Genomic DNA, 55,727 nt, shown 5'->3' with positions numbered 1-55,727 from the left:
ACCCTGATCGAGCCGCCAGGCTGCAGCAAGCGTCAGCCAATCGGCCGCATCGATCTCGGTGATCATGTCCGCGAGCTTGAAAGAAACGCCCTGATTGGCCCCGATCGGCTTGCCGAACTGCCTGCGCTCGGCAGCGTAGGGAAGGGCCATCTCGAAGACGCGCCGGGCCCGTCCGACGCAGGTGGCGGCAACGCTCAGTCGCGTTCCGTAGAGCCATTCATTGGCGATATCGAAACCGCGATGGATCCCGCCCAGCACCTGGCTCTCGGGAAGCCGGCAATCGGTGAAGTTCAAGATGCAATTGTGGTAGCCGCGGTGCGATATGGAATCATAACCCTTGAGGATCTCGAAGCCAGGCGTGCCGCGGTCGACGAGGAAGGCCGTAATTTTCTTCTTCGTTCCCTTCTGTGTCTCCTCCTCGCCGGTTGCGGCAAAGACGATGACGAAATCGGCGACGTCGGCATGCGAGATGAAATGCTTCGTGCCATTGAGAATGAAATCGCTCCCATGGCGGCGGGCCGCACACTTCATGCCGCGCATGTCCGAACCGGCATCCGGCTCGGTAATTGCAAGCGCGTCGATCCGGTCCCCGCGCACAGCCGGCAGCAGATACCGGTCCCGTTGGTCACCTTCGCAGGCCATGAGAATACCCGAGGGACGACCGAAGAAGACCGTCAGGGCCATCGAGCCGCGGCCAAGTTCCCGCTCCACCAGAGTAAAAGTGGTATGGTCGAGCCCGGCGCCGCCAACCTCTTCAGGAAAATTGCAGGCGTAAAAGCCGAGTTCGATACACTTTCGCCGGATCGCCTGGCCAAGTTCAGGCGCGACGATGCCGGTGCGCTCGACGGCGTTTTCGTGCGGATAGATTTCCGTTTCGACGAAGCCGCGGACCGTTTTGACGATCATCTCCTGTTCTTCGTTGAGAGCAAAGTTCATGACGTACCCCAACGCTTCTGACCGACGTGGCGGCCGGCTCCTTCAGGACGGGGGAGAGCGGCATGGGCAGCGGCGATGGACCCGGCTTTCTCAAGCACCCCAGCTGCGGCGGGTATCGCTTTGCCGGCCCTTGTGTCGACATGCACCAACATGTGCTCGGCGGTCGCAATCGCCTCGCCAGCCGCCGTGTCGTGGATCGTGTGGAACACCTGCAACCGCTTTTCATCGACGGAAAGCACCTGACAGGTTGCGTGGATCGCCTGACCGAGCTTGGCCTGTGCGAGATGGCGGATATGGGTCTCCACCGTATAATAGCTTTGCCCCGCCTCAACATAAGCGAGATCAACACCGATGAGGCGCAAGAGGGCATCCGAAGTGTCGCCGAAAACCTGCAGGTAACGGTGCTCGGTCATATGGCCATTATAGTCGACCCAGGCGGGGCTGACCGTGGTTTCGATCAGTCGCAGCGGTTGCGAGAGATCGGATGATGCCTTCGTCTTTCCGCCCGCTGCCCAAAGCGAGTGCTCGAACTCCTTAAGCAGCTTTCCAGCACCCCAGCCCTTGCCGTCATTGGACCCCTTCAGGGCCTGAAGGATACCGACGAGATTTTCGTCGCGAATTCGTTCGAGCTCACGAATGGAACGGCCAGCTGCCTGCTCATCGGACTGCTGGCCGATCTTTTCGACGAGCGCGTCGTCAAGATCGACGACATTGGTGAGCTTCGTCCAGGGCCATGCGAGGCACGGACCGAACTGTTGGAGGAAGTGGCGCATGCCAGCCTCGCCACCTGCAATCCGATAGGTCTCAAAGAGACCCATCTGTGCCCAGCGCAGGCCGAAGGAATAGCGGATCACGTCGTCAAGCGTCTCGACTGTGCAGATATCATCATGGATCAACCAGAGGGCTTCGCGCCACAGCGCCTCGAGAAGGCGGTCGCCGACAAAAGCCTCGATCTCCTTGGCGATGTGAACGCCCTTCATGCCAATCGGCGGCAATTTTTCCATCGCGGCCTTGATCGTCGCCATCGCCGTCTTCTCACCGCCGACGATCTCGACCAGCGGCAGGAGATAGACCGGATTATAGGGATGGGCGACGAAGAGGCGTTCCGGATACTGCATGTCCTGCTGAAGATCGGTCGGCAGCAGGCCCGACGTCGACGAGCCAATTAAGGCGTCCGGTCGCGCTGCCGCGTCGATCTGGGCTAAGACGCTACGCTTCAAGTCGAGCCGTTCGGGCACGCTTTCCTGGATCCAGTCGGCATCGACGACGGCTTCTTCCAAGCTGCCGCAGAAGGTCAACTTGCCGCGTTTTGGCAGCGGTGCGCCTGTCAGCATCGCATAGGCCCGTTCGGCATTGGCGAGGACCTCGCCGATGATGCGGCGCGCGTCAGGATGTGGATCGAAGACGTCAACGTCGATACCGGCGAGAAGGAAGCGAGCAATCCATCCGCCGCCGATGACGCCGCCGCCTATGCAGGCTGCCTTGTTGATCTTTATCATCCGGCCCTCAGCGCTTCGTCAGTTTAAGCTTCTTTCGGACCTCTTCCGGTCCGATGATACGCGCGCCCATGCCTTCGACCACCTGGACTGCCTTTTCGACAAGCTGGGCATTGGTCGCAAGCCTGCCCTTGCCGGCATAGAGATTGTCTTCCAGGCCGACACGGACGTTTCCGCCGGCGAGAATAGCCGCTGCCGGATAGGCCATGGCGTTGCGGCCGATCGAGAAGGCCGAAAAGGTCCAGCTCTGCGGCACGTTGTTGACCATCGCCATGAAGGTATTGAGATCGTCCGGCGCTCCCCATGGGATACCCATGCAGAGCTGGATCAGCACCGGGTCCTCGATCAGGCTTTCGTCGGCAAGCTGTTTGGCGAACCAGAGATGGCCGGTATCGAAGGCCTCGATTTCTGGCCGCACACCGAGATCGGTCATCTTTTTCGCCATCGCGCGCAGCATGCCTGGCGTATTGGTCATGACATAGTCGCCGAGACTGAAGTTCATGGTCCCGCAGTCGAGCGTGCAGATTTCCGGCAGGCATTCGCCGACATGGCTGACACGCTCGCTGGCGCCCGCCATGTCGGTCCCTTTTGGGTTGAGGGGCAGAGGCGTTTCGACATTGCCGAAAATCAGGTCGCCGCCCATGCCGGCCGTCAGATTGAGCACGACATCGATCTCGGCGGAGCGGATGCGATCGGTGACTTCCTTGTAGAGGTCGTTGCGTCGGCTTGCGGCACCGGTGTCCGGATCGCGGACATGGCAGTGAACGACTGCCGCCCCAGCCTTGGCGGCATCGATCGCGGAATCCGCGATCTGCTTGGGAGTAACGGGAACGTGGCTGGATTTCGAGACCGTATCGCCGGCGCCGGTCACGGCACAGGTGATGAAGACATCGCGGTTCATCACAAGAGGCATTTTGTTCTCCCTCGTATTGAGAGCATTACGCGGCAAAGCTCCGCCCATTGCTTTGCATTAACGGAACTAGGTGATACAGTTTCGGCAAAATCGTGGAGAGTCCATGCTGGCGCGATCGACACAACGGCTCGATATCGACCTTCTGATTTTGCCGGAAACGAACCTGATCCTGATCGCCTCGGTGATCGAGCCGTTGCGAGGCGCCAACCGCATTTCCGGCAGCGAGATCTATCGCTGGCGTCTATTGACCGTGGATGGCGATCCGGCTCCAACCACGAGCGACATCCCGGTTCCCGCCTGCGCGCCCTTCAAGGCAACGGCCGATACGGCGCCGCTCTTCGTGCTCGCAAGCTACAACTGGCGGCAAAGCGCCACTCCGGCGCTGAAGATGCAGCTCTCGCAGGCTACTCGCTACCGAACGATGATTGCCGGCATCGAATCCGGCACGTGGCTGCTTGCCGAAGCAAGCCTTCTTGATGGGTATTCTGCGACTATTCATTGGGAGGATTTCGAAGATTTCGCGCTCGCCTACCCTTATGTTCGTGCCTCAAGGGAGCGCTTCGTCATCGATGGCAAGCGGCTGACCACTGCCGGCTCATTGCCGACCGTCGATCTGATGCTCGAGGTGATCCGGCAGCGGCAAGGCTATTCGCTGGCGCTAGAGGTCAGCCGGCTCTTCAGCTACGAACAAGCAGATTTCCATTCCGAGCACGAGCTTTCTCCATCGACTGTCAGTTTGCGGATGCGCGATCCGCGTGTCGCTCACGCGATCCGGTTGATGGAAGACAACATCGAGCAGCCTTTGGTTCTGGCCAGGATTGCGCGCCGCGTCGGCATCAGCGCGCGCCATCTGCAGGGGCTCTTTCAGGAGAGCATTGGAGCGCCGCCGCACGTGCACTATCTGGCGTTGCGGTTGAATGCTGCCCGTCGCAAGGTGATCGAGACCAAGGCATCTTTTGCCGATATCGCCGCCGCAACCGGCTTCAATTCGGCTTCCGCCTTTGCCCGGAGCTACCGGGCAAGCTTCTCCGAAAGCCCCTCCGACACCCGGCGACGCCTTCGCCGTCGCATCATGTTGGCGCAAGAGCGGCCATAGGCTGGAAGGCCTCCCGCACCCTTTCGGCCAGTTCCTGGATCGCCGCGGTGGAATGATGCCGGCTGCGGCGCAATACGACCCGGGATGAATCGACCAGCGGAAAGCCATCAGCACTTGTCAGTTCCCGGCATCCGGGCGGGATGTTGCTACGGGAGAGCGTGGTTACCGCAAGCCCGGCGGCGACCGCGTTCTTCAGTCCGGAACTCGTATCGGCAATGACGGCAATGCGGTATCTGCGGCCGTGCTGCTCCAGCGAACGAAGTGCGAAATCGCGGCACCAGGTCGAATTTCTGTAAATTGCGATCGGTAGCGGATCGGCATCGTGCAACCGATGCACCAGCGAGGTCACCCAAACCGTAGGGTCGATGCAAAGTACCTCGCCGTTGATCTGATTGCTCCAGTCGAAGACGACGGCGAGGTCGAGTTCGTCGCGTTCGAGCGCTGCGAGATTATGGGATGTGTAATCGCAAGAGATCGTCACCTCGACGGCCGGGTGGCGCACGGAGAATGCAGCAAGTGCGGCCGGCAATACGGTCTGACTATATTCTTCGGGGATACCGATGCGAACAGGCCCGTCCAGCGGCTTGGTCCGGATCGTCGCCGTTGCCTCATTCAGAAGGTCGATCACCCGTCGAGCATAGGGAAGGAGCTGCGTCCCAGCGCCTGTCAGTGCAACGCCGCGCGCGCCTCTTTCGAAAAGCGCTTCGCCGATCGTGTCCTCTAGTCGTTTCACCTGAGCGCTGACAGCCGACTGGGTTCGGCCGATGCGCTGAGCGGCGGCCGAAAAGTTCGACGTTTCGGTCACAACCAGAAATGTCCGCAGCAGGTCGCTTTCAATTGGTTCACGCATGGGCAGCCACAAAGAAATCCGATGGCAGACATCTCTACTATTCGTTTGCCTGATGTCAATTACGGGCGCACACAGATCGTGTCGCTTCAGTCTTTCCCAAGGCAGCCCGCATGACCATCCACCTTCAGGCGCGATCGTTGGCGCTCAGCGAGCACGAAAAAGGCATTGCTTTTGTGGTCGCCGCGACTCTTGCCTGGAGCGCAAGTGGGCTCTATTCGCGGCTCTTGACCGTCGATGTGTGGACGACGATCGCCTGGCGCTCGCTGTTCGGCGGTCTTTTTCTCCTGGTTCCGAGCCTCTTCCTGGAAGGCGGCTTTTCCAGGCGTCAATGGCGCTCGGTCTTCCATCCCTCGGGTCTTGCGATGATTGGATGTCAAACCTTCAGTCAGGCCTGCTTCATCGGCGCACTTTTTATGACCAGCGTTGCGAACGTCACGATGATCTACGCCACCGCGCCCTTCATTGCCGCCCTCTTCGGCTGGCTGATCCTGAAGGAGAAAGTCGCAAGGCGAACCCTCGTTGCCGGGGGCGTGTGTTTCTCGGGAGTGGCGGTCATCGTGGCCTCTTCAATCGGCGGCGGCACAGGAACTGGCGACCTTCTGGCGCTCGGAATGACCGTCTCATTTGCCCTTGTCATCATCATTCCCCGCATCAATCCCGATGTGCCAAGCCTTCCCCCGACCATCGTCAGTGCGTTTCTCACCCTGATCCTCTTTGCACCTTTCGGTTCGGTCGGTTCCCTTGATCTTCACAACTGGGTCGTGCTTGCGGCATTCGGGGCTACGAATTTCTCCATTGCGCTGGTTCTGTTCCTTGCGGGTGCACGACGTATGCCGCCGGCCGAAGCTGCCCTTCTCGGCACCATGGAAATCATTCTGACACCCTTCTGGGTCTGGCTGTTTTTTGCCGAACAACCGCCGGCCGCCACGTTCTTGGGCGGTGCAGTCATCCTGGCTGCCGTGCTCTGGCATACGATCATCGACTTCCGCCGTGGCCGCCGGATGCTCGCAAAGGCTGAGGATTCCCCTTTCTAGAATTGGGCGGATATTCACAAACCACCTTCCCGATCGCCTGTTTTCCTTCGATGAGTCGTGCGGATTTGAGGAACTGCTCAAGTGTCCATTTCTGCAATCTTTGCTTGGGGCTCGTTGAGGAGTATTATCTGAAGTTAAGAACCTAGATCATGAACGGGATGCGGGCGGACACGGCATGCCCTTTCCTCATCCCGCTCATCAAAGGGCGAGAAAAGCCCATGTTTCGGGAGGAAGTAATGAAACGCAGAACCCAGGTCGAGAGGAAAACGTCGCGTCGTAGATTCCTAAGCGGCGCAGCCATGGCCGGCGCCGCGATGATGGCGGCGCCAAGCGTCGTCAAGGCGCAGGGGCCGGTCAACATGCGCTGGCAGAGCACCTGGCCTTCCAAGGATATCTTTCACGAGTTCGCACTCGATTTTGCACAGAAGGTCAACGACATGACCGGCGGGGATCTCAAGATCGAGGTACTGCCGGCGGGTGCCGTTGTGCCGGCCTTCGGCCTGCTCGATGCGGTCTCCCAGGGGACGCTCGACGGCGGCCACGGCGTGCTTGTCTATCATTACGGCAAACAGACGGCACTGGCGCTTTGGGGCTCGGGTCCAGGCTTTGCGATGGATGCCAACATGCTGCTTGCCTGGCATAAATATGGCGGCGGCAAGGAGCTGCTCGCCAAGCTTTACGAATCGATCGGCGCGAACGTCGTTTCGTTTCCCTATGGTCCGATGCCGACACAACCGCTCGGCTGGTTCAAGAAGCCGGTCGCCAAAGCCGAGGATATCGAGGGCCTGAAATTCCGCACGGTCGGCATTTCGATCGACGTGTTCACCGGTCTTGGGGCGGCGGTCAACGCTTTGCCGGGCGGCGAGATCGTCGCGGCGCTTGACCGTGGTCTGCTTGACGCGGCCGAGTTCAACAATGCCTCATCCGACCGCGTCCTCGGTTTTCCAGACGTTTCGAAAATCTGCATGCTGCAAAGCTACCACCAGAATGCCGAGCAATTCGAGGTCATGTTCAACAAGACCAAGTATGACGGCCTGCCCGAACAGATGAAGGCAATCATCACCAATGCCGTGGAGGCGGCGTCTCAGGACATGGCCTGGAAGGCCATCGACCGCTATTCGAAAGACTATGTCGAGATGCAGACGACCGACAAGGTGAAGTTCTACAAGACGCCGGAGGCGATCCTGAAAAGGCAACTGGAGGTCTACGACGAGGTGGTGAAGAAGAAGGCCGGCGAAAACCCGCTGTTCAAGGAGATTCTTCAATCGCAGATCGCCTTTGCGGAGCGGGCAACGCGATGGGAGCAGGACACCGTCGTCGGCCGGCGTTTGGTCTTTGATCACTACTTCGGACCAAAAGGGGTGGCAAAGGAACTCTGACCTATGATTCAAGCATCACCGGGCAGGAGCCCCGGTGATGCTTGCAGTGAGGATATGCTCTTTCCCGGGGGCACGCGTGAACGTTCAGCATTTTCTGCTCAGGGTGGATGCAGTCAGCGTGTGGGTCGGAAAAGCTTCGGCCTGGCTCATCATCGGCCTGATGACGCTGGTTTGCGTCGAGGTGTTCAAGCGTTACATCCTGAACATGCCGACGGCGTGGATCTTCGACGCCAGCAACATGTTCTATGGTACCCTGTTTATGCTCGCCGGAGCCTACGCGCTGGCGCAGAATGCGCATGTGCGCGGCGATTTTCTTTATAGCTCGCTAAGGCCCCGGATCCAGGCTGGGCTCGATCTCGTCCTTTACGTCCTCTTCTTCCTGCCTGGCGTCGCCGCCCTCGTTTATGCCGGCTATGACTATGCCGCGCTTTCCTGGCGGATCGGCGAGCATTCGACGGTGACCGCAGAAGGCCCGCCGATCTATTACTTCAAGACGGTCATTCCGGTAGCGGGCGCGCTCGTCATGCTGCAGGGGCTTGCCGAAATCCTTCGCTGCATCGTCTGCCTGAGGACCGGCGAGTGGCCGGCCCGGCTCAAGGACGTGGAGGAGATTGACGTTGTTGCCGAGCAGCTTGCGCAAAGCGAGCACGTAGACGCAAAGACGCGCGAGGCAGCGATCGAGCGTGCCCACGACCTAGACAGGGCAGCGCGTCAACGGGGAATGGGGGGAGATATCGAAACGTGAGCGATCCGTTCCTTGGAATGACGATGCTGATGCTCATCGTGGTCGTCATCATGATGGGTTTCCCGACGGCCTTTACGCTGATGGGGCTCGGCATGCTCTTCGGATTCTACGCCTTTTATAATCCCGCCGAACACTGGATCGACAATCGCGTCTTCGATCTGATGGTTCAGCGCACCTACGGGGCAATGACCAACGACGTCTTGATCTCCATCCCGCTCTTCGTCTTGATGGGTTACGTGATGGAGCGCGGCGCGCTGGTCGACAAGATGTTCTACAGCATCCAGCTGTCGTTCCGGCGCGTTCCCGCGTCGCTTGCCGTGGCAACCCTGATCGTGTGCACGTTCTGGGGGATTGCGAGCGGTCTCGTCGGCGCCGTCGTCGTGCTGATGGGGGTGATCGCTATGAGCCCGATGTTGCGAGCGGGCTATGACGTGAAGCTTGCCTCCGGCGTCATTACCGCTGGCGGTACGCTCGGCATCCTGATCCCGCCCTCGGTGATGATCATTGTCTATGCGGCGGTTGCTGGCCAGTCCGTGGTCAAGCTCTACGCTGCGACGATGTTTCCGGGTTTCTTCCTGGCGTTCCTCTATCTCGCCTATATTCTCACCTGGGCGGCGATCAATCCGAAAGTCGCTCCCGCCTTGCCGGAGGACCAGACACGGGTTCCGGTGGCAAGCTGGATGCGCAGTCTTCAGGCGGCCTATTCGCAAAACATGATGCTCGGTCTTCTTCGTGCATTGAGCTCGCCATCGAAGGCGATGGCACTCGAAACGGCTGAGGGACGGCTCACCTACTGGACGCTCTTCAAGAATTTCTGTGCAGCCCTCGTGCCCTTCTCCTTGACTGCATTCACACTGCTGATGGTGTGGTGGTATGTTGTTATCCACCCGCAGGCCGCAGGCGAGGCGGAAGCCCCCGAAGGGCTGGAGCAGCTCGGAGCGCCGGCTGCAGACGCGGGCGCGGCCATGGTCAATGGCCCGGCGACGAGCTTCTACGTGTCGTTCGCACTCGTTGCAGCAATCGCTGCTGCGGCCCTTTCCCGCTACTACTACAATATGGGTGCGGAGCGGCTTCAGGTGATAAAGCTTCTGGTGTCCTCCGTCATGCCGCTCGCGCTCCTCACTGTCGTCGTGCTCGCCGTCATCCTGTTCGGTATCACAACGGCAACCGAGTCTGCCGCAGTTGGCGCGGCCGGCGCCTTCCTGTTGGCATTCCAGGCCAGAACGCTCAACTGGAAACGCACCAAGGAGGCAGTCTTCCTGACGGCGAAGACGACGGCGATGGTCTGTTGGCTCTTCGTCGGCTCCGCGCTTTTCTCCGCCGTTTTCGCCATTCTGGGAGGGCAGGCGCTGATCGAAGAATGGGTGCTGGCGCTTGAGTTGACACCGGTGCAGTTCATGATCCTGTCGCAGGCGATCATCTTCATTCTCGGTTGGCCGCTGGAATGGACCGAGATCATCATTATCTTCGTGCCGATCTTCCTGCCGATGCTGAGACACTTCGATATCGACCCCATCCTTTGGGGCGTCCTCGTCTTCGTCAACCTGCAGGCAGCCTTCCTGTCGCCGCCGGTGGCGATGTCGGCTTACTATCTCAAGGGCGTTTCACCGCCGCACGTCACGCTCAACCAGATCTTCGCAGGTATGATGCCCTACATGCTGATCGTCATCCTTTGCATGGTCATCATGTATGTTTGGCCGGGAATGGCACTTTGGCTTCCGAACTATCTCTACGGCTGAAAGATGCTGGCGCCGTTCTGCTTGCACAGAAGGTGCTTGCATTTCCTTTCATGCACTTCACATTCACGAAAAGGCATTCAGGGAGGTGGTCATGGCGGATGATCGCAAGGCGACGCTCGTGCACATATCGGGGCGGGTCCAGGGCGTCAGCTTCCGCATATGGACAAAGACCCAGGCACAGCGGTTCGGCTTGACCGGCTGGGTGCGAAACGAAGATGACGGATCTGTGACCGCATTGATTGCCGGACAGGATGCGGCGGTTTCCGCAATGTTGGAACAGTTTTGGAACGGACCCGTCGGCGCGTCCGTTTCCAGTGTCGTGACCAAACAGGCCTCCTTGGATGAGGCGCCATCGGACTTCCGAATCACGAGCTGAGGCTGACGGCCTTCGCAGAGGCATTTGTCATGGCGCCCCAGACGTCAAACCTTGGATCCGATGACAAGCCCAGCTAGTGCGTTGCCGATTTCTGCTTGGCAATCGTCAGGATATAATCGTCGGCGATATCAGCGACCGCCATGGCGATCTCTGCTGCCGAAAACTCCATTAGCCCCTCGCTGAAAATGATCTCGTGAACGGCCTCTTCGATCTTCTGCCGGCAGGCAAAAAGACGATCGGCATGATTGACCTGTATAGAAGGTAATTCCATAGTTCTCATAACCCCGATCTTTAGCGGTGGTGATCACCGATGACGCATCGACCCAATAGAAAAACTCGCTGACGCTGCGATTGCTCGCCGGCCGAAAGCCCCCAGTATTGACGGAGGAAGCATAACTGTAAAAATTGCCGCGGATGCGTGAAATCGACGTGACACAATTTTAAATAGCGGTATAGTATTTCATGCTAAAATAAGCTGCCGTCGGACTCGTCGCACGTCTATTCCCAAGTCAGGTACCTTGAATTGAAACCAGTTAGACTTGGTTGCATAACATTAAGACGGTCCTTGGTGGGACACCAAGAATATCGTTCGATAAAAGATCACCTTTAGTTGCATTTTTGACGGAATGCATCATGATGCACGTCGCATGAGCCATGAGGGGCCCCATGAAGGCGAAATCTCCAAATGCTATTGATGTATATGTAGGCGGTCGTCTGCGGGTCCGGCGCAAGGTTCTTGGCTTGAGCCAGGGCAGTTTAGCGGAAGCCTTGGGTATTACATTTCAGCAGGTGCAAAAATACGAGAAGGGTATGAACCGAATTGGTGCCAGCAGGCTCCAGAGGATTGCGGAAATTCTCAGAGTCCCCGTTGGGTTCTTTTTCGAAAACAATGCGGGCGCGTCACCCGATGTCGAGCCGCGGCGCGATACGGATGATGTCACGCTGTTTATGACGTCGAAGGAGGGAGTGGCCCTTAGCAAGGCATTTCTGGCAATCGAAGATCCTAACGTCCGCCAAAAATTGCTTGCCCTTACCAGAAGCCTTGGCTCTGCAAACCCGGTCGAGAACCATCGCGACAGTTCCAGTCAGATAGAGCCCGAGCGAGGATAGACACTTTGGTGCTGTATCTACAGACATTTGGCGATCTGCGACTGACCGATGCGAATGGCAACGCCATTCGCTATCCGGCCAAGGGCCTGGTGATGGTCGCTTATCTCTTCAGCCGCAAGACCCATGAACTGAGCCGTCATGAGCTCTCGGAGTTTCTATGGGCCGATGCGGAGGCCGAGCTGTCGGGACTTAACCTGCGCAAATTGATCTCACGTATTCGACAGATCGACGACGATACGAACGAGGCGCTGCTTCAGATCACCTCCGGTACGATCCGGCTTCGCACGGAGGCTCTTGCCGTCGATCTTCAGGCTCTCGACAGCGCAATGCCCCCGTTGGCGCGATTGAGAGCGATCAGCGACCTCCATCAGCGGGATTTCATGGCAAGCGTGAAACCCTCAACCAGGTCGATCGACAACTGGATCACGGGAGAGCGTCGCAATCACAGATTGAAGCTGCGCGAAGTGCTCTTTGACGCGCTGCCACATGCCCAAAGCAACGATGACCTCCGGGCAATATCCACCGCGGGCCTTTATCTTCTGGAGAAAGATCCGGGCGACGAAGAAATCAGGGAAATGCTTCGCCGGCTATCTGGAACGAATCTGGCTGACGGGGACAGGCGTGAAAAGGCAAGCAGGCCAAAAATCAGCGCCCTGCCATCGAGCCCGCAAGACGCGCTCGTTCGAATCGAGCCTGGCAAGCCTTCGTCGTCAGTCCTTCCTCGCGTCGTACTGCTTCCGCCAATCCCACAGGGACATGTTGCCGGGCTCGTTATTGCCAACGCCCTGATCGAAGACGTCACCATCGAGCTTTGCGCGCTTCGCAACATTTCTATTGTCGCACCGCACACGGCCGAGCAAATTCGTCGCGACTCCGACAAGGCCCAGGTCGTTGCGCGGCATTCGATTTCTTATCTCCTTGAAACGCGGCTTTCGACTGAGGGGCTCTACGCCCAGCTTATCTATTTTCCCACCGACGAGGTCATCTGGGCAACGCGCTTTACGATGACATCGGATGCACTGCCGACACAAAGGCGGCTCATTGCTCAGAGGCTGACCTTTTCCCTTGTGCAGGAGCTGGCGAAGAACGAGCGGGCCAGATTGAACATCGAGGCAGATCCTCAAGCGTATCATTCCTATCTCGTTGGCGCGAGCTTGATGGGCAAACTGACGTTGCCTCATATCCGCAAGGCGCGTCATGCCTTCAAGGAGGCTCTTCGGTACAATCCCGACTTCTCGCCAGCATTTGCCGGTCTTGCCCGCACCTATACGAGCGAGTGGCTCGTGACGGCGCAGGGAAACGAAGAGCTGCTGCGCCTGGCGGAAACGAACGCTGGCAAGGCCATCGAAGGAGATTCGATATTTGCCGGCGGACATCGAGAATTGGGGGTCGCCAAGCTCTATCTCGGCGACGTCGATCACAGCGTTTCGGCCCTCAGCCTGGCGGAGGAATTGAGTCCGCATTTTGCCGACGTCATCTATAGCCATGCTGATACGCTCGTACATGCTTCTCGCCCGGGGGACGCGCTGTCGAAGATCAAAAAAGCGATCTCGCTCAACCCGATATCGCCCGACGCCTATCTCTGGTGCGCCGCAGGGGCATGTTACTTCCTTGAGCAGTATCAAGACGCAATCGATTACGTAGAGGCAATGAAAGACAAAGCACCGGCTCACCGGATCGCGGCGGCGAGCTGTGCGATGATCGGCGATCGAAGGCGGGCACAGTTTTACCGGCAACGCGCCGAAGCACTCAATCCTGTTTTCGATGTCGAGAAATGGCTTTCCGTCGTTCCTTTCAAGGAACAATGGCAGAAGGACCTTTATCGGGAAGGCCTTTTAAAGGCCGGATTTTAATACAGCCCTTATGGAGAAAAATTCATGGAAAAAGCTGTCGTATTCGGTATTGCAGGACAAGCGGATCTCTGGATTGCGGATCTTGACGCAGGCACGGTCAAGCCGCTTGGATCGCCGGTTGGAGAGCTGGCACAAGTTGTTGCCGACGTCCGCAAGACAGGAGGCACCTTCGTGAAGAAGGTGGACTTCGCCATCGCGGTTTCTTCGGCGCAAACGGTGTTTTCCGGTCACGTCGACGGTTGAGATGCTGCTCTGACAGCCGCTCAAGTCCCTTCATATTCCGACCGGACCATCGTGCCGTCAGAGACGCTCACGCGTGTCGCGCCGTTTCTGGCTGATCTCGGCATCACCCGTGTCGCACGTCACACGGGCCTCGATCGTATCGGGATACCGGTTTGGTGTGCCTATACACCCAATGCCCGCTCGATCGTCGTCGCTCAAGGCAAGGGCCTGAGCGACGACGATGCGAAGGTATCGGCCGTCATGGAGGCCCTGGAACGGGCCGTTGCCGGCAAGCCTTCCGTCGATACTGTCCAAGCAAGCGCGCGTCACCTTCAAGACTCCGGCTGCAGGGTCGAAAAGCTGAACTGTCTGATCGGTCGCCACAAGAACGACATAGGCGATGACGAAGAGATCGAATGGGCGCTCGGCAGGGAACTCTTGTCGGGGACCGAGATCTATATCCCTTTCGAGGCTGCGATCCTTGACCGGACACGCGAATGCCGCTTCTGGATGTCCTCTGATGGCTTGGCGTCCGGAAACACGCTCAAGGAGGCAATGCTACATGGCATTCTCGAGCGCATAGAACGGGATGCCTATGTCCTTTGGCAGATAGGCAATGACAGGGACCGTCACGCGCGTTGCATCGATCCACGCGGTTTCCAGGACCCGGCCTTGGATCAATTGATCGAAAAGATCGAAACGGCCGGGTTGGGACTTCGGCTCTTCGACATGACGAGCGATATCGCCGTTCCGTGCTTCACCGCAATTTTAGGCCCAGGCGATATTCATGACGACGCCAATGTCCGTTTTGTCGAAGTGACGGCAGGAAGCGGTGCTCATCCATCGCCCGTTCGCGCGGCCATACGGGCTGTAACCGAAGCAGCTCAATCCCGATTGACCTATATCAGCGGTTCACGGGACGACATCTTGCCCGAAACCTTCCTTGCACCACTCCCGTTGCAGACGCGCACTCTTTTCCAGGCCGTTCCGGCGATGCCGGCGACGATGGCGCCGGCCTATCCGCAATCTCTCGCTCAACATCTCGACTACACACTGAGTGCCTTGCGGGAAAAGCAAATAGATCAAGTCATCGTCCTGGCTCTCAGCGATCCCGCACTTCCTTTCAGCGTTGCGAAAACCTTTATCCCTGCTCTTGAGAATCCGCAGGGCGGGCAGGCACGCCGCTTTGGAAATCGTGCGGTTTCAAAGGCTATCATGTCATGAAGGTCATCTTTGTCGGTCCGAGCCTTCCAGATGCGGCATCCTTCGCTGGAGATGAGGTGTTCGTCTGCCCGCCTGCAGTTCAGGGCGATGTTCTTGCCGCCGTGAGGCGTGGGGCGACTGTCATCGGGCTAATCGACGGTGGGTTCGAATATACGGCGCCGGTCTGGCACAAAGAGATCCTCTACGCGCTTTCTCAGAATGTGGCTGTAGTAGGCGCGGCCAGCATGGGAGCACTGCGCGCTGCAGAATGCCAGCTCTTTGGAATGATTGGCATCGGCCGGATTTTCCGTGAATACGAGAAAGGCGCGACCGTCGACGACGCCGACGTCGCCTTGCTCCACGGCCCAATGGAATATGGATACAAATCCCTGACGGTGCCGCTCGTGAATGTCAGGGCAACGCTCGACAAGTTGGAAAGCGAAAAGCAACTTGCATCTGCCATGCGGGTAAGGCTTGAGGAGGGTGCTTCTCGAATCTTCTTCAAGGAACGGACCTGGCAATCGATCGTCGCCGATTGTGACATGGCCAACATGGCTGTCCCCCGGGATTTGCTTTCGCTGCTGGTCTCAAACGCCGTCGATCAGAAACGGATTGATGCTCTTGCTCTTGTGGAAGCTGTTCGCGCCATCAGTGACTTCCCCCTTGATAGAGAGATTTCCTGGCATATGAACGAGACATTTGTTTCGCCCATTTAACAAGGGTATGCGCCGCTTAGCGCAACTATGGATTGTGTCACGCGTTTTTCACGGGCTCTTCGCCGTCATCCCCAATATGTTCTTCAGAGATTTTGGAGATCGAGATGAGCGCCACTTCTGCAGGTAATCCGGATGACTCAAGCCACAATGCAAGATCCATTGAGGAATTGGATGAGCTCATCGCGCTCGCCCGAATGATCACTTACGCAAGATACGCGGCACAGGACGTTGAGCTTGTCAACGCGACGCATTGGCTCGACCTGGCCCTGAAGGCCGTTACCCGCGAAATCGGCGATGGCGCTGAAATGGGGCTGCCCGACCTGACGCTATCCGTGGACGCCATTAATCTGCACAAGCACTAGCCCGGCCGACGAAGCTCGGCCATGGCTCGTTGCTTCATCGTCGCGGTTAGCGAAGTCGTTTGGAATAAACGCCAAGCCTGTTCGACGGCTCATAGCCATTACCTGTGTAATAGTCCGCAACGCGGCCGCTCTGCTGGGAAACGAGCCAGATCTGCAGATAGCCCATAGTTCGGGCTTCGATTTGGAGGCGGCTCAGCAGACCCGAGCCAACTCCCTTTCTTTGATGCTTGGGCAATACGGCTATTTCAGCAAGGTGCAGGCCGCGGCCGATCACCGAGGTATGCGGAAGGGCAAAGGCGAATCCGATGGCTTCTTTCGCCTCGAACGCTGCCACACCAAGGCAGCCAGGCGTTGTGGCCAGTTCATCCAGACGCCAAGCTGCATTCTCGATCGACCACTCTTCATTCCAAGGTGGCTCGGCGTAAGCCTGCACCATAATGGCTGCGCTTTGCGCCGCTTCGACATGCGTTATTCGTCTGAATTCGATGGGCATCCACACCTGCTATTGAAACGCTCGCAGAGAAGAAACCTGCTTGTCGACTAAATCCTGCTTGAAGAGCATCAGGGCTGCACTGCAATTTCCTGCAATGTTCTCCAAACCGCGAAATGATGCGCTCGATCAGCGGTCCTGTTTCGGTTGGATCCGCTCCATTGCGCCTCCGAGAGAACTAAGCACAGGCTTGCACAAAGATGTCGTGACTTTAACGTGACACCCTCAATGAGGGAATTGAAATCACAATATACAATTAAAAGAAGTGAACTGGAAGGACGCCGTTTCAATGAACGTTGAGGAGCGCTCGAAGCACAGTTACACCCGCGAGATCTGTGGCGTCCATTGGGCCAGACAGGCGGCCAGCTGATCGCTGTCGGGTGCACCCGTGCGTCCGCCGAAGACCTGACACTTAAGCGCCGCCGCCGCCGATGAAATGCGTATGGCCTCTTCGATTTGCAATTGCTGTGCGACGGCAAAGGCAAACGCGCCATGGAAGATGTCGCCCGCCCCAAGCGTATCGACTGTTTTGGTGGGTCGCACGGTCATATGCATCACGCAATCGTTGACATCGTCATACCAATAGGTGCCGTTTTCACCCGCCGTGACGCTGATAAATGCCAGCGGGAAACGTTGCTTGAGCACGCCAATTGCCGCAGCACAATCTTCCGTCGCTGCCAGCTTGACTGCTGCGGGGTGCGAAAAGACGATGTGGCTCGCCGCCGGCCCCAGCCGCTCGATAACCCCGTCGGCGGCGACGTCGCCATCCAAGATCGCCGGCTTGCCGAGGCTCTGCGCCGTTTCTAGGGCCTTGAGCGCAAGCTCTGGCCATCGAACATCAACTAAAACGGCGTCGAAAATGGCGATTTCAGTTGTCGAAATGAGTTTGATGGATCGATGCAGTTCGGGGTCGTAAAAGGGGACGATGAGGCGCTCGCCGTCGTCGTCAACTAGGATGGTCGAAATTGCAGATCTCGCGCCTTGGACGATATGCATTCCGCTCATGTCGATGCCGGCTAGAGAGAGATCCGCGATAATGCGCCTGCCTGTTTCATCATCCCCAACAGCGCCCCATAGGCTTGCCTTGCCCCCGAGCCTGACAACAGCGTAAGCCGCGCTCGAGGCCATACCCTCGGCTATCTGCAGCATGTCATATGGCAGAACCTTGCCTTGTCCCGTCGGCATTTTACGAACGCGAAACAGAGTATCCAGCACAGCTGCGCCGACGCACAAGACGTGCGGGTGTCGGTCGTTTGCTTTTGAAGCCCTCTCCCTTGTCAAAACAGCATGCCCGCCTAGCTGCCTTTGACGGCGCCCGCCGTCAAACCAGCAACGATCTGCTTCTGGGCAAACATTGTCAGCACAAGCACCGGCAGCGTGACGATCAGAGCTGCCGCCGCAAGCGGTCCCCAACTGACCTGCTCGAAGGAGAGCATGTTGTAGACTGCCACCGGCAACGTCCGGGTTTCGCGGCTCGCGAGCACGATACCGAACACGAAATTGTTCCACGAGAAGATGACGGAGAGGATGAAGGCGACGACAATGCCGGGCTTGGCGATCGGCAGCGCCACCAAGCGGAAGACCTGCCATGGCGTTGCCCCGTCGATACTTGCCGCCTCTTCGAGCTCCATCGGCGTCGTTTCGAAATAGCCGATCATGATCCAGACGACGATCGGCACCGTCACCACCAGATGGATGATGATCTGTGGCCAGAGCGTGCCGAGGAGATCCAGCCATTGGAACAGCAAGAAGAGCGGGATCAGAAAGGAAAGCCCGGGTGTCATTCGTGCGATCATGATCACCATTGCCGAACGCTCGGCCTTGAGCCGGGCAATGCCATAGCCTGCCGGTACGCCAATCAAAAGCGCCAGAAATGTCGCCGCCCCCGTCACAAGAATGGAATTCCAGAAATACAGGAAGAAATTGTTTTCCTCGAAGACCTTGACGTAGTTCGACCAGGCAAATCGCTCTGGGATGAAGATCGGCGGGTAGGCTCCATTGTCGATTTCGTATTTCAGGGACAGCGAGATCATCCATAGAAAGAAGAGGATGACCGGTGAGACCATCACCAGCGCGACGAAGAAAAGACCGATGCGATCGAGCGTCTTGCGCTTCATCAGCGTGTCTCCGTGTCTGACCAGTTTGTCCGCGCGCGCACCATCATTAAAACGAAGGAGAGCGCGACGATGACGACGAAGAAGACGACGGCCATCGCAGATCCGTAACCGATGTCGTAATAGGAAAAGGCCGTATTGTAGAGATAGATGTTGATCGTCTCCGAGGCCGTGCCCGGTCCGCCTTGCGTCATCGCATAGATGATGTCGAAGCTCTTTACGGCATCGATGCTGCGGATGATGACGCCGACCATCAGGAAGGGCGCAATCATCGGCAGCGTGAGATAACGGAACTTCTGCCAGGCATTGGCACCATCGATTTCCGCGCTTTCATACGGCTCGCGCGGCAGAGCCGCAAGACCGCCAAGCACGATCAGCATGATCAGCGGCGTCCACTGCCAGGTTTCCACCAGAACCAGCGAGGGAATGACGCTCGTCTGATTGTAGATCCATTCCTGAGGCCCAATTCCCACCAATGAGAGAAGATAATTGAGGACGCCGAGCTGCGGATGAAACATCATCGTCCAGACGAGCGCGATGGCAACGGGTGTCGCCATCATCGGCATGACGAATATGCCGCGCAGGAGTCCGCGCAACGGGAACTGCGCGTCAAAGATGAGGGCGGCGAGCGTTCCCAGAAAAAGGGGTCCGATCACCGCAAGCACCGTATAAAGGACGGTATGCCAAAGAGAATCCCAAAAACGCGTGTCGGTCGCGAGACGGAGATAGTTGTCCCAGCCTGAAAAGGCCTGTGCCTGGCCAAGCGTCCAGCTGTTTACGCTCATCCACAGGGTGAAAACCCATGGAAAAACAATGACGGCCGCGATCACGATCAGGGCTGGAACGACGAAGGGCCAGTAGTTCGGAGCAAGCCCACTGGGCTTGCTCCTCGCACTGGTTGCCGTCGCTTTGGCGGCTTCGATGCTCACCGAAGACATCATCCCTCGCTTCGCGCCAGCACCGGCTCGAACTGGGCCGTGGCGGACTTGAGTTCGGCGGCCGGATCTGCGCCGCCGATCATGTTCGTCAGGCCGACGCCATAGATATCCCGGAATTCGGTGACCGGGATGATGACCGGCAGGGCGAGCTTTGAAATCTTGCCGGAGCCGACGACCGCGTCGACCCATGCGCTCGGCATGGTGACGCCTTCGCGCACCTTGGGATCTTCAAGGATAGACTGGCGGAAGGGAACGCCGGCACCGGCCTGCAGAAGCCGGGCACCCATGTCATGGGAAACCACCCATTGGCAGAAGAGGTAGGCCGCTTCCTTGTTCTTGCTTGCTGCCGTTACGCCGATACCGTCGCCAAAAGTTGCGGCGGCCTGGGCTTTCGGGCCCTTCGGCATGATCCCGTAACCCACCTGGCCGACGACGCGGGATTTTTCCGGGTTTTCGATCGGCGGTGCAAAGCCGACGCCATCGAGCCACATGCCGATCTTGCCCTGCAGGAATGCCGATTGCGCTTCCGCCCAATTGAATCCGGAAACGCCGACAGGCGCTGCCTTGGTCATCAGACGCTGGTAGAGCGTTGCCGCCTGGACGGCTTCATCGGAAGTAGTGCGCAGTTTGCCGTCGGGCCCGATGGGCGTCATGCCGTAACCGAGCATGAGGGCCGTCCAGACAGGGACATTGGCGTTTTTCAGTCCGCGGGCAACGAAGCCGTAAGTGTTGCTCGACGCGTCGGTCAGGGCCTCTGCGGCGTTCGCCATCTCTTCGAAGGTTGCGGGGTACGAAAGGCCCTTCTTCTCGAAGAGCTGCTTGTTCCAGTAGACAATCCAATAGTCGACGGAGAAGGGCAGGGAGCGCAGGAGGCCGTCGGAGTCCTTGGCGAACTGCAGGCCCGCATCGGCGAAGTCACCCTCGACCAGAGAGGGATCGGTAAGGGACGGATCCTTGAGAAATCCGCTTATATCGGCAAGCCAGCCGCCCTTTTCGAACTGCCGTTTCTGCACATGATAGCTCATGTGAACAACGTCGAAGCTCGGCTTTCCGGAGCTGAGTTCGATCGTCGTCTTCTGGCGCTGCTGTTGTTCGGGGGTCGCCTCGGCATTGACTTTTATACCGGTCAGCTCCTCGAACTCGCCGAGATACTTGAGGATGATCTCACTGCGTGGGCTTTTCACGAGATTGACTTCGAGCGTCGTGCCGGAAAACCGTTTCCAGTCAACGGCGGCCGAAGCTGCCCGGACGCCAAGAAAGCCGGCGGCGCCGAGAGCGGCAGAACCAGCCAGAAAGCCCCGGCGCGTTGGATTCCAAATTGAAGATGACATGCCATTCCTCCTCTTCTTGCCGGAGATCTCCTCACCGCCGGCTTGTTTTGCTTATAATCTGAGTGCGCGGTCCCTCGCGTGATGGATATGTGCGACGAGCGCGCTGACCGCATCTTCGGCAGACCGTCGCTCGATGGCTTCGAGAACCTTCAGATGTTCTCCCATGACCGGCCCGACACGGCCGTCGATGCGAAAGCGTTCCTGGCTTATAAGGCGCATCTTGATTGAATTCACCCGGTAGACATTCGAGATGATGGTGTTGCCGAGCGCGTCGATAAAGGCGTCATGCATTCCCCAGTCCACAGCCTGGGCGTGAAGCTCAAGATCATGCGAATTGTTGCCGCCATTGATGGCGTCGGCGATGTTCCGGTGCATTTTCAGGAGGCCCGCGATCGTTTCGTCGGAGGCCGACCGTGTAAAAAGCGCAACTGCCTCCTTCTCCAGGAACACGCGGAGCTGAAAGGCTTCGCGGATCAAGTTGAGATCGATATGAGCAATCTGCAGGCCGCGTTGCGGCACCGTCTTGATGAGGCCTTCGGCTTCGAGCCTTGGAATGAGTTCACGGATTGCGCCGAGCGTCAGTCCGGTCAGTTCGACGAGGCGGCGTTGGGAGACGAACTGACCAGGGCGGACATCGCGCGCCAGCAGATGTCGGGTAAAGCTCTCATAAGCTCTTTCCCGCAACGTCGGCTGTTCGTCCAGTCCATCCATGGATCCCCCTTCATACATGACGATTAGGCGGCCTTTTTTCGAAACAGGGCGTCAAAGGCAAGGGCAAGCTTGCTGCATCCTTCGCCGGATATTGAAACGAGCGGTGGTCGGACCGCAAGCCACATTTCATCGTCGCTCAGATGCGCGATCATCACCTTTACGGCGGGGGTCACGGGATACTTCAGGAGCTCGGCCACGAAAGCGACCACGCGCGGATCATCTTTTCCCTCTTCGGCCATGCGCTTGATCTCGGGGGCGATGAAATTCGCCATGCCGGAGATTGCCCCCTGGCCGCCCGTGCGCGTACCTTGTGCAAGATGACGCTCATCGCCGATCAGGATGATGAGATCGTGATGGGCCTCGAGCAGCCTTTCGGTAAAGGCCCAATCGCCGGAGGAATCCTTGACGCCCGTTACAATTCCGGGAAACGCCTGACGCAGGCGGCCGATCAGCGCAACGCTCAAGGGCACCATCGTGACGGAGGGAATGTTATAGACGATGATGTCGCGGGCTTGGTCCCCGAGAATGCGGAATACGGCATTAAACCAGTGGAAAATGCCTTCGTCGCTGACATTCTTGAAATAGCAAGGCGGGGCAAGGAGAATGTTTCGGACACCCATGGACAGGGCATAGCCCGTCTGGGCAGCAGCATCCTCGGCGGCATCGACCAGGACGCCCACGACGATTTGGTAGGGATCAATACCGGCCTCGATGAATGCCGCAAGCACCCTCTGGCGCTCCGCGTTGCCGATCGACGATCCTTCGCCGGTCGTCCCGAACAGCGTGACGCTGGAACAGCCCTGCGCAAGGCTGCGCTTTGCCTGAGCGATCATCGCGGAAACTGCAATGTTATCGTCGCCGTCGAAAGGTGTCGCCAGCGCGACCGATAATCCAAAACGCCCCACGAACTTACATCCCGCGATCTGACTATTCAGTATAGATTGACTAACATGTTAGTCGTAGCCGAGCAAGTGGGAATCTCGCCTCTGCAGAACTAGGGCTATGACTTATCAGAGAGCGGTCTGCTTCCATCAACCGGCTGAGCATCTCATTGGATGCAACGAACGGCGGTTTCTGGCAGCTTGTCGACATCGGCGGCGGATGGTTCGCATAGACAAGCGGAATCCCTTCGTCGGTTGCCATGTTGGCGAGAGCCGGGGTGCTGTCACCGTCGGCAGCGACGGCTGCGACGATGATGGCGTCAAGGCCCAACGATTACTTGATCCAGTGGCTGGCTGGGATCGTTCTGCGCATCCTCCACCTGGAACCTCACGCCTTTGGGTTTGGCGAGCAGCCATGACGCGGGTTATCCAAAACTCATGGCAACGACTTGCAGACCAAGCCCGGGGCTCGCTCAGTTTCCCGCCTGCGCAATAATCTTCGCGGTTCAGACGCAGGCAGCTTCTAGACGGTGATGATGCTTAAGGCAGCGCCGCACGCCTTCTTCGATACCGACCTTCGGCGTGAGTCCGAACGACTTTTGAAGCGTAACGTCGCCGCAGCGGAAGAAGACGCCCTCTGGACGGTTTGCCGTTCCTCGCACATGCGGTGCCCAGCCGAGCTCGCGACTTATAAGCTCGGCAAGCGAAATGAAAGAGGTTGGCTTACCCGTCGAGAGGTTGAGGCTTGCGCCTGATGGCAGCGCGTCCATCGTTTCCCAGATGAAATCGATGCAATCGGAAATGTGGATGAAGTCGCGGCATTGGTGTCCGCTCCCCCAGACGGAGACTTCCGGAGCACCGCGCTCCTTGAGAAGCCTGCGACAGATGGCGGGGAAGGGATAGGCGAGGTCCTGGTCCTCGCCATAGCCGCTGAATGGCCGATAGGCAACGGCACGGCCGCCATAGCGCTCGACATAAAGCTTCATCAAGTACTCGCCGGTGAGCTTGGTCCAGCCGTAGCTGAGGTCGGGCACGCCGAGCGGGCGATCGAAAGAGATCATGTCTTCGCAGAGCAGCGTCTGCTTCGCCTCGGTCTGCAACGCCACGGGATAGGCCGCGCTGGAGCTGAAATAGACGACGGTTCCGGGTCGGCATTCGCCTGCCCACCGCCAGAGCGCTGCGTCGACGGCGAGATCTTCGGCAACGAGCAGCGTCTGGTTCTCGAGCGTCATGCGCCCGCCGACGAGCGCCGCGAGGTGAAACACATAGTCGAAATGCTCGTCAGCGCATTCAAAAAATGCCCGGCAATCCTGCTCATTCAAGGTGAACTGACGATGCAAGCGCTGGCTTGAAACCGGTGGCCTTGCGCCCGTTCCCGGTTTCATTAAATCGACGCAGACCACATCGAAGCCCTCGGCCAAAAGCCGGTCACAGAGATGCCGGCCCACAAAACCGCATCCGCCCGTCACGAGTGCACGCGTCATGATCCCCCCTAAGCAGCGAGAAATGCAGTCTCCCCTGTATAGATCGCGATCATCCGGCGTTCCCATTCTGGGCGGCTGGGCGCAATCTTCTTGCCAAAGGCGCGGGCGCCTTCGGCAAGCTTTTGCACAAGGCTGTCGCTCTTGACCTTCAACAACGCTTCGGCGAGTGAGGCGGCGTCGCCGCTCTTGAACACCAGCCCTGCGCCGTTTTGCTCAATCTCCTCAGCAATGAGGGCGTTGCTGCTTATGATGACCGGGATTCCGCTCATGATCGCCTCGGCGGCCACCAGTCCGTAAGGCTCCGGCATCCGAGACGGCATCACGAATATCCGAGCCTGGTCGGCAAGCTCGGACACGGTTGCATCATCGAGCCAGCCGGGTACCCAGCAATGGGGAAGCGTCGCCTGCATTTCTTCGAGAAGCGGCCCACGGCCAATCAGCGTTGCTGCCTGACCGGTCATGCGCAGCGCTTCACTGAGGGTACGCACGCCCTTTTCCCAGGTCATGCGGCCGAGAAACATGATGCGTTCGCGCCGCCAAGGTTCCGTCGGCCGCCCCGTGAGAGGCTCGGTGGGTGTGCGCAAGGTCTGGAAGTTCCTGATTGGCCCGGGGGTCAGATAGGCTTCCATTTTCTCATGGGCGAGGATCACCTCGATGCGCTCCCAGAAATTGTCACCCACGCCAATCTGCCCCAGCATGCGCCGGAAGCGCCAGAGCTTGTGCAGATAGTTGCGCTTATCGCAGTTGGTTGCCAGGCACTCGAATGACATCGGTTTGACGGGGCAGATTTCGCCGCTCTTGTAGTTGAGCCGGCCGCCATTCGGGCAGTTCAGGAAAAAATCGTGGGCCGTTACAATGACGCGTGCCGCGCTCTCGGCCAACGCATGGAAGATCGAGGGCGATAGGATCTGGTTCCAGCCGTGCACATGAACGACGGTCTCTTCGCAGGATTGGCCCAAGAGTATTGCCAGAGCCTCGTATGCCCGCTTGTTGAAGTGACGATCGAAGACATTGGCGATAACCGGCCCATCTCGAAGCGGCCTCTCGCCAAGCGCGATCGTGGCTACGCGCAGACCGGACTCTTTGAGGCCGGTCCCGTCGTCGCCGACAAAGAAGGTGCAATCCAAGCCGGCTCGCACACAAGCCTGCAGACACTGAATCGCGACTTTCGTGGCTCCACCTCGGATAACGGAAACGTCGTTCACAACAATAAGACGCATGATCAAACCGCCCAAATTTACGCAGGGGCCTAAGCGGGGACAAGCATCGGCACAGAAAATAAAAATCCCCGCTTTCAATGAGGCGATGTATCACGTCCGATTGCAATTCACCCAATGGCATTAGTCAGGAAAGAGCGCCGGCGGGATTGCTGTTTTAAAACAATCTGCTGGTGCGCCACCCAAATAAAGTAATCACCTCCGTCGGACGTTCCTTCAACCCGCCGACGAGGAATTGCTGGAGGCCAGCGGTGGACAAAAGCAACGTTGCGTAGACGCACAGCCTGAATGACATGACACGTAAGTTGTAACTGCGCAGCAATCCTGCGCTTCACAATGTGAAGTGACTTCGAGCCGTGTCGGATGTACGCTATTTGATAGCGCACAATTGCGAGAGCAAAGGGTGCAAGATGACAATTGGAACTGTTCTGCTTCTTGAGGACGAGCCGATCATCGCTCTCGATATCGAGAAGCTTCTCCAGGAAAACGGCGCCGACAAGGTCGTCACCTTGTCGACCTGTGCCGAGGCTACCGGGTGGCTGGGTCTCAACACCCCGAATGTCGCCATTGTCGATCCGCGCCTCAGCGATGGAGTATGCTCGTTTGCGGTGAAGACCCTTGCAGAGCGCAGTGTCCCCTTCATTCTCTATTCTGGCGAACCAGATGCGGCGATCGAGAGCGAACCCGCCTTCTCCGCAGGCCAGCTGCTTTACAAGCCATGTGAGCCCGACAGACTGATCGCCGCTCTCTCGCGGGCTGCTATCGGGTCGTTTGAACACTCCGCCCGCAAGGGTATACCTACGCGGCTCCCGTTGAAAAAGGGCACCAGCCGGACCACCGGTTTATGATGACGCGGCCAGCTCAATCCAAGTGCAGCCAGAGTGCCCTGCGCCGAGTTGGGACCTTAGTCCAAGTTGACGGCAAGCCCCTCCAAGCTAAACTAGGCTTGGTCGTCCACTTTGCGGCGATTTCGCATTTCGCATTTCTCAATTGCCCCGCCGCTTGCGGGGCATTTTTCTACGCGGTCGCACTGTAGTCTGCTGCAGGTGGCTGGAACATCTTATTTCCGGGATCGCCATTGCGCGGCTATCTGGCATTTCGCGTTGGACGAATACGCCACTGCTTGCGCAGCGGCAGTTCGCTCAAGCTTCCGACGTGCCGCAGATTAACTTCCTGCGGCGCGAGATGCGACGGGGCTCGCCTCGACCCCCAGACCCTCCGGGGCGACCCTTGTCGCATCACACGAACTGGGCACCGGCCCGGCCAACAGAGTGGCGAGGGGGAGAACTGCTCGCTTGAACGGACCTGTCCAGCTTGCGGAAACACCGTTCCGCGGTTTCCTCGCAGAGCAAGAACGAGACCTCAAGAGTATCTTGCTGGAGGGCTGGCCGGTAATGGAGCCGGACTGTCGTAAAAAAATGGGCCGCTGGGTAGTTGCGGCCCATGAGATGTGAAGGTGTGAACCTCCAGAGGGGAACAGCTGGCGGCACCGGGAGGAAAGGTACACGCGGCAGCTGTTTCTATATAGGGCCAAAGACAGCATCGATCAACCCGCGATTGCTTAGCCGGCACGGAAAGGCTAAGCGGGATGCGGACGCCCCTGGGGCGACCTTACCCACGTGTAGCTGAGCGACTTTTAATTCGGATCCATTCAAGAAAAGCCTGCCGTTGTCGTCAAGGTGAACAGTAATATCCAGCTGACCAATCTCGCCTCCTACCATCCCGCAGGGCGGCCCCCCCGGGACGCGGAGCGAAGTCAAGCATGTCGGGAACCGATTGCTGCGCCCGACCGCCTTGCTTGCACAAACCAGATTGAAGCCACAACCCAGTATGTGATTGATGCTGCAGCCGGGGCGGAAAAGACAATGCGGCTCGGTTCTCCTTCCCGGAGGAATGGGCATTTGTTCCCGACTGCAACAGGGCGCTGAGCCGCATCTGAATCTACTTAACCGGCAGGATGAGTGGGGTCCCTTTCTTGACGATATGACCCTACCGTGGTTGATTTCGCTGACCTCGACCCCGTGGCCGATGAGTCGTCAGCGGGCCGCGCCGATGCCCGAGACGACGAGATCGAGACCGCTTTCCGAGCCGGAGCGCAGCCGACGTTCGCCCCGTGCCGAGTGGATCGAGGACCGCGAGCCCTAAGGTGTGAACTGGCGCGACCCGAAAGGGTGTCATCGACAACTAGGTCGGCGTCGAGCCTCCAGCCAAGGCAGATCGTCCTTTTGCGGCCACTCGCTATGGATACGAGTGTCATGTTTTCCTTTTGTGTGAAAAAAGGGCGGCGCTAGCACGCGCCCTTTGTAGATCATCAAGTTGACGGAACGCAGCGATCAATCGTGTCGTGAGTTCCCGGGCGAAGGCACGACGCTGACGTGCAAAGCTTCGGGCCGGCGGCTCAGGATTTTGCTGCCGCGGCACGCATGCCGCGATACTGTACGGTCGGAAGGCCACCCCAGCCCCAATTGTCGAGATCGACCTCCTCAATCACCACGTAGGTCGACTCAAGGGGTTTGTTCAGCACTTTGAGCAGCACCTCGCTGACGCCCTTGATAATGGCGGCCTTTTCCTCGGTGGTGACCGAATTGCGGTCAGGAGTGGTCCCCTCGCGGGTAACCTGTACGGTGACGATAGGCATTGTGATCTCCTTTCGAGACGTTCACCAGCGACCGGCGTTCTGGCCGCCATCGACGTGGAGGATTTCGCCGGTCACGAAACCAGCGGTTTCGAGATAAAGGACGGCATCGATGATGTCGCGGATTTCGCCCATTCGGCCGACTGGATGCAATTCGGCGAGCGCCGAGTGCGTCTCCACAGGATGCATGGGCGTCTTGATCACGCCCGGAGACACCGCGTTGACGCGAACGCCGCTCTTCGAGAACTCCATCGCCAGAGACCGGGTCACAGCGTTCAGACCGCCCTTGGTCAAGGAGGCGAGTGCCGAGGGCATCCCGACCATTGGCTGATCGGCAAGGCTCGTGGTGATGCTGACGATATGGCCCGAACCCTGCTTCAGCATCCAGGCGGCTGCGCGCTGGGTAATGTGAAAAAAGCCGGCCACATTGACACCGAGGTTGTGGTCGTAGTCTTCCTGGGTCATTTCGATGAAGGGCTTGGCGAGGAAGACGCCGGCGTTGTTTACCAGCGAATCGATGCGGCCAAAGCGCTCAATCCCTTCGCGCACGATCCGTTCGGCAGTCGCCGGCTGACTGATGTCGCCGGGCACGGCGTGAACATCCGGGTCCGTGCTGGGCTTGATCGAGCGGGACGTGGCGATGACACGGAAGTTGCGGTCGCGGTAGGCGCGAACCAATTCAGCGCCAATCCCTTGTGATGCTCCGGTGATGATGACGACATTTCCTTCGGTATTCATGGACGGGGATCCTTTTTCGATTGCAGCGGGCGCTTCATCTGCGCCAGCCCTTCGCCCTCGGCGTCGGTGCAATTGATTTAGACCCATCCGGTGTCAGGGAGAATTGCCGTGCTTTGGGCGACACTCCTCCGGAAATCGGCATAATTAACCGAGCGTGCCTGCCTGCGTTGCCAAGCGTGCTAATTCCGAGCGCAGACGCGGCGTGGCGAAATCGACGAAGGCGCGGACCTTCGGAACGGACATGCGGCCCTGTGGTGCGAGGAGATGAACCGGCAGCGGAGGGTGCTCGGCATCTGCGAGCACGATCGTCAGCCGGCCGTCCCTCACATAGTCTGCGACATGATACGAATAGAGCCTGGTCAAACCGCGCCCGGAAGCGGCCGAAGCGACTGCAGCCCGCACGCTGTTGACGATGCACCTCGGCGTGAACTGGACTGTCCGGGGAATGGATGAGCCCTGTGCCGGCGTGAAGCCCCACGAGTCGAGACCGAAATTGGTAAAGGCGACGATTTGGTGCTTCGTGAGATCTGCGGGTTCTGCGATGCGGGGATGAGTGGCTAGATAGCGCGGGGATGCAACGACGACGCGCCGCACATCGCCGCCAAGCCGGGTGGAGATATGTGATGAATCGGCGAGATGGCCGATGCGCAAGGCAATGTCGACACCTTCGTCCACCAGATTGACGAACCGATCCAGCAGCAGAAGCCGAACTGAAACGGCCGGGTGCAGCTCAAGGAAATCGTCCAGAATGGGATGCACGACTTCTTCCCCGAGGATTGGCGGCGCCGAAATCGTCAGCATCCCGCGAGGGGCGGAACGCTCACCGCCGGCGAGCATGTCAGCCTCCTCGAGATCGACGAGGACCCGCCGGCAGGCTGCGGCGTAACGCTGACCCGCGTCGCTCAGTTTGAGGGTGCGGGTCGTTCGATGCAGCAGTTCAACGCCGACATGAGCTTCCAGGAAGCTCAGTGCCCGGCTGACCGCAGTTGGTGATCGCTTCAGCCGCCGGGCGGCACCTGCCAGACTGCCTTCGTCGATCGCGGTGACGAACACTTTCATTGCATCGATACGGTCCATTTTATTCTGCCGATCTTCGGGATAGTGAAGGCCAATCAGTAAGTGTTCACCCGGAATCAGCCGGAAGTAAACATGCGACGGATCCAAACAGGCATCGTCCGCCGGCTTCATCGCAGCGCACAGCAAAGTCTGATTCGACGATGAAGTGACCGGACTCAAGATCCAAACCACAGCCGTTTCGGCAGCACATGTCTATGCGAGCTTTCAAACAGATCGGGCTCAACGAAAAACGCGAGCTTCACGCTGAAAAATTGTGGACGGACAAGCTTTTTTCGGAAGAGTGCAGTCGATTGGTAAGTCACGTCCAACAAATCGCCTCGCGGGCTTGAGCCCCCTCGAAGATGTCGACCGCCTGTCACCGCTTGTCGAGCGCGGTCCTGATTTCTGCCGTCCCCAAATTAAGTGGGTCGAAAAGAAAAAAGGATCGGCGCGAACCGCACCTCTTTTCCACGTTCACTGCATGGCTATGGGCAGGTTGGGTTATCGGTGTTGGTAACCCTGCTGTTGCCGGTGTTTTCCTGAGGGGTCGCTGTCAGAATGCAGTTGGAAGATTTTGATGGTTGGTGTTGGTCGTGCTGTTTGTGGGTATTCGGATCGACCGCAGGCAGAGCTGTAGCATCGCAGCCGCCAAAGACGGGTTTCTGCAAGGCATTAGGTGCCGGACGCGACGGCGCGCTGTCTGCCCGTCAGGGGGCGCGGCTGCTCGGAACAAAACATGCGACGGGCCGTTTTCTCGACACAACAAAAGGAGGAAACACTATGGATTGGAATCGCGTTGAGGGTAATTGGAAACAGATGAAGGGCAAGATCAAGGAACAATGGGGCAAGCTCACAGACGACGATCTTGATCAGATCGCCGGCAAGCGCGAGCAGCTGGAGGGAAAAATCCAGGAGCGCTACGGCATGGCTCGCGACCGCGTCCATCAAGACGTCGATGATTGGTATGAAAACCAAACGTGGCACTAAGAAACGGATCCTGGCTAAACGCTGGGTGAGACTGCAGACAAATCCCTGGCTTGCCGGGGGTTTGTGTTCACTGGGACATGGTGAAGAATCATCCAACTAGACGGTCGAGATGGCGCCGTTCCGAGATGCTGATGCCGAAGGATCGGCTCAGCAGTTGGGACAAGGCGGATATATAGACCCCGCAGTGAGTCGCATTCGGGTCCGATGTCAGAGCTCGTGGTCGCCACCCCAGAACGTCAAGAAGATCACAACGGCAAATCGCCAAGCCTTCGAACCACCTCGGCGCGAGCGTCCATGCCCCTGGAAGCTACGCCCATTCGATCCTGCATACCAAAAATCTCGAAGGAGCAGCTCGCCGGTCGCGCTTTGGTTTCGTCGCAGACTTTGGGCCCCAGGTGGACCTATGAGGCGAATGCCTCCCTCACATCTACGATGTGGTTCGCCTGACTAATCGCACTTGTCTTGCTGAGCCTTCGCAGCAGCGGTTTTATCGCCATGCTGCTGTGCCACCACATCCTGTTCAGACGTCGCAAGATTGGGGTTCTTGGCCAACGGCAATGTTCCACCCTCTTTCTGAGGTGCGTTGGCGTCAGCCTTGTTCTTTTGCGCTTGCGTGGTTTCACTGCCTTCCATCGGAGCACGAGTACCGTCTTTGGCGATGCCGCTACGGTCCTCCGTCCCTGTAGACCCGGTTATGTCCACGCAATCGGCGAAGCTTGGTTGGGATGTCAAAGCTGCCATGCCAATGGCAACCAGAGCCAACGAAGTGTGTTTCATGACGCTTCCTCCTATTTGTTGTTATTGATTCATCCTAACGAGGCAGCACCCTCGAGGTTCCCACGGTATTTTGCCTGACTACGGGAGATCGCTGCGGCTGGGTTTGTAAGTCCTGATCATCGCGCGTGCGATCCAGGGCGATAAAAAATGTTCCTCTACCTGCATGTGCAATGGAGGGAGCGCCACTTCCAAACAACCGAACAAATCGTCAAAACGCCGACGACGCTGGCCATCGACCTTACTCGGGGCTTATGCGTCAATTCACGACCTGCACGTCTTCTTTCCGAAGGTCGTCGATTGCATCGATCGCTTCCTCGGCGGACCAGCCTGCACGCAGTGCTGCGGCAACCAGACGCACTTCGGCCTCCTGTTGAAGTTTCAGATAAAGCCCTTCGAGCGCCTCTCTTGCTGTGACGACATGTTCATCGTGGAGCGGAATGGCTGGAATTCTATCTAGCTGAGGCATTTTCATCTCCCCTGTTAAAGACGGTTTTTCTCGGGGTGTTGCCATTCGAACTGCGCGAAGGCGTTTGCTCTTCGCGACACGAAGGCGACGTTCGTCGTCGATGATATTCTCCGCGGTCTGCGTCGTGCGCTTCTGACGATCCACGCGTTCTTGCTGGAGCACTTGCCATCCTCTCGATGTTGATGCGCCCGGACTGCAGCTAGAGTTTGCGCTAGATGCGTCAACCCCGAGTGTCAGCGCGGAAACTTTAAAAGTGCGGATCTTGGGGTATGCAGCGACCCGACTTTTCAGGCCACAATCACGACCGACAGTGAGCCGCATCGCAGCTTGTCCGTTTCCGGGCCGTGAAAATCGACGCCACCAAAAAAGAGCACTGCGACATATTGATGCTCGCCAGAGAGCGACGTTGACGCTGAGAGGAACCGCAACGCTTTCCGGCCGTTAATGGGGGCGATCAGCGCGGAGGTAGCAAATGGCGTCCAGGTTCTTTTCCAAGTTCGCAACAGGAGTGGCCGACCTTTCCGGCCGACCGGGGACCTTCATTGTCGCGGTATCTTTGGTTCTGATTTGGGCGATATCCGGCCCGTTCTTCAACTTTTCGGAGACGTGGCAGCTCGTCATCAACACATCCACCACCATAATCACTTTCCTGATGGTGTTCGTCCTGCAGAACTCGCAAAATCGCGACGGGAAAGCGCTTCAGGCAAAGCTCGATGAACTTATCTTGACATCCCAGGCGCAGAATAAGTTCGTCGGAATTGAAAAACTCGGCGAGAACGAGCTTCGAGAACTGAGCAAGATGCTGGCGGAAAAAGCCGAGTGCGTCGATCAAAAGGCGCAGGAGAAGACGACAGTTCAGCAGGACGCTCCAGGCGTCGCCTGACCAGCGTAGTGAGGAAAGCGATCGTGCCCACTCCACTAGCTCATCAGCTCGTTGGTCGCCTGTCGGATCACTCCGCACGTATCGTCGGAAGCAGGCTTGCCCTGATGGCCGTTGCTGCAGTTATCGCAATCTGGGTTATTCTCGGTTTGGCGACGGGTCCAACAAAGCAATGGCTCCTGGCAACAAATATGCTGGCAACATTGGCAACCTGCCTCATCCTCGTTCTTCTCCAGCATTCCCAGAACCGCGACATGCGGACGCTTCAAACGAAGGTCGATGAACTCATCAGGTCGAGCGGCGCGCGAAACCACATGATTGGTGTGGAACGGCTGGAGAGGGACAAGGACGCCCCGGTTTTAAGAGGGTGACCCGGTCGCGGCGCGCAGACGACAAGGCCAGAACGACGACGGCCGCGGCGAGCAAAGTTCTTCGCAAGCTAGAATCTCTCCTGCGTTTCCTCCTCTGGCAAGCCGGGTCCACATTCGGCCCACCGCAGGCGGCTTTCGATGCCATAGTGCCCCGCCGGTCGAATCCGCTCGGGATGATCGAGAGACCCGGCGGTCAGTCGTATCAATTCGTCCCCGTCGTACCGCAGAAAGAGCGGCGTCCCGCAACTGGCACAGAATCCACGCGTTGCAATCGGCGAAGACCTGTAGACGGACGGCTTTCCGGTCGTCCAAACCAAATCCGAAAGCCTCGCCTGGACAAGAACCGCGAACGGGCCGCCCGTTGCCCGCTTGCACATGTCGCAATGGCAATAGCCTGAATGAGGCCGATCGCCCTGGAACTGATACCGGCATCCTCCACAGAGGCATCCGCCCGTCCATTTTTCTTGATCGTTCATGATTTGCGAACTGCGTTCAGCGAAGTTTGTTCCATGGCTGGCTTCGAGGCCATGTGGTCGATCGCAGTTCGGTAAGGCAGGACGTACATTTTCAGCTCCGACTTCGGCCGGCAGTGGGGGTTGCACACGAGTTCTGCATAATTTTGCCGGTAGTGATGCTGCCTCAATCGTCCGGAATCCGATCAACTGCGGCGAAGCCCCACACGGGCCCACGAAACTGTTGCCTGTGCGGACAGGATTTAGCAAAGGTCGGTCGTTAGAACGCCGGAACATTGAACAGGCCTCAGCGTTAAGTCACTGCAATAACTTCAAAACCTCAAGATCGGAGGCAACACCATGGGTCGCGGTATTCTTCTTTGGCTTCTCGGCATTCCACTGCCAATCGTCATTCTCCTTGTTCTCTTCATGCGATAGGAGGTGTCCATGTCCATGTCCATGACAGGTCCAGACGTCGCGGCCACTCCTGTCGAATCGTCCAAGTCCGCGATGTCGTGGGGACCGATCCTCGGTGGTGCTTTCGCCGCCACAGGCGTCACCCTGATCCTCTTGCTTCTCGGATCTGGTGTCGGGCTGACGATGGTGTCGCCTTGGACAGGACAGAGCGCTTCGGCAGAGGCCATTGGCGTGACTGCCGCGATTTGGCTGGTGGTCGTGCAGTGGTTGTCGGCAGCGTTAGGGGGCTACCTCACGGGCCGGCTCCGCACGAGATGGGCCGCTGTTCACACCGACGAGGTCTTCTTCCGGGACACCGCCCATGGTTTGATCAGTTGGGCGGTTGCCACGATTTTCGTGGTGGGTTTCTTGACGTCATCTTTGACCTCGCTTGCTGGGGCCGGCGCGCAGGCAGTCGGCCAAGCGGCGACCAACGCAAGCCTTGCTGGCGCTGTCGCAGCAGGATCATCGCAGTCGCCGGCGACCGATCTCTCGGCGTCCTATTTCACCGATGCTTTGCTTCGACCAGACCGAAATCGCGCGCAGGCCACGACCGACCAGGGTGCAGCCACGGCTGAAGTCTCGAGAATCCTTCTTCAAGGCGCCGCTCAAGGCGGGATCCCAGATGAGGACAAAAACTATCTCGCAACGATCGTGGCATCGCACGCAGGTCTTTCGGAGGCCGATGCCAAGACACGCGTTGACGCCATCTTAAAGCGGGTGGAGGATGCCAAGGTCACTGCCCAAAGAGCTGCAGACGAGGCACGTGAGGCAGCGGCAACGACTGCGATGCTCGGCGCTCTGTCTCTCCTGATAGGCGCTTTCATTGCCTCTGCTGCTGCAGCGCTCGGAGGCCGACAGCGAGACGAGGAAGAAGACGTAATTCTAAATCGCATGTGAAACCGACGTCCGCTGCATGTCCTACAAATGTTATGCAGTCCCGGACCTCCGGCAGCTTTGAGGCAGAAGTCCGGGACGAGACCATAGGCCAGGATCACCGTGGCGCCGGCGACCTCGTCGGCAGGTGTCGTCTCGCTGACGAGGCCCTTGTTTCTCGTTGCAAGCTTGCCGCTTGGTCCGTCTTTCGCAACGTCGCGGTAGGGTGGGGGCGTCGTTGATTGCGATGCGTGTTGTTATCGACCCGGCTGATGTGCGCTTTGGTATTCGTCGAGAACTGCCCGCACCGCGTCAATCAGCAACTCCTGCGGTTCAAGGGGCTTTCCGGCGTACCTCACCAAATTGGGCAGATGCTGCCGGAAAAGAGGTGCCGGGATGATCCGGCCGTCGAGTGCTTTCGTGAGCCGAAAGACGGCATCCTCCGCTGCTGGGTGGTTCCAGTAGTAGCGAATACGATCGGAATAGGAGTAGTGCCGCAGGATATGCTGCTTAGCCTGCGAACCCTGATAGTGGCCTTTCCAGTGGCCGGGGTCCTTCCTCATCAGCGCGTCCATCACGGCCATGAGGTTTCGGCTCGGATAACCGGGGATAAAGTCGCTTGCGATCAAGTCAAGTCCGTAGAGTGCTTCGCGAAGTGCGAAGGTCAATTCCGGCCCGACCTTGAGGATGGCGAAGCCGTCCTCGACGAGTTCGCGGAGCGCTTGCGCGCCCTGATAGTCAGTCGAATGCGCCTCGTAGACAAGCGCGGGCTCCTCGTCGAGCAGCGCGGCAAGGGTTCGTGCTCTCGCCCGGTCGTAGACAATAACGTTTTCATTGCCGAACTCGACTCCGGGTTGGACGACAAGCGCCAGCACGCGGTCGAAGGCCTTGCCGAGGCCGGCTGCGTCAAACCGCGTCCGGTGCAGCGCAATCGTCTTGCGCGCCGCGTCGACGCGCGTCGGTTCGAGCGTGGTGATCACATGATGCGCGCCGCCAGGCGGCGGCACTTCGGTTCCGATGACATAGACCGGTGGCTCACCGCCTGAAGAGGCCGCGCACCGTTCCGCCACGGCCGCCAGCCTCACCGCTCGCCCGGCTGTCGTCGCGTCGTCGAGCGCGACCGGCTCGCCCGCGCAGCCCATGGACGTATCGAGATGGAGCTTTCGGAAGCCAGCCTCGACATAGGCGGCGATCATGTCGTCCGCTTTGGTCATGGCGACCTCGGCAGGTTCTGCACGCCATGGGTTGGGGCCAAGATGATCGCCTCCGAGGATGACCTTGTCTCGCGGCACACGCTCTTCGCCGGCGATCTTTTCCACCAGCGCCACAAAATCACGGGGCTTCAAGCCCGTGTATCCACCGAACTGATTGACCTGATTGCAGGTCGCCTCGACCAATACCGGACCATCGCAAGCCACGGCATGTCGAAGGGCCGCGCGGATCACGATGGGATGAGCCGAGCAAACCGAAGTGATGCCCGCCATGGCGCCCGTGCGCCGGCTGCGCGCTAGGTTCGCGAGTACGGAGGTCATATGCTGCGCCCCGGTGTCATGGCGATGAAGGCGTCGAGTTCGGCGCGGGTGCCGGCCCCCTCCATCGGCCCCCTGGCCGTGACATTGCGGGCGCCGGCCGCATTGGCGTAGGTGAGCGCCTGTTCGATTGGCATACCGAGCCGACGGCACGCGACATAGGCGCCACCGAAGCAGTCTCCGGCGCCGGTCGGATCGATTTCTTCGACTGCGAAGGCCGGGCAGTCGATGCGTCGGCCTTCCAGTGTGAAGACGGTTGAGCCCTTTGCGCCGCGCTTGAGTGCCACTTCGCTGGCGTTACGGGCGAAGAGCGCATGGACCGCCTCACTTTCGCCCCCGACGCCAGCGGCGACGAACAGCTCTTCTCCAGACGGGAGGATCAGGTCGGCGATATCGACAAGCCTTGCGAAGCGGGCGCGGGTTTCGGATTGCCCGAGCAACTCCTTGCGGACGTTCGGGTCGAAGGAGATGCTGCCACCGCGAGCCTTGATCGTCGCAATCGCGTATTCGATAATCTCGATGGCGCCGGGTATGGCAAACGCGGTTCCCATGACGTGCAGGTGGCCCGATCGGGCAATGAGCGCGCGCGCCGCGGCGGTAAGGTCGATCTGGGAGGCTGCGGATCTTGCTATGTTGAACACGAAATCGCGCGAACCGTCATTCCGGTAGCGCACGAAGGCGCTGCCGGTCGGAAACTCTGGGCTGGTCGAAATAGCCGAGACGTCGGCGCCGTCTGCGTGCAGTCGTGCGACATTGACGCGGCCGAAGTCGTCGTCGCCCACGCAGGCGATGATGCCGGCCGAACCGCCTATTCTGGCGCATTGGTCGATGAAGATTGCCGGAGCCCCGCTGGGGTAGGGGCCGATGAGAGTGATCGGCTCGAGAAAGCCTGTGCCGCGATCCGTTGCCATGATCTCGACGAGGATCTCGCCGATCGTTATCGTCGGTCCGAGGGCATCAGGGGCTAAGCCGGTTCGTGTCATGCAGCATCCTCGGCAGAGCGCGCGCTGTCGGTCAGGAGATAGCGCTGGTGAAGCATGCAGGCAGCGCCGAAGGCCGGCCCCACCGTCTCATCGTCATTTGTTTCGATCAAGGGCAGCGGAAAGCTCTCCTCCTGCATGGAGCGAATGTGATGCAGGACGCGCGCCGCCATCAGCGGATAGAGCGCGGCGACCGAACCCCCAAGGACGACCCTGTCGGCATCGATGATCCTGCAGGCCTGAATCAGGCCGTAAGCCAGCACACGCGCCCAGTCCTCTGCTATGGCGACGGCGCCGGGAACGCGGTCGCGCACATCGACCAGAAAAGTCGCGAAGTTTGGTTCCGGCTGCATCGAGACGCAACGATAGATGCTCAGGATGCACTCCAGACCGAGGACGCTTTCAAGGCTGCGGCCGGGCGCATCGGCACCATCGACGCGCAGATGCCCGATTTCGCCGGCAAGTCCCCGCGCGCCGCGAAGCACGGTCCCGTCGACGACGATGCCGCCGCCCACGCCGCTTTCCATGACGAGATAGAGCGTGACACCCGAATGGACCTCCCGAGCGCCGTAGCTCGCGCCGATCGCGAAGGCATTTGCGTCATTCTCCACCATGACCGGCATTTGTGCCGGCACGGCCGCACGCACGAGATCGGCAAGCTGTATGTTCTGCCAGCCGAGCAGGGGAGCGGTGTTGATCAGCCCATTTCGGTCCATTTGCGCCGGCACGGCGACGCCGAGGCCCTCGCAGCGGCTGCGGTGTTCAGCCGGCAATGTGTCGAAGGCGATCGCGATCGCGCGCGAGACCGCAGTCTCGACATCGACGGATGGGCCCTCGAATGGCTCCATTCGGTTGTTGACGATGCGGCAGGCGAGATCGACCTCAACGACCGTGATATGTTCGACGCCGATCTCGATGCCGAGAAAAAAGGCGGCTTCGGGCATAAGTTCGAGCATGATGCCCGGCCGCCCCGCGTGGGTCGTCTGGGCCTGCTCGGCGGTTCCCACCTCGCGCACGAGGCCCTCGGCGGTGAGTCCGGCGATGATATGGCCGGAGGAGGAGCGATTGAGCCCTAGAATGCGCGCAAGCTCCGCCCGGCTCAAGCGGCCGTGGCGATAGAGCGCCCGCATCGCCGCGAGTTCATTGCGCTGGCGGATCCCGCTTTGAGACGCGATTGGACCCACTTCATTCACGGGCGATTCTCCTTGCCTCTCTTGTCCTGCCATTGACACATCATGACTGGGCCGCAAACGCGCGGTATCTACCGGACTTCACCTTTCCCCCCATCTTTCGCCGTCACGGCCGCGCAACGGTCGCGCGACGGCGTTTCGCCTCGTCCATCTTGAGGTCGATGAAGCGCTTTGCATGCTGCGCGAGCGGCATGTTTTCGGTCCAGGTGTCGCGCCAGATCGCGCAGGCAAGCGACAGACCTTCATCGACGACAGCGCCCGAAAAGGATTCGAAGGTGATGTCGCGCTCGTAGTCGATGTCGAGCAATGCATCGAACATGAGGTCGAAATTGATGACGCCGTCGCCGAGATAGCCGCGATTGCTTTCGCCGATATGAAAATAGCCGATCTTATCGCCCGCAAGCCGGATGGCGGCCGCCGGGTTCGCTTCTTCGATGTTCATATGGAACGTGTCGAGGTGCAGCCGCACATGCTCGGAGCCTACCTGCTCGATGAAGGCGAGGCCCTGGGCGGTGGTGTTGAGAAGGTTGGTCTCGAAACGGTTCACCACTTCGAGAACAAGGTCGATTCCTGCAGACTGGGCATGGCCAGCCGTCTTGGCGATGGCCGCGACACTGTTGTCCCATCCCTTTTTGGTCGGCATGCGGGCGTATTTCGTGTGGGCGGAATAAAGGATGCCACCGAGCTTGCTCCCGCCTATGTCGCGCACGGCGCGCACGGCGTCGGCCAGCATGCCTTCGCCCGCTCGCACCGCCTGCGGATCTTCGCTCGACACGTCGTGGCTGACCGGAAGGCCCATGGTGACAGCAATATCGAGTTTCAGCGCCGCAGCCCGCTTGGCGAGTGCATCGAGGTCGAATTTCTCCGGGCGCAGGTAGGCGAACTCGATGAGGTTGTAACCGCAGGAGGCGGATTTCTCCATTGCTTCCTCAAGCATCGTTTGGGTTTGTCCGCCTGTCCACACGAAAGAATGAATACCTAACCGGCCCATATCTTCCCCCTCGAAAAGTATGTTGCATTGCGCAACAAATAAAGCTTCAGCCGCATCTGTCAAGCGGATTTCAAGATCGAGGAGGGTCGAGCATTCGATGTCAAAGTGAGCAAATGCTTTTTTTGGGGTGCAAATGCCTCAATAGTAGTCTGCAGGGATTTGGAAACATGGGTTTATGAGATTGGTGTTGACAGCTTTCCCAAATGAACTAATTTGTTTTCTCAGGCAACATATAGGGCGCAAACCAGCGCCAACGGAAGGCCGACGTGCAGGGGGAACCAATGGCTCGCTTGCTCTTAAGCTGCGACTGGCCAAGGGAGCCGAACGACGAAAAGCTCTTTTGGCGTGCATGCTGACATAGGCGCCCGGGGAGCCACGACCTGCCTGTCGGGAGGAGGTTATTTCCATGAAAGCCGATTTGCGGATCGTACCCGATTTCGAGATGATCATCTGCCCGCCAGCAGAATCCTTTCGCTGGAACATGCATGATTACCCCTATTTCCGAGCGAAGTGGCACTATCATCCTGAATACGAACTGCATCTCACCCGCACGACTTCGGGCGTCATGATGGTGGGCGACTATATCGGCGAGTTCGAGCCTGGCTGCCTGGTGCTGACTGGTCCGAACGTGCCGCACAATTGGGTCAGCGATATCGAGCCCGGCAAGCTGATCCGCAACCGCGACGTGCTAATCCAGTTCACCCCCGAATGGGCCGATCGCGTCGCCTCATTTTGTCCCGAGCTCGGCACGATAAAGCCGCTTTATGAGGACGCGGTCTACGGCGTTCAATTCTTGGGCGCCACGGCACTTGAAGGCCGGCGGCTGCTTGCGCAGATGGGCTCGGCCCATGGCGCCGAGCGTGTGGTGCTCTTCCTGCAGCTGATGATCGCGCTGGCACGCACTCCCTCCGAGCGGCGCAGGCTGTCGCGGCTTGCGCCGGCCTCTTCGCAGATGGAACTGCCCCATGAGCTCGATGTCGCCATGCGCTATGTGCTGGAGCACTACAGCGACGACATTGATCTGGCCTCGGTCGCTAAGGTCTGCGGTCTCGAGCCGCAGGCCTTCTCGCGCTTTTTCAAGCGCCAGACCGGTCATACCTTCGCGCGCTACGTCATCCTTGCGCGCATCTATGCCGCCTGCTCGTTACTGACCCAGACCTATCGTCCGATCACCGAGATCTGCTTTGACGTCGGGTTCAACAACATTGCCAATTTCAACAGGCAGTTCTTCAAGATCTGCGGGCGCACGCCCTCGGATTATCGGCGCAACGCACACAAGATCGGAACGCAAGCGCGAAGCGATCCCTTCAGGGAAATTCGTGCCTTTTCGGCGGCCGTGGCAGTCGGCGAAAAAGTATAGGTCGCGGGCAAACCACGCGTGGCGGAGCAAAAGACCGCGCACTAAGCTCTTCTTACGCCACTAGGAACGAAGCCGGGAAAGCAGCTCAGAGGTAGCGTTCCGATGAGGGCGAACCGTATCTGGAAGCCGGGAGGAGCCGTGCTGCCGGAACCTGGGAGGGGCCGACACCTGTCGGTCGTGGGAACGTACTTGCCGGCCAGCGCCCGCAAGTGGTGCAAAGGCACAAGGAGGAGGAATTATGATTAGGAAAAGTGGAATTGGAATCGCTGCGCTTGCGATCGGTGTTCTTACCAGCGTAATACCCGCAAGGGCCGATTTCTGGTCGGATGCCGGCGCAAAGTACAAGGGTGTCGTCCTGCACGGCGTGACCGAAAGCACGCCGCCGTCCAACTACATCAAGGACGTGCTTGCGCCGGAATTCGAGAAAAAGACCGGCATCAAGGTCCAGATCGAGACCACCTCCTGGGACCAGATGTACGACAAGGCCATCAAGGACATGGAAGCCAAGACCGGCATCTATGATATGGTCTATATCGAGCAGGACATCATCTATGCCTATCTGGCGCGCAGCTTCCTGACCGACATTTCGAAATCGCTGAAGGACGATCCGTCGCTGAAGGCGCCGGAATTCGATGAAACCCATTTCACGACATTCGCCAACTACTTCAAGAACGCCGACGGCGATCTCTTCGGTATTCCGATGGAAGCCTTCATAAAGGTCTATCTCTATCGCACCGACCTCTTCAATGATCCCAAAATCCAGGAAGCCTTCAAGAAGGAGACAGGCAAGGATCTGGTTCCGGCCAAGACCCATGAGGAATATACGCAGATTGCTGAGTTCTTCACCAAGTACGGCAAGGACAACGGGATGGAGCTCTGGGGAACGACGGCCCAGGCGCACACCGGTCACGCGGCCTCCTGGTACGAATTCTTCGAGTCGATCGCTCCGACATTCGGCGTCTACAACTGGGGTATCGACGCCAATAACAACTATGCCGCCTCCGTCGAAAATGGCGGCCAGATGAACGGCGACAAGGCCAAGGCCGCCATCAAATACTGGCTGCATCTGCGGGACATCGCTCCACCTGAATCTGCTGCTTCAACCTGGACGGAAGTCGGGACGACATTCGCCGCCGGCCGCGTCGCACAGGGCCTGGTTTATGGCGAGAACGCCGCCTGGATCGCGTCGGATGCAGAAAAGTCCAAGGTGGTCGGCAACGTCGGCGTCGCGCTTCCGCCCACCGAACCCGACGTGCTCAAGGAGGTCGAGGGCGGCAAGGGCTATCTCGGTTACTATGACGGCGGTGCCTTCGGCTTGCCGGTGACGTCGAAGAACAAGGAAGCGACCTTGCTCTTCCTGCAGTTCATCGGCCAGGACTCGGTCCAGCCCGATTGGGCGATTGCTGCGCCCCGCATCACCAATACGGCGACTTATGACGATCCCAAGGTCCTCGACATGGATAAGAAGCTGAATGGCTACTACACCATGCTCAAGGACCAGGGAAAGCTGTTCGCCGGCGCGCCGCCTTTCCCCTTCCATGCGCAGGTGCGTGAAGCCACGGCGCCGATCTTCTACAAGATCCTCTTAGGCGAAGTAGGTCCGGATGAAGGCCTCGACCAGATGGCGGCGGCGGCCGAAGCAGAGCTGAAGAATCTCGGCTATCGCAAATAACACCGACAAAAGCCTGCGTCCGGGTGGCCTCTCCCAGGACCGCCACCCGGGCGCAGTTGCCGGTTAGTGCAGGCTGTGGATCTGCACGGATATCTTCGGGAGCACGAATTCATGCGTTCAAACACTGTCGGCTGGCTGATGCTCGCCCCGACGATCGCGATCCTCGGCATCTTCGGCATCATACCTTTCATCTACGTGCTTTACGTGGCATTCCACCAGTGGAACCCGTTCGGCGCCAGCCCCGACATGATCTACAACGGCGCCAATAATTTCCGCCGCCTTGTCTTCGACGCCGAATTCCTGACCTCCATCGCGTTCACCATGAAATTCGCATTCTTCGCGGTGCTGAGCGAGATCGCGCTGGGTTATCTCCTCGCGCAACTCTTCATGAAGGAATTTCCCGGGCGTGGCTTCTTCCGCACGATTCACACACTGCCGCTGATCGTCGCGCCCATCGTCGTCGGCTCGGTCTGGCGTCTGATGACGACGCCCAGCATCGGCATCATCCCCTATCTCCTGAGAAACTGGTTCGGATACGATCTCAACATCGGCCGCGACGCCACCACCGCTTTCACCCTGACCGTCATCATGGACATCTGGCACTGGACGCCGCTGGTGACGCTGACACTGCTTGCCGCACTGCTCGCCCTGCCGAAAGAGCCGTTCGAGCAGGCGCAGATCGATGGCGCCAACCGCCGCCAGATCTTCTGGCACGTCACACTGCCAATGATCCGACCGGCAATTCTCGCAACGGTCTTTATCCGCCTGATGGATGCGCTGCGCACCGTCGACGAAGTCTGGATGCTGACCTCGGGCGGGCCGGGGGCCGCAACCCGTTATGTCGGGCTGCACATCTGGAAGATCGTCTTCCCAAAGACCGACTACGGCTATGGCGCCGCGATCTCAGTGATCGTGCTCTACCTCACCCTGGTGATGTGCTGGCTGCTCTATGTCGCCCTCGTGGCTCGACGCGAACGCAAAAGGACATTCTGATGCAGGGCCGCAATCCCCTTCTTTACGTGGCGCTTTGGCTGTTCCTGAGCCTGCTGACGCTTTTCCCGATCTATTGGCTCTTCGTCATTTCGGTCAAGCCGGCGGTCGATCTCTTCACGACGCCGAGCCTGTTTCTGGACGCGATCTACTGGAAGAATTACGTCAACGTCTTGGGCAATGAGACGCTGCGCGGCTACATGCTCAATTCGATGATCATATCCAGCGGCAACGCCGTGCTGGTTACGGTGCTGGCCTTCATGGCTTGCTATGCGCTCTCGCGCTTCGACCTCGCAGGCAAGGAGAACATCTTCTTCTGGACGATCACCAACCGCATGGCGCCGGCGGCGGTGTTTCTTTTGCCGTTCTTCCTGCTTTTCACCCAGATCATCACGTTCGGCGACTGGAAGCTTTACGACACCAAGATCGGCATGATCCTGCTCTATTGCACGTTCAACCTGCCTTTCGCGATCTGGACGCTGAGGCCCACCATCGACGGAATTCCCAAGGAACTCGATGAGGCCGCAACCGTCGATGGTGCCTCGACCTGGCAGGTTCTCCACGAAGTCATCTTCCCGCTTGCACGGCCTGGCCTTGCCGTCACGCTGATCCTCACCTGGGTCTTCGCCTGGAACGAGTTCCTGCTCGCTGCGACCCTGACCAGCTTCAACGCGCGCACCATCACCACAGGCCTTTCGGAATATGTGACGACAACGGGGACCGAATGGGGGGCGATGGCGGCGATCGCCGTGATCACGCTCATCCCCGCCCTCGTCATATTCGCAGTGGTCCAGCGGCATATCGTGGCAGGTCTCACCTTCGGCGCAGTCAAGGAGTAGAGCGATGCAAGAGCCATTTGACCCTGGACAGATCGATGCCGAACCGGAAGTGGCGGGCCGCAAATCCGAGCGGACAGGCTTTCTGCCGATCACCACCAACTGGTTCGACCGCGTCTTCGTCGGCATCTACCTTTTCGTTGCGCTCGAACTCTTCTGGATGCGGTTCCTCGAACAATCAATTCCGCTGACGGTCTGCCACGTCCTGGCCATCGCGCTCGGGGTCCTGATCGTATGGCGCGGCTGATGCTTCTTGAGACAATAGGACAGAAACAATGAAAGCGCTGGTACTGGAAGAGAAGATGAAGCTGTCGCTGCGCGATTTTCCGATCGAGCGCGACGAGGTGCTCGGCCCACGCGACGTGCGCATCAAGCTCCACACCGTGGGCATCTGCGGCTCCGACGTGCATTACTATACACATGGCGGCACCGGCGTATTCCAGGTGAAAGCACCGATGATCCTCGGCCACGAGGCGTCCGGCACGGTGATCGAGATCGGTGCCGAGGTCACGTCGCTCAAGGTGGGCGATCGGGTCTGCATGGAGCCGGGCATTCCCGATCCCAACAGCCGCGCGACGCGCCTGGGCCTCTACAATATCGATCCGGCGGTCCGCTTCTGGGCGACGCCGCCCATCCATGGCGTACTCAGGCCGTCGGTCGTCCACCCGGCCGATTTCTCCTACAAACTGCCCGACAACGTTTCCTTCGCCGAAGCCGCCATGGTCGAACCGCTGGCAGTGGGTGTGCATGCGGCCACCAAGGCGCAGGTCAGGCCGGGCGACATAGCGTTGGTGATCGGCGCTGGTCCGATCGGCCTGGTGACAGCGCTGTCGGCTGTCGCGGCCGGCTGCGCGCGGGTGTTCGTGAGCGACATCGATGACGCCAAGCTGGAGCTTGCCGCCAAGCTCGGTCCAATCTCACCGGTCAACGTTGCGCGGCAGGAACTGGCGAGAGAAATCCTTGCCGCCACCGGTGGCTGGGGCGTGGAGATCGTTTTCGAGTGCTCGGGCCATCCCGCAGGTGCCCAGGGCGTATTCGACCCGCTTTCACCCGGCGGTCGTGTGGTCTTCATCGGTTCGCAGGTTCATCCGATCCACTACGATGTCGGCAAAGCAATGGTGCGCGAGGCGCGCGTGGAGCATGTCTTCCGCTATGCCCATGTCTTTCCGCGCTGCGTGGCCATGCTGTCATCGGGGGCGATCGACGTGAAACCGCTCATCACCCGAACATTCGATTTCGACGAAAGCGTTCGGGCTTTCGAGATCGCGGCTTCCGCTGCGAAGGGCGAAGTCAAGATGCAGATCGCACTGCCGCAATAGAGGAACTCATATGGCTCACGTCACCGTCAAGAACGTTACAAAGAATTATGGTGCGCTGCCGGTCATCCACGGTGTCGGCATAGACATTGCCGATGGCGAATTCGTCGTGCTGGTCGGGCCGTCCGGCTGCGGCAAGTCCACCCTGCTTCGGATGATCGCAGGGCTTGAGACGATCTCCGGCGGCACGATCGCCATCGGCGGCAGGGTCGTCAACGACGTCCTTCCCAAGGATCGCGACATCGCCATGGTGTTTCAGAACTACGCGCTCTATCCGCACAAGACCGTGGCAGACAATATGGGCTTTCCTCTCAAGCTCAAGGGCGCGCCAAAGAGCGAGATCGAAGCGAAGGTGCGCAGGGCGGCCGAAATCCTCGATCTCGGCAAACTGCTTGATCGCTACCCGAAGCAGCTCTCGGGCGGCCAGCGCCAGCGCGTCGCCATGGGACGCGCGATCGTCCGTGATCCGCAAGTCTTCCTGTTCGACGAGCCGCTTTCCAATCTCGACGCCAAGCTGCGCGTGACCATGCGCGTCGAGATCAAGGAACTTCACCAACGGCTGAAGACGACCACAATCTATGTGACGCATGACCAGATCGAGGCCATGACCATGGCCGACAAGATCGTCGTGATGCGCGACGGACGGGTGGAGCAGATCGGCGCGCCGCTCGATCTTTATGATCGCCCGGCCAATGTCTTCGTGGCAGGTTTCATTGGCTCGCCGTCGATGAATTTCGTTCCCGGCAGATTGTCGATGGAAAGCGGCCGGCTGGCCTTTGTCAGCGACAAGGCCACCGTGCTGCCGGTGCCAGAGGGAACGCCGAGCCACGGCGAGCCTATCATCTACGGCATCCGTCCAGAACATATCGATGTGCGGCCTGAAGGAATGCCTGCGACGATCTCGGTTCTCGAACCCACTGGCTCGGAAACTCAGATCTTTGCACATCTCGGCGGCGATGCCATCATGGCGGCCGTTCGCGATCGCATCGCCGCGCTGCCGGGTGAGGCTATCTCGCTCCGGTTCGACCCGGCCCGGGTGCATCTGTTTGACGCCAAGAGCGGCCGGCGTCTCTAATTCTGCATAGCCACGGAGCAAGACATGTTCTTCGAGAAATTCCGGATGGATGGCCAAACCGCTGTGGTGACCGGCGGCGGACGCGGTATTGGCCTTGCCTGCGCCGAAGCGCTTGCCGAGGCAGGCGCCCGAATCGTCATCATCGATCGTGACGAAGCGCTCGCCGAATCGGGCAGGCAGGCCTTGGCCGGCAAGAGTGTCGAAGCCGATGCGCTGGTCCTCGATGTCACTAATTCCGCAGCCGTCGACAAAGCCGCTGCGGACATCTTCGCAAAGTACGGTCGCATCGACGCGCTGGTCGCCAACGCAGGCATTGCCCGGACCGGTACGGCCGCAGAAGATACGCCGGACGAACTCTGGCTTAATGTCAACGATGTGAACTACAACGGCGTCTTCTGGTGCAATCGCGCCTTCGGCCGCTACATGCTGAAGGCCGGCCGTGGTGCAATCGTCAATATCGGTTCGATGTCCGGCTATATTGTCAACCGTCCACAGCTGCAGACTTATTACAACGCCTCAAAGGCCGCCGTCCACCATCTGACCGCCTCACTCGCCGTGGAATGGGCCGACCGTGGCGTTCGCGTCAACGCCGTCGCACCAACCTATATCGAAACCGAAATGACGAAGACTGTGGTCGACAAGAAGATGATGGACATCTGGATCCGTGACACGCCGATGGGCCGGATGGGCCAGCCCCATGAGATTGCCTCGGTGGTGCATTTTCTCGCCTGCGACGCATCGAGCCTGATGACTGGCGCGACCGTCAGGGCTGACGGCGGCTTCACTTGCTGGTAGGAGGTATTGGCGATGGATTTTTCTAACAGGCATGTGGTGGTGACCGGCGCCGGCAAGGGCATCGGGCGGGCGACTGCTGTCATGCTGGCGCAGCGTGGGGCCAAGGTGACCGCGCTATCGCGTTCGGCGGCCGATCTTGGGGATCTGAAGAATGAAATCGGATGTATCCCAATCGCGGTCGATCTTGCCGATCCGGACGCGACGCGCGCTGCAGCCCTTGAGGCTCTACCGGCCGATTTTCTGATCAATTGTGCGGGCACGACCGAGCTTGAGTCCTTTCTCGATCTCAAGGTCGAGAACTTCGATCTGCTCTATGCCGTCAATACGAGGGCACCGATGATCATTTCGCAGGAATACGCCCGCGACATGGTGAAGAACAGCCGGAAAGGCGCAATCGTCAACGTATCGAGCGTCGCCGCCTTTGTCGGTATTCCCGATCACGCCGCCTATTGCGCTTCCAAGTCCGCTCTCGACGGGCTGACCCGGGTAATGGCCAAGGAACTTGCGCCGAAGGGCATCCGCGTCAACGGCGTGCATCCCACCGTGACGCTCACCCCCATGGCCATCAAGGCCTGGAGCGATCCAAAAAAGGCAGCCGGCATGCTCAACCGCATTCCGGTCGGCCGTTTCGCCGAACCCGAAGACATTGCCGAGGTCATTCTTTTCCTGCTCTCTGACGAGGCAGCAATGGTCAACGGCCTATCGATGCCTGTGGATGGTGGTTACATGATCGCCTGACGGTTTTGCGAGGCAGATGCCTCAAATTGTGAACCTTCCCGCCGCCGATCTGGCGGCCCCAGATTTTCAAGGATCAACGCATGACACGCTTTGACGCAAAAATCGCCAAGATCAGGGCCGGCAACTACAAGCGAACGGATTTCATCATCGCGGACGCGAAGGATGGCGACATGGGACCGAGCATTCCATCTTGCGGCCCGAAGCTCGAGAAGGACTGCTCCTACACGCGCTTCCGGACGCGGGCGGAATTCCTCGAACAGATCAGGGCAGTGGTCACCCAGGACATCGTCGATATCATGCTGACCTCCGCCTCCAATCTCGAATTGCTGACGGAGAGCGGTGCTTACGCAGGCAGCAATGTGAAACCCGCCATTCGAGCCAATGATGCGACGGATATCTGGGTGGGGCGCGGCGCGACCTATGCCTCTCAGCCGTCACGGCCCTATCGCACTGCTTCTTTGTCGGCCAACCGGCGCCATACCGATCTCGGCCTCTATTCGATCACCTTCAACAACGATCTCGACGCGGACTACAATTCGCTGCTCGCCTTCCTGGATTTCGTAGAGGACGCGCACGACAACGGCTTCAATTATTTCCTCGAGGTCTTCAATCCGAACGTCGACACCGGTATTTCGCCCGACCTCCAGCCACATTTCGTAAATGATTGCATATGCCGGGCGCTGGCCGGGCTGACGCGTGCCCAGCGGCCGCAGTTCCTGAAGATTCCGTACAATGGTCCGAAGGCGCTGGAGGAACTCACGTCCTACGACCCGAGCCTGATCGTCGGCGTTCTAGGCGGCGGCGCGGGGACTGCGCGCGACACGTTCGAACTCATCCACCAGGCGGAGAAATACGGCGCTCGCGTGGCGCTTTTCGGTCGCAAGATCAATCTCGCCGAAGATCCGCTCGCCATGGTGAAATTCATGCGTGCCGTAGCAGATGGTGATCTCAGACCAGAGGAGGCGGTCAGGGCCTATCACGGCGCGCTGCAGGCAGGCGGTCAGGAGCCGATGCGGACACTCTCCGACGACACGGTCATCACCGAAAAGGTTTTGATGAATTGAGCCCGCCATGGGAGGAGAGCATGACCCGAACGAGCAGGCGCGGCTTCATCGCCGGCGGGACCTGGTGCCTCGACCGAAATCGCAGGATAGACGCATGGCCAAGGGAAGACAGCGTCGGTATCGCCTGGGGGCTCGAGGAACGTGGCGGCGGCCCGGCCTGCAATCTTGCCATCGACATCAAGAGGCTCGACCCGGCAATCCCGGTCGAAACCATTGGATTGGTGGGCAACGACGAGGCCGGCCGAAAGCTCATCGCCGAAGCCGAGCGAGCTGGTCTCGACCATCGGCAGATGCATGTCAGCGATCAGGCGACCACCCATACGACCGAGGCCTTCGTGTCGCAGGCAAGTGGACTGCGCACACACATTTCCGAGATCGGCGTTTCGGCGCTGCTTTCGCCGGATCATTTCGATTTTTCTGGAACCACCGCGCGCTTCTTGCATCTTGGACTTCCCGGCATCCACCCCACGATGGATGCCCCTTGGCGCGACAATGCCAATGGCTGGGTGACAGTGCTCAAAGCCGCTCGAGCAGCTCGTCTTGAGACCAATCTCGAACTTTGCACGGTCACGCCGGAACGCCTGCGCGGCCTGATCCTGCCCTGTCTACCGCATCTCGATACGCTCATTGTCAACGACAAAGAGATCGGGGCGCTTGCAGAGATGGAAACAACTCGGGACGGCAGGACTGACGTTGATGCCTGCGCGGCGGCCTCGGCCGTCATTCTCCCGCAGGGCGCGATGCGGCTTGTCGCCATCCACTTTCCGGAAGGCGCGATCACCGTCACGCGGTCGGGAGAGAAGATCTTCGTGCCCTCCGTCAAGATACCTCGCAATGCGATTGTCGGACCGAACGGTGCGGGCGATGCCTTCGCGGCGGGCTTCATGTACGGCCTGCACGAAGACTGGGCAATCAAGGACTGTCTTTGGCTCGGCCATGCGGCAGCCGCCTGTTCGCTTCGTAGCGCCGGCACGACTGACGGTGTCGTTGAATGGAAGCAATGCCTCGAAACGGCAAGCCAGTGGGGAAGCCATTGAACCGGATGGCCGCTGGATTTGCAGAACGTGATCTGACGCAGAAGGAGACGAGCATGGTCAAGCAATTGGAAGGCATGGTGGCGGCAGTTACGGGTGCGGCCTCCGGCATCGGACTGGCGAGCACGAAGGCGATGGTTGCGGAGGGCGCGCGCGTGGTGCTCGTCGATCGCGACCAGAAGGCACTGGACGCAGTGTGTGCCGATCTCGGTAATGGCGTAATCCCCCTGGTGATCGATCTTCTCGATCCCGCCAGTTGCGCAAGCCTGATGCCGTCTATCGAGAAATTGACCGGCCAGCTCGATATTTTTCACGCCAATGCGGGCACCTACATCGGGGGTGACCTGATCGAGGCCGACACCGCCGTTATAGACCGGATGCTCAACCTCAACGTCAACGCAGTCATGAAGAACGTCCATGATGTTTTGCCGCACATGATCGCGCGCGGTTCGGGAGACATTATCGTCACAAGTTCAGTGGCGGGGCATTATCCCGTTCCATGGGAGCCCGTCTATTCGGCTTCGAAATGGGCGATGACCTGCTTCGTTCAGACCGTGCGGCGCCAGGTCAACAAGAAGGGCATCCGCGTGGGCTCGGTTTCGCCCGGACCGGTGATCAGCGCGCTCCTTGCCGATTGGCCAGAAGAAAATCTCCAAAAGGCGAAGGAATCGGGAAGCCTCATCGAACCGTCGGAGGTGGCCGATGCCATCATCTTCATGCTAACCAGGCCGCGAAATGTCACAATTCGCGATGTCGTTGTGCTGCCGACCAATTTCGATATCTGACTGCGCCGTCGATCTTGGGAAGATAGTTCGCGCGATGGTAGTAAGCGCGGGATGCTGAAGCCCGAACCGGGACCGGGGGTTGATTTCCAATCCCATCCAGGGCTTTCGAATGTTGCTGGCGATGATGCCCGCTACGGCGGATATGTCAGTGCATCGCTCAACGGATCGAAGACGTCGTTGAAGCGTCGCACGCCGGCGGGCGCGATAACGACGCGCCTGATGGAACTGCGTCATGTCAGGGCCATTGAGGAGAAGACCGGTCTCGGCAATGCCGTCGCCTGACGGCCGTTCAGGTCTCTGTCAGGTTCGTCAGCCACCTAGGCGCTACCCACTCTGGAGCGCCCATGCCTGAGATCCTTAGCCCGGAAGTTCCAATCTTTTTGCACCGCGCCGGGACATCGAGCGCGTTGGATGCATTAGGATGAACAAAGTCTTGTATCGCTATCGGCCCACGGTCAAAAGCGTGACAGTTTGCGCCGCCACGACCCTGTATCTGCTGCTTGTCACCAACTGGACATTCTGGACCAGGGCGTTCGGTTATTTGGCAAAGGATCACTTTGCGTTCATTCTTTTTGCCGTTGGCATCTCGGCAATGAGCATGGCCATAATCACGGCCTTTTCTGCGAAATACGTAACCAGGATATTCTTGATCTTCTTCATCCTCACCGCGTCTGCGGCGTCCTGGTTCACCGATCAGTTCGGTGTGGTCGTTGATCGCGAAATGATCCGGAACGCCGCCGTCTCAACGGGTGCTGAAGCGGGGCACCTCTTAACCTTGCGCTTCGCCACCCATCTCCTTATGACTGGGCTCCTTCCATCGCTGGTCGTTGTCTGGGTAAGGATCGCGCATCGGCCATTCTTGGCGAAACTGGCGCACAACAGCGCAATAATCGCCGGATGCATCGGGATCTTCGCTCTGGCGGCGGCCTGCGACTATCGAACCTTTGCCGGGGTCGGCCGGGCGCACCGGGACATCCTCGATCCACTCAATCCCTTCTTTCCGATATCGAGCGCCGTTCGATTCATAATAGACGCGACCCAGAATGCCGAGGTTACCGCGCAGCCACTGGGAGTGGACGCACATCGCGCGGGGTTGAGGCCAAAGCCGCGAGTGACGGTCATCGTCGCGGGAGAAACCGCTCGGGCAGACGATTTTTCGCTAGGCGGATACGCCAGGGATACGAACCCGGAGCTCCGCGAGCGCGGCGTCGTCTACTTTCCGAACACGACGAGCTGCGGCACGTCCACGGCCGTGTCGATACCGTGCATGTTTTCGGTCTACCCGCGCCGCGCCTACACACATCGCAAGGGCCTTGAGACAGAGAACGTGCTCGATGTCCTGACCCATGCAAACGTATCAGTGTCGTGGTTTGACAATGATACCGGCAGTTATCACGTGACCGACCGCGTCGCTTATCAATTCCTTCCGAGTTCTGCCGACGCCAGGTTTTGCAAGGACGGCGAATGCCTGGACGCCATTCTTCTCGATCGCATGGATTCATGGCTTGGCACCGTCAAGGGCGATAGTGTTTTGATCCTGCATCAGCTGGGAAGCCACGGCCCGGCCTATTTCTCGAGATATCCAAACGATTTCAGGCACTTTTTACCAGATTGCCGGGCAAATGACTTCGGTGCGTGCTCAGCGCAGGAAATCAAGAACGCCTATGATAATACGATCCTTTATACCGATCACATCGTGTCGCAGGTCATCGATAGACTGAAGGCGCGCTCCTCCACGATTGCCGGATCAGTCATCTACCTTTCAGATCACGGCGAGTCGCTTGGTGAGCACGGCCTTTATTTGCATGGCGCGCCATATGTGTTCGCGCCGTCGCAGCAAACCCATGTCCCATTCCTCGTTTGGATCGCGGATGACCTGCAGCGCGCGGGTGGGTTTGACATGGGATGTCTGGATCGGAATGCAGCGCTCCCGAACTCCCATGACAACCTATTTCACAGTGTTCTCGGGCTGATGGACGTGTCGACAACGGTTTATGATCCCGCACTCGACATATTCGCGAAATGTCGTCGACCAGGCACCAACCTCGCTGACGCAAGGCAAGTTCCGATCGCCGGGTAAGAGGGAGATCCGGATCAGGCGCGTAGCGTAACGGTTCGGGGCACGTCATCACTTGGCAGATCCGCAATGCGACAAGGGCTCGCCTCAAGCCGTGGAGGAAGACGAGCCCTTGTCCACTTGGGTGTGCTTGGAGAGGGAGGGACCATCTCCCGTAGCACTCGGATCACGCGGTTCACGTAAGGGAGGAGAACGCGCCACGTGATCCACTGCAGCAAACATTGAGGAGGATGAAAAGTTCCATCCTTTCCAGTGGGCCGTTAAAATGGCAGCATCATCGCTCATTGGAGCGCAGGCGTTACACCCACCTTGCCGTTTGCCGTCAAGCCGTCACGAATAATTCGATTTCGTCCTGCGTCAGGAGAACGGGCATGCTTTCGGATGGAACGGCGACGACATCGTCCGGCCCGGTCTGAAAGCTCTTCGATCTGTCCGCGAGCGAACCGACGGTCAAGCAGGTGCTAATGAGCTTTGGTAGATGTCGTGTAGCGCTCCATGGATTTCGGTCCATCGAAAAGAGCGATTAAGTGGGCTGTCAGATCTTCGACGGAACTGTGACCCTGGTTGAAGCGATCAATCACCGAACTGCACAGCATGGCAGAATATCTCGGTTCTGGTGCCAAGCCAAAGTGTCTGTACCATGCTTGGACCGCGCCCGACATCAAGCGCAGGTCACTTTCCTTGAATGAAACCCCCAGCACTAAAACCGCCCCCGGTCATTTCCGCCCCAGGCAATCTAGCCGCGATTGAAATGCCGTCAACCTGGACTAAGGTCCGAACTCATGGAAGCTGTCGAGCGACGGGCTCCAGGAGGGCGTGACGTGTGGCCCCTACATGTTCATATGACAACGAGCCTTGCCGCATACGATAGAGGCCAGACCTCGACAGCTCCCGACCCAGGTGCATCCACGGATGTGCTATAATTCTGTCGTCGAACCATGGCTGATGAGGACAGCATGAGCAGAACGAGCGATCCCAGTCTCTGGAGCCGCCTTGAAACTTACAGCCTCGATCAACCCGGCGTCGGCATGCCCTTCTCGGCCAGGCTCGCGCGCCAAACTGGTTGGTCATCCGAATTTACGCAACGTGTCATTCAGGAATACAAGAAGTTTATCTATCTGATGTGCGTATCGGAGGAGACGCTGACGCCTTCGCAAGAAGTCGACGAGGTGTGGCACCTGCATCTCATCTATACGCGCGACTATTGGATCGACTTCTGCCGTGACGTGTTGGGGAGAGAGATCCATCACGACCCAAGCGAGGGAGGCGCTGTTGAAAGTGCCAGATATCGCAACTGCTACCGACGCACGAAGGTGCGATATCGGCAGGAGTTCAACATGACGCCGCCCCTCGACATCTGGCCGCACGAGCAGATCCGCTTCAAAGACGCCCGGCGATCTCGCCGCAGCAGTTGGTGGCGATCCCTTAGCGTCACCAGGAGCCAGCTCGGTTTGGTTTGCTGCCTTGCCATTTTGGTGCTGGTTGCGGGATGGAGTTTTGAAGAACGCTTTTCTTCGGTGGCGCCCGTGCTCGCCGGCATCGCCGCCTTCTTTGGTCTTACGATGTTGCTTCCCGTCCGCCGGCCTCGAAGGGACAGACAAAACGCAAGCGGGTGTGGCGGAGGCGGAAGCGGAGGATCATCTTCCGGGGACGGTGACTGCGGATGTGGTGGAGGTGGATGTGGCGGGGGTGACTGAGCCGAATGTTGATTGCCGGCCGCCATGGCGAAGCCTCAAACGGAGTTTGCATGGTGCTGGTAGGTCATGCCTTCCTCGGTATCTCTGACAAACCTGCGCTCAGCCGAACTCTGCGCTCATGCGCGCGAGGTCGTCCCACAGGCTTTCGGCAAATCCTCGCAGGACGATAATCTCGAATGTGTCGGCATCGACACAGGTGATATGGGCCGCGATATGGCCGACCAACGTCGTTGCGGATTGTCCGACGGGGAGTGAGCCGGGCGCAAGATCGACCGCCGTGCCTTTCGAAAGGACGCGCCTGGCCAACTTGCCGCTGATCCGGATGCGCACGCGTCCATGGCTCTGGTCGACGCCGGTTGCGCGCGGTCGGAGCCCGTCCAACAGATCCTTCATGTCCTGATATGCCATCGGTTCTTCGCCAACGACGAACCACTGTCCGGGCGAAACAGAACGGACGGCGAGGGCGGCCCCTTTGGCCAGGCCATCGAGGAAAGACGCTACATCGCGTTCGCCGGGCTGGGCGAGCACATGAATGATGACGCCTTCGGGAAGCGGAGAGAGGCTGACGGCAGTAGAAGAGATCACCGGCTTTGCGCCGAGCGCCGGGCGATGGGTCGGGCGGAAATCAGACATGGAGCCTCTCGTTCTGCGGATCGAAGAAAACCGGATTGCACAGGCGCGCGCGGGTGAATTCGTTGCGCAGGCCGT

The 55,727-nt window shown here is 59.0% G+C and carries 58 protein-coding genes and 1 pseudogene (2 of these 59 only partly in view); 32 read left to right on the top strand and 27 right to left on the bottom strand.

Translation table 11 applies throughout. From position 1 onward, the window contains the following. The 3 genes in view from RGR602_RS32540 to RGR602_RS32530 are tightly spaced (at most 7 nt apart) and all read right to left on the bottom strand, a layout consistent with a single transcriptional unit that may run on beyond the window. Positions 1-936, bottom strand: the 5' portion of a protein-coding gene (locus RGR602_RS32540) for an acyl-CoA dehydrogenase family protein (RefSeq protein ID WP_040116043.1). It extends 225 nt beyond the left edge of the window; 936 of the gene's 1,161 nt are visible here — the first part of the coding sequence; the start codon lies at positions 934-936; its stop codon lies off the left edge, out of view. Beyond that, entirely contained in the window at positions 933-2,435 is a 1,503-nt protein-coding gene (locus RGR602_RS32535; RefSeq protein ID WP_040116042.1) for a carnitine 3-dehydrogenase, read from the bottom strand. Before RGR602_RS32535 ends, RGR602_RS32540 begins: the two co-directional genes overlap by 4 nt. A 7-nt stretch (positions 2,436-2,442) precedes the next feature. Continuing rightward, the gene (locus RGR602_RS32530) at positions 2,443-3,345 is read right to left on the bottom strand and encodes a BKACE family enzyme (protein ID WP_040116041.1); all 903 of its coding nucleotides are present in this window, start codon (positions 3,343-3,345) and stop codon (positions 2,443-2,445) included. Between the two features lie 103 nt (positions 3,346-3,448). Here RGR602_RS32530 and RGR602_RS32525 point away from each other — a divergent pair, with 103 nt between their 5' ends. Next, a complete protein-coding gene (locus RGR602_RS32525; protein WP_052451874.1) occupies positions 3,449-4,441 on the top strand; it encodes a GlxA family transcriptional regulator in 993 nt (330 codons plus the stop codon). Here the strand turns inward: RGR602_RS32525 and RGR602_RS32520 are convergent. Further along, the gene (locus RGR602_RS32520; protein WP_040116687.1) at positions 4,416-5,291 is read right to left on the bottom strand and encodes a LysR substrate-binding domain-containing protein; all 876 of its coding nucleotides are present in this window, start codon (positions 5,289-5,291) and stop codon (positions 4,416-4,418) included. The two genes, RGR602_RS32525 and RGR602_RS32520, sit on opposite strands and share 26 nt — an antisense overlap. Positions 5,292-5,401: 110 nt before the next feature. On the opposite strand from RGR602_RS32520, the gene RGR602_RS32515 reads away from it, so the two are divergent. The 5 genes from RGR602_RS32515 to RGR602_RS32495 all read left to right on the top strand — a co-directional run bounded on the left by RGR602_RS32515 (position 5,402) and on the right by RGR602_RS32495 (position 10,564). Then, positions 5,402-6,325 carry a DMT family transporter gene (locus RGR602_RS32515; protein WP_040116039.1) on the top strand — a complete coding sequence of 308 codons (924 nt, stop codon included), beginning with the start codon at positions 5,402-5,404 and terminating at the stop codon, positions 6,323-6,325. A gap of 236 nt (positions 6,326-6,561) precedes the next feature. Beyond that, positions 6,562-7,704 carry a TRAP transporter substrate-binding protein gene (locus RGR602_RS32510; protein ID WP_040116038.1) on the top strand — a complete coding sequence of 381 codons (1,143 nt, stop codon included), beginning with the start codon at positions 6,562-6,564 and terminating at the stop codon, positions 7,702-7,704. A gap of 37 nt (positions 7,705-7,741) precedes the next feature. Continuing rightward, a complete protein-coding gene (locus tag RGR602_RS32505; RefSeq protein ID WP_040116037.1) occupies positions 7,742-8,449 on the top strand; it encodes a TRAP transporter small permease subunit in 708 nt (235 codons plus the stop codon). Further along, entirely contained in the window at positions 8,446-10,188 is a 1,743-nt protein-coding gene (locus RGR602_RS32500; protein WP_040116036.1) for a TRAP transporter large permease, read from the top strand. The genes RGR602_RS32505 and RGR602_RS32500 overlap by 4 nt, the downstream gene beginning before the upstream one ends. A 91-nt stretch (positions 10,189-10,279) precedes the next feature. Continuing rightward, positions 10,280-10,564 (top strand): acylphosphatase, encoded by a 285-nt coding sequence (locus RGR602_RS32495; RefSeq protein WP_040116035.1) that lies wholly within the window; start codon positions 10,280-10,282, stop codon positions 10,562-10,564. Positions 10,565-10,637: 73 nt separating this feature from the next. Here RGR602_RS32495 and RGR602_RS32490 read toward each other — a convergent pair whose 3' ends face one another. Further along, the gene (locus RGR602_RS32490; RefSeq protein ID WP_040116034.1) at positions 10,638-10,835 is read right to left on the bottom strand and encodes a hypothetical protein; all 198 of its coding nucleotides are present in this window, start codon (positions 10,833-10,835) and stop codon (positions 10,638-10,640) included. Between the two features lie 395 nt (positions 10,836-11,230). Here RGR602_RS32490 and RGR602_RS32485 point away from each other — a divergent pair, with 395 nt between their 5' ends. From RGR602_RS32485 to RGR602_RS32460, 6 genes are all read left to right on the top strand, one after another. Continuing rightward, entirely contained in the window at positions 11,231-11,674 is a 444-nt protein-coding gene (locus tag RGR602_RS32485; RefSeq protein WP_040116033.1) for a helix-turn-helix domain-containing protein, read from the top strand. Positions 11,675-11,682: 8 nt separating this feature from the next. After that, entirely contained in the window at positions 11,683-13,527 is a 1,845-nt protein-coding gene (locus tag RGR602_RS32480) for a peptide antibiotic resistance protein (RefSeq protein ID WP_040116686.1), read from the top strand. Between the two features lie 24 nt (positions 13,528-13,551). Continuing rightward, a complete protein-coding gene (locus RGR602_RS32475) occupies positions 13,552-13,770 on the top strand; it encodes a hypothetical protein (RefSeq protein WP_040116032.1) in 219 nt (72 codons plus the stop codon). 48 nt (positions 13,771-13,818) lie between these two features. Beyond that, positions 13,819-14,973 carry a YcaO-like family protein gene (locus tag RGR602_RS32470; RefSeq protein ID WP_040116031.1) on the top strand — a complete coding sequence of 385 codons (1,155 nt, stop codon included), beginning with the start codon at positions 13,819-13,821 and terminating at the stop codon, positions 14,971-14,973. Further along, positions 14,970-15,668 (top strand): TfuA-like protein, encoded by a 699-nt coding sequence (locus RGR602_RS32465; protein WP_040116030.1) that lies wholly within the window; start codon positions 14,970-14,972, stop codon positions 15,666-15,668. Before RGR602_RS32470 ends, RGR602_RS32465 begins: the two co-directional genes overlap by 4 nt. Before the next feature lie 104 nt (positions 15,669-15,772). After that, positions 15,773-16,030, top strand: coding sequence for a hypothetical protein (locus RGR602_RS32460; RefSeq protein WP_040116029.1), 258 nt, complete (start codon positions 15,773-15,775; stop codon positions 16,028-16,030). Between the two features lie 46 nt (positions 16,031-16,076). Here the strand turns inward: RGR602_RS32460 and RGR602_RS32455 are convergent, their stop codons facing one another. The 10 genes and pseudogenes from RGR602_RS32455 to RGR602_RS32415 form a co-directional block, all read right to left on the bottom strand. After that, positions 16,077-16,523, bottom strand: a complete 447-nt coding sequence (locus RGR602_RS32455; RefSeq protein ID WP_040116028.1) for a GNAT family N-acetyltransferase — start codon at positions 16,521-16,523, stop codon at positions 16,077-16,079. 315 nt (positions 16,524-16,838) lie between these two features. Beyond that, a complete protein-coding gene (locus RGR602_RS32450; protein WP_052451873.1) occupies positions 16,839-17,801 on the bottom strand; it encodes a sugar kinase in 963 nt (320 codons plus the stop codon). 14 nt (positions 17,802-17,815) lie between these two features. Continuing rightward, positions 17,816-18,637 carry a carbohydrate ABC transporter permease gene (locus RGR602_RS32445; protein WP_022712712.1) on the bottom strand — a complete coding sequence of 274 codons (822 nt, stop codon included), beginning with the start codon at positions 18,635-18,637 and terminating at the stop codon, positions 17,816-17,818. After that, a complete protein-coding gene (locus RGR602_RS32440) occupies positions 18,637-19,572 on the bottom strand; it encodes a carbohydrate ABC transporter permease (RefSeq protein WP_040116684.1) in 936 nt (311 codons plus the stop codon). The genes RGR602_RS32445 and RGR602_RS32440 overlap by 1 nt, the downstream gene beginning before the upstream one ends. After that, complete coding sequence (locus RGR602_RS32435; RefSeq protein ID WP_040116027.1) at positions 19,572-20,903, bottom strand: ABC transporter substrate-binding protein; 1,332 nt, start codon at positions 20,901-20,903, stop codon at positions 19,572-19,574. The genes RGR602_RS32440 and RGR602_RS32435 overlap by 1 nt, the downstream gene beginning before the upstream one ends. A 51-nt stretch (positions 20,904-20,954) precedes the next feature. Beyond that, the gene (locus RGR602_RS32430; protein ID WP_040116026.1) at positions 20,955-21,614 is read right to left on the bottom strand and encodes a GntR family transcriptional regulator; all 660 of its coding nucleotides are present in this window, start codon (positions 21,612-21,614) and stop codon (positions 20,955-20,957) included. 23 nt (positions 21,615-21,637) lie between these two features. Then, positions 21,638-22,519 (bottom strand): dihydrodipicolinate synthase family protein, encoded by an 882-nt coding sequence (locus RGR602_RS32425; RefSeq protein WP_040116025.1) that lies wholly within the window; start codon positions 22,517-22,519, stop codon positions 21,638-21,640. A 121-nt stretch (positions 22,520-22,640) separates the two neighbouring features. After that, positions 22,641-22,902 (bottom strand): annotated as a pseudogene (locus RGR602_RS39020) (rhizopine-binding protein); the annotation flags it as partial. 99 nt (positions 22,903-23,001) lie between these two features. Beyond that, positions 23,002-23,979: an NAD-dependent epimerase/dehydratase family protein gene (locus RGR602_RS32420; RefSeq protein WP_040116024.1), complete on the bottom strand. Its 978-nt coding sequence runs from the start codon at positions 23,977-23,979 to the stop codon at positions 23,002-23,004. A gap of 8 nt (positions 23,980-23,987) precedes the next feature. Then, positions 23,988-25,199, bottom strand: coding sequence for a glycosyltransferase family 4 protein (locus tag RGR602_RS32415; RefSeq protein WP_040116023.1), 1,212 nt, complete (start codon positions 25,197-25,199; stop codon positions 23,988-23,990). A gap of 407 nt (positions 25,200-25,606) precedes the next feature. On the opposite strand from RGR602_RS32415, the gene RGR602_RS32410 reads away from it, so the two are divergent. Continuing rightward, the gene (locus tag RGR602_RS32410; protein ID WP_063856028.1) at positions 25,607-26,044 is read left to right on the top strand and encodes a response regulator; all 438 of its coding nucleotides are present in this window, start codon (positions 25,607-25,609) and stop codon (positions 26,042-26,044) included. 1,550 nt (positions 26,045-27,594) lie between these two features. On the opposite strand, the gene RGR602_RS32395 is transcribed toward RGR602_RS32410, so the two are convergent. The 3 genes from RGR602_RS32395 to RGR602_RS32385 form a co-directional block, all read right to left on the bottom strand. Then, the gene (locus RGR602_RS32395) at positions 27,595-27,834 is read right to left on the bottom strand and encodes a tautomerase family protein (RefSeq protein ID WP_040116020.1); all 240 of its coding nucleotides are present in this window, start codon (positions 27,832-27,834) and stop codon (positions 27,595-27,597) included. Between the two features lie 21 nt (positions 27,835-27,855). After that, positions 27,856-28,569, bottom strand: coding sequence for an SDR family NAD(P)-dependent oxidoreductase (locus tag RGR602_RS32390; RefSeq protein ID WP_040116019.1), 714 nt, complete (start codon positions 28,567-28,569; stop codon positions 27,856-27,858). A 144-nt stretch (positions 28,570-28,713) separates the two neighbouring features. Then, complete coding sequence (locus tag RGR602_RS32385) at positions 28,714-29,646, bottom strand: LysR family transcriptional regulator (protein WP_040116682.1); 933 nt, start codon at positions 29,644-29,646, stop codon at positions 28,714-28,716. A gap of 759 nt (positions 29,647-30,405) precedes the next feature. On the opposite strand from RGR602_RS32385, the gene RGR602_RS32380 reads away from it, so the two are divergent. Next, entirely contained in the window at positions 30,406-30,612 is a 207-nt protein-coding gene (locus RGR602_RS32380; protein WP_040116018.1) for a CsbD family protein, read from the top strand. A 447-nt stretch (positions 30,613-31,059) separates the two neighbouring features. Here the strand turns inward: RGR602_RS32380 and RGR602_RS32375 are convergent, their stop codons facing one another. Both RGR602_RS32375 and RGR602_RS32370 read right to left on the bottom strand, forming a co-directional pair. After that, positions 31,060-31,389 (bottom strand): hypothetical protein, encoded by a 330-nt coding sequence (locus tag RGR602_RS32375; protein ID WP_052451872.1) that lies wholly within the window; start codon positions 31,387-31,389, stop codon positions 31,060-31,062. 256 nt (positions 31,390-31,645) lie between these two features. Further along, positions 31,646-31,855 carry a hypothetical protein gene (locus RGR602_RS32370; RefSeq protein WP_052451938.1) on the bottom strand — a complete coding sequence of 70 codons (210 nt, stop codon included), beginning with the start codon at positions 31,853-31,855 and terminating at the stop codon, positions 31,646-31,648. Between the two features lie 472 nt (positions 31,856-32,327). Between RGR602_RS32370 and RGR602_RS32365 the strand changes: the two genes are divergently transcribed. Both RGR602_RS32365 and RGR602_RS32360 read left to right on the top strand, forming a co-directional pair. Next, on the top strand, positions 32,328-32,738 hold the full coding sequence (locus RGR602_RS32365; protein ID WP_040116017.1) for a low affinity iron permease family protein: 411 nt from the start codon (positions 32,328-32,330) through the stop codon (positions 32,736-32,738). A gap of 23 nt (positions 32,739-32,761) precedes the next feature. Then, positions 32,762-33,106 (top strand): low affinity iron permease family protein, encoded by a 345-nt coding sequence (locus tag RGR602_RS32360; protein WP_040116016.1) that lies wholly within the window; start codon positions 32,762-32,764, stop codon positions 33,104-33,106. 68 nt (positions 33,107-33,174) lie between these two features. Here the strand turns inward: RGR602_RS32360 and RGR602_RS32355 are convergent, their stop codons facing one another. After that, on the bottom strand, positions 33,175-33,582 hold the full coding sequence (locus RGR602_RS32355) for a GFA family protein (RefSeq protein WP_052451871.1): 408 nt from the start codon (positions 33,580-33,582) through the stop codon (positions 33,175-33,177). 423 nt (positions 33,583-34,005) lie between these two features. On the opposite strand from RGR602_RS32355, the gene RGR602_RS32350 reads away from it, so the two are divergent. Next, positions 34,006-34,914, top strand: coding sequence for a membrane protein (locus tag RGR602_RS32350; protein WP_040116014.1), 909 nt, complete (start codon positions 34,006-34,008; stop codon positions 34,912-34,914). Positions 34,915-35,147: 233 nt separating this feature from the next. On the opposite strand, the gene RGR602_RS32345 is transcribed toward RGR602_RS32350, so the two are convergent. The 4 genes from RGR602_RS32345 to RGR602_RS32330 all read right to left on the bottom strand — a co-directional run bounded on the left by RGR602_RS32345 (position 35,148) and on the right by RGR602_RS32330 (position 39,580). Next, the gene (locus tag RGR602_RS32345) at positions 35,148-36,422 is read right to left on the bottom strand and encodes a D-tagatose-bisphosphate aldolase, class II, non-catalytic subunit (protein WP_040116013.1); all 1,275 of its coding nucleotides are present in this window, start codon (positions 36,420-36,422) and stop codon (positions 35,148-35,150) included. Next, positions 36,419-37,402: a tagatose kinase gene (locus RGR602_RS32340; protein ID WP_040116012.1), complete on the bottom strand. Its 984-nt coding sequence runs from the start codon at positions 37,400-37,402 to the stop codon at positions 36,419-36,421. Before RGR602_RS32340 ends, RGR602_RS32345 begins: the two co-directional genes overlap by 4 nt. Continuing rightward, positions 37,399-38,592, bottom strand: a complete 1,194-nt coding sequence (locus RGR602_RS32335) for an ROK family transcriptional regulator (RefSeq protein WP_040116011.1) — start codon at positions 38,590-38,592, stop codon at positions 37,399-37,401. Before RGR602_RS32335 ends, RGR602_RS32340 begins: the two co-directional genes overlap by 4 nt. Before the next feature lie 103 nt (positions 38,593-38,695). Then, positions 38,696-39,580, bottom strand: a complete 885-nt coding sequence (locus tag RGR602_RS32330) for a sugar phosphate isomerase/epimerase family protein (RefSeq protein WP_040116010.1) — start codon at positions 39,578-39,580, stop codon at positions 38,696-38,698. Between the two features lie 406 nt (positions 39,581-39,986). Between RGR602_RS32330 and RGR602_RS32325 the strand changes: the two genes are divergently transcribed. The 15 genes from RGR602_RS32325 (at position 39,987) to RGR602_RS32255 (ending at position 55,019) form a co-directional block, all read left to right on the top strand. Continuing rightward, the gene (locus RGR602_RS32325; RefSeq protein WP_040116009.1) at positions 39,987-40,940 is read left to right on the top strand and encodes a helix-turn-helix domain-containing protein; all 954 of its coding nucleotides are present in this window, start codon (positions 39,987-39,989) and stop codon (positions 40,938-40,940) included. Positions 40,941-41,178: 238 nt separating this feature from the next. Further along, entirely contained in the window at positions 41,179-42,612 is a 1,434-nt protein-coding gene (locus tag RGR602_RS32320) for an extracellular solute-binding protein (protein ID WP_040116008.1), read from the top strand. Positions 42,613-42,723: 111 nt separating this feature from the next. Then, on the top strand, positions 42,724-43,605 hold the full coding sequence (locus RGR602_RS32315) for a carbohydrate ABC transporter permease (RefSeq protein ID WP_022712687.1): 882 nt from the start codon (positions 42,724-42,726) through the stop codon (positions 43,603-43,605). Then, the gene (locus RGR602_RS32310) at positions 43,605-44,441 is read left to right on the top strand and encodes a carbohydrate ABC transporter permease (RefSeq protein ID WP_040116007.1); all 837 of its coding nucleotides are present in this window, start codon (positions 43,605-43,607) and stop codon (positions 44,439-44,441) included. Before RGR602_RS32315 ends, RGR602_RS32310 begins: the two co-directional genes overlap by 1 nt. A gap of 4 nt (positions 44,442-44,445) precedes the next feature. Next, a complete protein-coding gene (locus tag RGR602_RS32305) occupies positions 44,446-44,685 on the top strand; it encodes a DUF2160 family membrane protein (RefSeq protein ID WP_022712685.1) in 240 nt (79 codons plus the stop codon). A gap of 28 nt (positions 44,686-44,713) precedes the next feature. After that, the gene (locus RGR602_RS32300; RefSeq protein ID WP_040116006.1) at positions 44,714-45,757 is read left to right on the top strand and encodes an NAD(P)-dependent alcohol dehydrogenase; all 1,044 of its coding nucleotides are present in this window, start codon (positions 44,714-44,716) and stop codon (positions 45,755-45,757) included. Positions 45,758-45,767: 10 nt separating this feature from the next. Continuing rightward, the gene (locus RGR602_RS32295; RefSeq protein WP_040116005.1) at positions 45,768-46,829 is read left to right on the top strand and encodes an ABC transporter ATP-binding protein; all 1,062 of its coding nucleotides are present in this window, start codon (positions 45,768-45,770) and stop codon (positions 46,827-46,829) included. Positions 46,830-46,853: 24 nt separating this feature from the next. After that, a complete protein-coding gene (locus RGR602_RS32290; protein ID WP_040116004.1) occupies positions 46,854-47,624 on the top strand; it encodes an SDR family NAD(P)-dependent oxidoreductase in 771 nt (256 codons plus the stop codon). A gap of 12 nt (positions 47,625-47,636) precedes the next feature. Beyond that, on the top strand, positions 47,637-48,362 hold the full coding sequence (locus tag RGR602_RS32285) for an SDR family oxidoreductase (RefSeq protein WP_040116003.1): 726 nt from the start codon (positions 47,637-47,639) through the stop codon (positions 48,360-48,362). A gap of 80 nt (positions 48,363-48,442) precedes the next feature. Next, complete coding sequence (locus RGR602_RS32280) at positions 48,443-49,426, top strand: beta/alpha barrel domain-containing protein (protein ID WP_040116002.1); 984 nt, start codon at positions 48,443-48,445, stop codon at positions 49,424-49,426. A gap of 20 nt (positions 49,427-49,446) precedes the next feature. Then, complete coding sequence (locus tag RGR602_RS32275) at positions 49,447-50,463, top strand: carbohydrate kinase family protein (protein ID WP_040116001.1); 1,017 nt, start codon at positions 49,447-49,449, stop codon at positions 50,461-50,463. A 53-nt stretch (positions 50,464-50,516) separates the two neighbouring features. Continuing rightward, complete coding sequence (locus tag RGR602_RS32270) at positions 50,517-51,245, top strand: SDR family oxidoreductase (RefSeq protein ID WP_040116679.1); 729 nt, start codon at positions 50,517-50,519, stop codon at positions 51,243-51,245. A 51-nt stretch (positions 51,246-51,296) separates the two neighbouring features. Beyond that, the gene (locus tag RGR602_RS32265) at positions 51,297-51,527 is read left to right on the top strand and encodes a hypothetical protein (protein WP_040116000.1); all 231 of its coding nucleotides are present in this window, start codon (positions 51,297-51,299) and stop codon (positions 51,525-51,527) included. 139 nt (positions 51,528-51,666) lie between these two features. Further along, positions 51,667-53,325 carry a phosphoethanolamine transferase gene (locus RGR602_RS32260; RefSeq protein WP_040115999.1) on the top strand — a complete coding sequence of 553 codons (1,659 nt, stop codon included), beginning with the start codon at positions 51,667-51,669 and terminating at the stop codon, positions 53,323-53,325. A gap of 935 nt (positions 53,326-54,260) precedes the next feature. Then, positions 54,261-55,019: a glycine-rich domain-containing protein gene (locus RGR602_RS32255; RefSeq protein WP_052451869.1), complete on the top strand. Its 759-nt coding sequence runs from the start codon at positions 54,261-54,263 to the stop codon at positions 55,017-55,019. Positions 55,020-55,118: 99 nt separating this feature from the next. Here the strand turns inward: RGR602_RS32255 and RGR602_RS32250 are convergent, their stop codons facing one another. Together RGR602_RS32250 and RGR602_RS32245 are read right to left on the bottom strand one after the other, a co-directional pair. Continuing rightward, positions 55,119-55,652, bottom strand: a complete 534-nt coding sequence (locus tag RGR602_RS32250) for a sarcosine oxidase subunit gamma family protein (protein WP_040115998.1) — start codon at positions 55,650-55,652, stop codon at positions 55,119-55,121. Beyond that, a protein-coding gene (locus RGR602_RS32245) for a sarcosine oxidase subunit alpha (RefSeq protein ID WP_040115997.1) crosses the window boundary here: on the bottom strand, positions 55,645-55,727 show its 3' portion. 2,881 nt of this gene lie beyond the right edge of the window; the window shows 83 of its 2,964 coding nt (coding positions 2,882-2,964); its start codon lies off the right edge, out of view; it ends in the stop codon at positions 55,645-55,647. The genes RGR602_RS32250 and RGR602_RS32245 overlap by 8 nt, the downstream gene beginning before the upstream one ends.

This window comes from Rhizobium gallicum bv. gallicum R602sp (assembly GCF_000816845.1).
Classification (GTDB): Bacteria; Pseudomonadota; Alphaproteobacteria; order Rhizobiales; family Rhizobiaceae; genus Rhizobium; species Rhizobium gallicum.
This window is presented reverse-complemented; position numbering and strand designations above follow the sequence as displayed.

What these genes read in the sequence shown, in the direction of transcription:
- RGR602_RS32295 (WP_040116005.1), top strand. Translation starts at nt 45,768, where the DNA reads ATGGCTCACGTCACCGTCAAGAACGTTACAAAGAATTATGGTGCGCTG.
- RGR602_RS32440 (WP_040116684.1), bottom strand. Translation starts at nt 19,572, where the DNA reads ATGTCTTCGGTGAGCATCGAAGCCGCCAAAGCGACGGCAACCAGTGCG.
- RGR602_RS32380 (WP_040116018.1), top strand. Translation starts at nt 30,406, where the DNA reads ATGGATTGGAATCGCGTTGAGGGTAATTGGAAACAGATGAAGGGCAAG.
- RGR602_RS32285 (WP_040116003.1), top strand. Translation starts at nt 47,637, where the DNA reads ATGGATTTTTCTAACAGGCATGTGGTGGTGACCGGCGCCGGCAAGGGC.
- RGR602_RS32305 (WP_022712685.1), top strand. Translation starts at nt 44,446, where the DNA reads ATGCAAGAGCCATTTGACCCTGGACAGATCGATGCCGAACCGGAAGTG.
- RGR602_RS32385 (WP_040116682.1), bottom strand. Translation starts at nt 29,646, where the DNA reads ATGGACCGTATCGATGCAATGAAAGTGTTCGTCACCGCGATCGACGAA.
- RGR602_RS32475 (WP_040116032.1), top strand. Translation starts at nt 13,552, where the DNA reads ATGGAAAAAGCTGTCGTATTCGGTATTGCAGGACAAGCGGATCTCTGG.
- RGR602_RS32370 (WP_052451938.1), bottom strand. Translation starts at nt 31,855, where the DNA reads ATGCCTCAGCTAGATAGAATTCCAGCCATTCCGCTCCACGATGAACAT.
- RGR602_RS32290 (WP_040116004.1), top strand. Translation starts at nt 46,854, where the DNA reads ATGTTCTTCGAGAAATTCCGGATGGATGGCCAAACCGCTGTGGTGACC.
- RGR602_RS32340 (WP_040116012.1), bottom strand. Translation starts at nt 37,402, where the DNA reads ATGACACGAACCGGCTTAGCCCCTGATGCCCTCGGACCGACGATAACG.
- RGR602_RS32255 (WP_052451869.1), top strand. Translation starts at nt 54,261, where the DNA reads ATGGCTGATGAGGACAGCATGAGCAGAACGAGCGATCCCAGTCTCTGG.
- RGR602_RS32490 (WP_040116034.1), bottom strand. Translation starts at nt 10,835, where the DNA reads ATGGAATTACCTTCTATACAGGTCAATCATGCCGATCGTCTTTTTGCC.
- RGR602_RS32535 (WP_040116042.1), bottom strand. Translation starts at nt 2,435, where the DNA reads ATGATAAAGATCAACAAGGCAGCCTGCATAGGCGGCGGCGTCATCGGC.
- RGR602_RS32460 (WP_040116029.1), top strand. Translation starts at nt 15,773, where the DNA reads ATGAGCGCCACTTCTGCAGGTAATCCGGATGACTCAAGCCACAATGCA.
- RGR602_RS32465 (WP_040116030.1), top strand. Translation starts at nt 14,970, where the DNA reads ATGAAGGTCATCTTTGTCGGTCCGAGCCTTCCAGATGCGGCATCCTTC.
- RGR602_RS32330 (WP_040116010.1), bottom strand. Translation starts at nt 39,580, where the DNA reads ATGGGCCGGTTAGGTATTCATTCTTTCGTGTGGACAGGCGGACAAACC.
- RGR602_RS32395 (WP_040116020.1), bottom strand. Translation starts at nt 27,834, where the DNA reads ATGCCTATCGTCACCGTACAGGTTACCCGCGAGGGGACCACTCCTGAC.
- RGR602_RS32365 (WP_040116017.1), top strand. Translation starts at nt 32,328, where the DNA reads ATGGCGTCCAGGTTCTTTTCCAAGTTCGCAACAGGAGTGGCCGACCTT.
- RGR602_RS32530 (WP_040116041.1), bottom strand. Translation starts at nt 3,345, where the DNA reads ATGCCTCTTGTGATGAACCGCGATGTCTTCATCACCTGTGCCGTGACC.
- RGR602_RS32300 (WP_040116006.1), top strand. Translation starts at nt 44,714, where the DNA reads ATGAAAGCGCTGGTACTGGAAGAGAAGATGAAGCTGTCGCTGCGCGAT.
- RGR602_RS32410 (WP_063856028.1), top strand. Translation starts at nt 25,607, where the DNA reads ATGACAATTGGAACTGTTCTGCTTCTTGAGGACGAGCCGATCATCGCT.
- RGR602_RS32375 (WP_052451872.1), bottom strand. Translation starts at nt 31,389, where the DNA reads ATGAAACACACTTCGTTGGCTCTGGTTGCCATTGGCATGGCAGCTTTG.
- RGR602_RS32390 (WP_040116019.1), bottom strand. Translation starts at nt 28,569, where the DNA reads ATGAATACCGAAGGAAATGTCGTCATCATCACCGGAGCATCACAAGGG.
- RGR602_RS32320 (WP_040116008.1), top strand. Translation starts at nt 41,179, where the DNA reads ATGATTAGGAAAAGTGGAATTGGAATCGCTGCGCTTGCGATCGGTGTT.
- RGR602_RS32495 (WP_040116035.1), top strand. Translation starts at nt 10,280, where the DNA reads ATGGCGGATGATCGCAAGGCGACGCTCGTGCACATATCGGGGCGGGTC.
- RGR602_RS32420 (WP_040116024.1), bottom strand. Translation starts at nt 23,979, where the DNA reads ATGACGCGTGCACTCGTGACGGGCGGATGCGGTTTTGTGGGCCGGCAT.
- RGR602_RS32515 (WP_040116039.1), top strand. Translation starts at nt 5,402, where the DNA reads ATGACCATCCACCTTCAGGCGCGATCGTTGGCGCTCAGCGAGCACGAA.
- RGR602_RS32485 (WP_040116033.1), top strand. Translation starts at nt 11,231, where the DNA reads ATGAAGGCGAAATCTCCAAATGCTATTGATGTATATGTAGGCGGTCGT.
- RGR602_RS32315 (WP_022712687.1), top strand. Translation starts at nt 42,724, where the DNA reads ATGCGTTCAAACACTGTCGGCTGGCTGATGCTCGCCCCGACGATCGCG.
- RGR602_RS32275 (WP_040116001.1), top strand. Translation starts at nt 49,447, where the DNA reads ATGACCCGAACGAGCAGGCGCGGCTTCATCGCCGGCGGGACCTGGTGC.
- RGR602_RS32350 (WP_040116014.1), top strand. Translation starts at nt 34,006, where the DNA reads ATGTCCATGTCCATGACAGGTCCAGACGTCGCGGCCACTCCTGTCGAA.
- RGR602_RS32260 (WP_040115999.1), top strand. Translation starts at nt 51,667, where the DNA reads ATGAACAAAGTCTTGTATCGCTATCGGCCCACGGTCAAAAGCGTGACA.
- RGR602_RS32445 (WP_022712712.1), bottom strand. Translation starts at nt 18,637, where the DNA reads ATGAAGCGCAAGACGCTCGATCGCATCGGTCTTTTCTTCGTCGCGCTG.
- RGR602_RS32265 (WP_040116000.1), top strand. Translation starts at nt 51,297, where the DNA reads ATGCTGAAGCCCGAACCGGGACCGGGGGTTGATTTCCAATCCCATCCA.
- RGR602_RS32270 (WP_040116679.1), top strand. Translation starts at nt 50,517, where the DNA reads ATGGTCAAGCAATTGGAAGGCATGGTGGCGGCAGTTACGGGTGCGGCC.
- RGR602_RS32520 (WP_040116687.1), bottom strand. Translation starts at nt 5,291, where the DNA reads ATGCGTGAACCAATTGAAAGCGACCTGCTGCGGACATTTCTGGTTGTG.
- RGR602_RS32525 (WP_052451874.1), top strand. Translation starts at nt 3,449, where the DNA reads ATGCTGGCGCGATCGACACAACGGCTCGATATCGACCTTCTGATTTTG.
- RGR602_RS32310 (WP_040116007.1), top strand. Translation starts at nt 43,605, where the DNA reads ATGCAGGGCCGCAATCCCCTTCTTTACGTGGCGCTTTGGCTGTTCCTG.
- RGR602_RS32280 (WP_040116002.1), top strand. Translation starts at nt 48,443, where the DNA reads ATGACACGCTTTGACGCAAAAATCGCCAAGATCAGGGCCGGCAACTAC.
- RGR602_RS32250 (WP_040115998.1), bottom strand. Translation starts at nt 55,652, where the DNA reads ATGTCTGATTTCCGCCCGACCCATCGCCCGGCGCTCGGCGCAAAGCCG.
- RGR602_RS32510 (WP_040116038.1), top strand. Translation starts at nt 6,562, where the DNA reads ATGAAACGCAGAACCCAGGTCGAGAGGAAAACGTCGCGTCGTAGATTC.
- RGR602_RS32345 (WP_040116013.1), bottom strand. Translation starts at nt 36,422, where the DNA reads ATGACCTCCGTACTCGCGAACCTAGCGCGCAGCCGGCGCACGGGCGCC.
- RGR602_RS32430 (WP_040116026.1), bottom strand. Translation starts at nt 21,614, where the DNA reads ATGGATGGACTGGACGAACAGCCGACGTTGCGGGAAAGAGCTTATGAG.
- RGR602_RS32505 (WP_040116037.1), top strand. Translation starts at nt 7,742, where the DNA reads ATGCTTGCAGTGAGGATATGCTCTTTCCCGGGGGCACGCGTGAACGTT.
- RGR602_RS32455 (WP_040116028.1), bottom strand. Translation starts at nt 16,523, where the DNA reads ATGCCCATCGAATTCAGACGAATAACGCATGTCGAAGCGGCGCAAAGC.
- RGR602_RS32435 (WP_040116027.1), bottom strand. Translation starts at nt 20,903, where the DNA reads ATGTCATCTTCAATTTGGAATCCAACGCGCCGGGGCTTTCTGGCTGGT.
- RGR602_RS32415 (WP_040116023.1), bottom strand. Translation starts at nt 25,199, where the DNA reads ATGCGTCTTATTGTTGTGAACGACGTTTCCGTTATCCGAGGTGGAGCC.
- RGR602_RS32325 (WP_040116009.1), top strand. Translation starts at nt 39,987, where the DNA reads ATGAAAGCCGATTTGCGGATCGTACCCGATTTCGAGATGATCATCTGC.
- RGR602_RS32355 (WP_052451871.1), bottom strand. Translation starts at nt 33,582, where the DNA reads ATGAACGATCAAGAAAAATGGACGGGCGGATGCCTCTGTGGAGGATGC.